This is a genomic window from Cupriavidus sp. GW821-FHT07C08, from assembly GCF_059419025.1.
Genome location: NZ_JBWKQZ010000008.1, coordinates 1 through 56,203, shown reverse-complemented (window position 1 = coordinate 56,203; position 56,203 = coordinate 1). Strand labels below are relative to the sequence as shown.

The 56,203-nt window shown below is 67.4% G+C and carries 51 protein-coding genes (1 of these 51 cut by a window edge); 24 read left to right on the top strand and 27 right to left on the bottom strand.

Features of this window, described 5'->3' with window-relative positions; all coding sequences use genetic code 11:
* From AC07UK_RS12615 to boxA, 4 genes are all read left to right on the top strand, one after another.
* Positions 1 to 865, top strand: the 3' portion of a protein-coding gene (locus AC07UK_RS12615; protein ID WP_436225042.1) for a helix-turn-helix transcriptional regulator. 98 nt of this gene lie to the left of the window's left edge; the window shows 865 of its 963 coding nt (coding positions 99-963); the start codon falls outside the window, past its left edge; the stop codon is at positions 863 to 865.
* 171 nt (positions 866 to 1,036) lie between these two features.
* Positions 1,037 to 2,695, top strand: coding sequence for a 2,3-epoxybenzoyl-CoA dihydrolase (gene boxC / locus AC07UK_RS12610; protein WP_436225043.1), 1,659 nt, complete (start codon positions 1,037 to 1,039; stop codon positions 2,693 to 2,695).
* A 45-nt stretch (positions 2,696 to 2,740) separates the two neighbouring features.
* Positions 2,741 to 4,168 (top strand): benzoyl-CoA 2,3-epoxidase subunit BoxB, encoded by a 1,428-nt coding sequence (boxB, locus tag AC07UK_RS12605; protein WP_114132953.1) that lies wholly within the window; start codon positions 2,741 to 2,743, stop codon positions 4,166 to 4,168.
* Positions 4,169 to 4,311: 143 nt separating this feature from the next.
* Positions 4,312 to 5,592: a benzoyl-CoA 2,3-epoxidase subunit BoxA gene (boxA, locus tag AC07UK_RS12600; protein ID WP_436225044.1), complete on the top strand. Its 1,281-nt coding sequence runs from the start codon at positions 4,312 to 4,314 to the stop codon at positions 5,590 to 5,592.
* Positions 5,593 to 5,615: 23 nt separating this feature from the next.
* Here boxA and fusA read toward each other — a convergent pair whose 3' ends face one another.
* Positions 5,616 to 7,670, bottom strand: coding sequence for an elongation factor G (gene fusA, locus AC07UK_RS12595; RefSeq protein ID WP_494686411.1), 2,055 nt, complete (start codon positions 7,668 to 7,670; stop codon positions 5,616 to 5,618).
* A gap of 208 nt (positions 7,671 to 7,878) precedes the next feature.
* Positions 7,879 to 8,757 (bottom strand): oxidoreductase, encoded by an 879-nt coding sequence (locus tag AC07UK_RS12590; RefSeq protein ID WP_436225046.1) that lies wholly within the window; start codon positions 8,755 to 8,757, stop codon positions 7,879 to 7,881.
* A 189-nt stretch (positions 8,758 to 8,946) separates the two neighbouring features.
* Here AC07UK_RS12590 and gcvA point away from each other — a divergent pair, with 189 nt between their 5' ends.
* Complete coding sequence (gene gcvA / locus AC07UK_RS12585; protein ID WP_436225047.1) at positions 8,947 to 9,843, top strand: transcriptional regulator GcvA; 897 nt, start codon at positions 8,947 to 8,949, stop codon at positions 9,841 to 9,843.
* A gap of 6 nt (positions 9,844 to 9,849) precedes the next feature.
* On the opposite strand, the gene AC07UK_RS12580 is transcribed toward gcvA, so the two are convergent.
* The 12 genes from AC07UK_RS12580 to AC07UK_RS12525 all read right to left on the bottom strand — a co-directional run bounded on the left by AC07UK_RS12580 (position 9,850) and on the right by AC07UK_RS12525 (position 20,937).
* A complete protein-coding gene (locus AC07UK_RS12580; RefSeq protein WP_436225048.1) occupies positions 9,850 to 11,085 on the bottom strand; it encodes a CaiB/BaiF CoA transferase family protein in 1,236 nt (411 codons plus the stop codon).
* A gap of 1 nt (position 11,086) precedes the next feature.
* Positions 11,087 to 11,512, bottom strand: coding sequence for a PaaI family thioesterase (locus AC07UK_RS12575; protein ID WP_436225049.1), 426 nt, complete (start codon positions 11,510 to 11,512; stop codon positions 11,087 to 11,089).
* Positions 11,509 to 12,492: a tripartite tricarboxylate transporter substrate binding protein gene (locus AC07UK_RS12570; RefSeq protein ID WP_436225050.1), complete on the bottom strand. Its 984-nt coding sequence runs from the start codon at positions 12,490 to 12,492 to the stop codon at positions 11,509 to 11,511. The genes AC07UK_RS12575 and AC07UK_RS12570 overlap by 4 nt, the downstream gene beginning before the upstream one ends.
* A 32-nt stretch (positions 12,493 to 12,524) precedes the next feature.
* A complete protein-coding gene (locus AC07UK_RS12565; RefSeq protein WP_436225051.1) occupies positions 12,525 to 13,328 on the bottom strand; it encodes an enoyl-CoA hydratase/isomerase family protein in 804 nt (267 codons plus the stop codon).
* Positions 13,329 to 13,338: 10 nt separating this feature from the next.
* Complete coding sequence (locus AC07UK_RS12560) at positions 13,339 to 14,103, bottom strand: SDR family oxidoreductase (RefSeq protein ID WP_436225052.1); 765 nt, start codon at positions 14,101 to 14,103, stop codon at positions 13,339 to 13,341.
* 1 nt (position 14,104) lies between these two features.
* Positions 14,105 to 15,250: a thiolase family protein gene (locus AC07UK_RS12555; protein ID WP_436225053.1), complete on the bottom strand. Its 1,146-nt coding sequence runs from the start codon at positions 15,248 to 15,250 to the stop codon at positions 14,105 to 14,107.
* 28 nt (positions 15,251 to 15,278) lie between these two features.
* Entirely contained in the window at positions 15,279 to 15,632 is a 354-nt protein-coding gene (locus AC07UK_RS12550; RefSeq protein WP_436225054.1) for a Zn-ribbon domain-containing OB-fold protein, read from the bottom strand.
* A gap of 201 nt (positions 15,633 to 15,833) precedes the next feature.
* Positions 15,834 to 16,181: a LysR family transcriptional regulator gene (locus tag AC07UK_RS12545; RefSeq protein ID WP_436225055.1), complete on the bottom strand. Its 348-nt coding sequence runs from the start codon at positions 16,179 to 16,181 to the stop codon at positions 15,834 to 15,836.
* A gap of 190 nt (positions 16,182 to 16,371) precedes the next feature.
* Positions 16,372 to 17,301 carry a LysR family transcriptional regulator gene (locus tag AC07UK_RS12540; protein WP_436225056.1) on the bottom strand — a complete coding sequence of 310 codons (930 nt, stop codon included), beginning with the start codon at positions 17,299 to 17,301 and terminating at the stop codon, positions 16,372 to 16,374.
* A gap of 83 nt (positions 17,302 to 17,384) precedes the next feature.
* Positions 17,385 to 19,499, bottom strand: coding sequence for a xanthine dehydrogenase family protein molybdopterin-binding subunit (locus AC07UK_RS12535; protein WP_436225057.1), 2,115 nt, complete (start codon positions 19,497 to 19,499; stop codon positions 17,385 to 17,387).
* Positions 19,499 to 20,473, bottom strand: a complete 975-nt coding sequence (locus AC07UK_RS12530) for an FAD binding domain-containing protein (protein ID WP_436225058.1) — start codon at positions 20,471 to 20,473, stop codon at positions 19,499 to 19,501. Before AC07UK_RS12530 ends, AC07UK_RS12535 begins: the two co-directional genes overlap by 1 nt.
* The gene (locus tag AC07UK_RS12525) at positions 20,470 to 20,937 is read right to left on the bottom strand and encodes a (2Fe-2S)-binding protein (RefSeq protein ID WP_436225059.1); all 468 of its coding nucleotides are present in this window, start codon (positions 20,935 to 20,937) and stop codon (positions 20,470 to 20,472) included. The genes AC07UK_RS12530 and AC07UK_RS12525 overlap by 4 nt, the downstream gene beginning before the upstream one ends.
* A gap of 536 nt (positions 20,938 to 21,473) precedes the next feature.
* On the opposite strand from AC07UK_RS12525, the gene AC07UK_RS12520 reads away from it, so the two are divergent.
* Both AC07UK_RS12520 and AC07UK_RS12515 read left to right on the top strand, forming a co-directional pair.
* A complete protein-coding gene (locus AC07UK_RS12520; protein WP_494686412.1) occupies positions 21,474 to 22,358 on the top strand; it encodes a helix-turn-helix transcriptional regulator in 885 nt (294 codons plus the stop codon).
* A gap of 131 nt (positions 22,359 to 22,489) precedes the next feature.
* The gene (locus AC07UK_RS12515) at positions 22,490 to 23,263 is read left to right on the top strand and encodes an SDR family NAD(P)-dependent oxidoreductase (RefSeq protein ID WP_494686413.1); all 774 of its coding nucleotides are present in this window, start codon (positions 22,490 to 22,492) and stop codon (positions 23,261 to 23,263) included.
* 46 nt (positions 23,264 to 23,309) lie between these two features.
* Here the strand turns inward: AC07UK_RS12515 and AC07UK_RS12510 are convergent, their stop codons facing one another.
* The 4 genes from AC07UK_RS12510 to AC07UK_RS12495 all read right to left on the bottom strand — a co-directional run bounded on the left by AC07UK_RS12510 (position 23,310) and on the right by AC07UK_RS12495 (position 28,392).
* Positions 23,310 to 24,755 (bottom strand): NAD(P)/FAD-dependent oxidoreductase, encoded by a 1,446-nt coding sequence (locus AC07UK_RS12510; protein ID WP_436225061.1) that lies wholly within the window; start codon positions 24,753 to 24,755, stop codon positions 23,310 to 23,312.
* 15 nt (positions 24,756 to 24,770) lie between these two features.
* On the bottom strand, positions 24,771 to 25,175 hold the full coding sequence (locus AC07UK_RS12505; RefSeq protein WP_436225062.1) for a nuclear transport factor 2 family protein: 405 nt from the start codon (positions 25,173 to 25,175) through the stop codon (positions 24,771 to 24,773).
* A gap of 140 nt (positions 25,176 to 25,315) precedes the next feature.
* Positions 25,316 to 26,878 (bottom strand): MocR-like pyridoxine biosynthesis transcription factor PdxR, encoded by a 1,563-nt coding sequence (gene pdxR, locus AC07UK_RS12500; RefSeq protein ID WP_436225063.1) that lies wholly within the window; start codon positions 26,876 to 26,878, stop codon positions 25,316 to 25,318.
* A gap of 77 nt (positions 26,879 to 26,955) precedes the next feature.
* Entirely contained in the window at positions 26,956 to 28,392 is a 1,437-nt protein-coding gene (locus tag AC07UK_RS12495) for an amino acid permease (RefSeq protein WP_436225064.1), read from the bottom strand.
* 334 nt (positions 28,393 to 28,726) lie between these two features.
* Here AC07UK_RS12495 and AC07UK_RS12490 point away from each other — a divergent pair, with 334 nt between their 5' ends.
* Genes AC07UK_RS12490 through AC07UK_RS12480 form a run of 3 tightly spaced genes read left to right on the top strand, consistent with a single transcriptional unit; the run spans position 28,727 to position 32,340 of the window.
* Positions 28,727 to 29,557: an IclR family transcriptional regulator gene (locus AC07UK_RS12490; RefSeq protein ID WP_011617529.1), complete on the top strand. Its 831-nt coding sequence runs from the start codon at positions 28,727 to 28,729 to the stop codon at positions 29,555 to 29,557.
* Between the two features lie 48 nt (positions 29,558 to 29,605).
* Complete coding sequence (locus tag AC07UK_RS12485; RefSeq protein WP_436225065.1) at positions 29,606 to 30,622, top strand: AAA family ATPase; 1,017 nt, start codon at positions 29,606 to 29,608, stop codon at positions 30,620 to 30,622.
* Positions 30,619 to 32,340, top strand: a complete 1,722-nt coding sequence (locus AC07UK_RS12480; protein WP_494686414.1) for a cobaltochelatase CobT-related protein — start codon at positions 30,619 to 30,621, stop codon at positions 32,338 to 32,340. The genes AC07UK_RS12485 and AC07UK_RS12480 overlap by 4 nt, the downstream gene beginning before the upstream one ends.
* A gap of 129 nt (positions 32,341 to 32,469) precedes the next feature.
* Here the strand turns inward: AC07UK_RS12480 and AC07UK_RS12475 are convergent, their stop codons facing one another.
* From AC07UK_RS12475 to AC07UK_RS12460, 4 genes are all read right to left on the bottom strand, one after another.
* Positions 32,470 to 32,772, bottom strand: a complete 303-nt coding sequence (locus AC07UK_RS12475; RefSeq protein ID WP_436225067.1) for a 2Fe-2S iron-sulfur cluster-binding protein — start codon at positions 32,770 to 32,772, stop codon at positions 32,470 to 32,472.
* A gap of 26 nt (positions 32,773 to 32,798) precedes the next feature.
* Entirely contained in the window at positions 32,799 to 33,122 is a 324-nt protein-coding gene (locus AC07UK_RS12470) for a ferredoxin (RefSeq protein ID WP_436225068.1), read from the bottom strand.
* A 1-nt stretch (position 33,123) separates the two neighbouring features.
* Positions 33,124 to 33,465, bottom strand: coding sequence for a 2Fe-2S iron-sulfur cluster-binding protein (locus AC07UK_RS12465; protein WP_494686415.1), 342 nt, complete (start codon positions 33,463 to 33,465; stop codon positions 33,124 to 33,126).
* An 82-nt stretch (positions 33,466 to 33,547) separates the two neighbouring features.
* Complete coding sequence (locus tag AC07UK_RS12460) at positions 33,548 to 35,086, bottom strand: hypothetical protein (RefSeq protein WP_436225070.1); 1,539 nt, start codon at positions 35,084 to 35,086, stop codon at positions 33,548 to 33,550.
* 427 nt (positions 35,087 to 35,513) lie between these two features.
* On the opposite strand from AC07UK_RS12460, the gene AC07UK_RS12455 reads away from it, so the two are divergent.
* From AC07UK_RS12455 to AC07UK_RS12410, 10 genes are all read left to right on the top strand, one after another.
* A complete protein-coding gene (locus tag AC07UK_RS12455) occupies positions 35,514 to 36,209 on the top strand; it encodes a sulfite exporter TauE/SafE family protein (protein WP_494686416.1) in 696 nt (231 codons plus the stop codon).
* Between the two features lie 67 nt (positions 36,210 to 36,276).
* Complete coding sequence (locus AC07UK_RS12450) at positions 36,277 to 37,209, top strand: ornithine cyclodeaminase family protein (RefSeq protein ID WP_494686417.1); 933 nt, start codon at positions 36,277 to 36,279, stop codon at positions 37,207 to 37,209.
* Between the two features lie 175 nt (positions 37,210 to 37,384).
* The gene (locus AC07UK_RS12445; RefSeq protein WP_010810360.1) at positions 37,385 to 38,116 is read left to right on the top strand and encodes an iron-containing redox enzyme family protein; all 732 of its coding nucleotides are present in this window, start codon (positions 37,385 to 37,387) and stop codon (positions 38,114 to 38,116) included.
* A 25-nt stretch (positions 38,117 to 38,141) separates the two neighbouring features.
* Positions 38,142 to 39,587: an aldehyde dehydrogenase family protein gene (locus tag AC07UK_RS12440; RefSeq protein ID WP_436225073.1), complete on the top strand. Its 1,446-nt coding sequence runs from the start codon at positions 38,142 to 38,144 to the stop codon at positions 39,585 to 39,587.
* A 29-nt stretch (positions 39,588 to 39,616) separates the two neighbouring features.
* On the top strand, positions 39,617 to 40,096 hold the full coding sequence (locus AC07UK_RS12435; protein WP_013953475.1) for a GlcG/HbpS family heme-binding protein: 480 nt from the start codon (positions 39,617 to 39,619) through the stop codon (positions 40,094 to 40,096).
* Between the two features lie 8 nt (positions 40,097 to 40,104).
* Positions 40,105 to 41,103: a 2Fe-2S iron-sulfur cluster-binding protein gene (locus AC07UK_RS12430; protein WP_494686418.1), complete on the top strand. Its 999-nt coding sequence runs from the start codon at positions 40,105 to 40,107 to the stop codon at positions 41,101 to 41,103.
* A gap of 71 nt (positions 41,104 to 41,174) precedes the next feature.
* Entirely contained in the window at positions 41,175 to 41,882 is a 708-nt protein-coding gene (locus AC07UK_RS12425) for a GntR family transcriptional regulator (RefSeq protein ID WP_436225075.1), read from the top strand.
* Positions 41,883 to 42,023: 141 nt separating this feature from the next.
* Complete coding sequence (locus AC07UK_RS12420; protein WP_436225076.1) at positions 42,024 to 42,200, top strand: hypothetical protein; 177 nt, start codon at positions 42,024 to 42,026, stop codon at positions 42,198 to 42,200.
* Positions 42,201 to 42,449: 249 nt separating this feature from the next.
* Positions 42,450 to 43,946, top strand: coding sequence for an amidase (locus tag AC07UK_RS12415; RefSeq protein ID WP_494686419.1), 1,497 nt, complete (start codon positions 42,450 to 42,452; stop codon positions 43,944 to 43,946).
* A 33-nt stretch (positions 43,947 to 43,979) separates the two neighbouring features.
* Positions 43,980 to 45,284 (top strand): MFS transporter, encoded by a 1,305-nt coding sequence (locus AC07UK_RS12410; protein ID WP_436225078.1) that lies wholly within the window; start codon positions 43,980 to 43,982, stop codon positions 45,282 to 45,284.
* Between the two features lie 32 nt (positions 45,285 to 45,316).
* Here the strand turns inward: AC07UK_RS12410 and AC07UK_RS12405 are convergent, their stop codons facing one another.
* From AC07UK_RS12405 to AC07UK_RS12390, 4 genes are all read right to left on the bottom strand, one after another.
* Positions 45,317 to 46,087 carry a sulfite exporter TauE/SafE family protein gene (locus tag AC07UK_RS12405; RefSeq protein WP_011617520.1) on the bottom strand — a complete coding sequence of 257 codons (771 nt, stop codon included), beginning with the start codon at positions 46,085 to 46,087 and terminating at the stop codon, positions 45,317 to 45,319.
* Positions 46,084 to 47,118, bottom strand: a complete 1,035-nt coding sequence (gene pta / locus AC07UK_RS12400; protein ID WP_494686420.1) for a phosphate acetyltransferase — start codon at positions 47,116 to 47,118, stop codon at positions 46,084 to 46,086. The genes AC07UK_RS12405 and pta overlap by 4 nt, the downstream gene beginning before the upstream one ends.
* A 221-nt stretch (positions 47,119 to 47,339) precedes the next feature.
* Positions 47,340 to 49,106: a sulfoacetaldehyde acetyltransferase gene (gene xsc / locus AC07UK_RS12395; RefSeq protein ID WP_436225369.1), complete on the bottom strand. Its 1,767-nt coding sequence runs from the start codon at positions 49,104 to 49,106 to the stop codon at positions 47,340 to 47,342.
* 479 nt (positions 49,107 to 49,585) lie between these two features.
* Positions 49,586 to 50,668, bottom strand: a complete 1,083-nt coding sequence (locus AC07UK_RS12390; RefSeq protein ID WP_494686421.1) for a 4-hydroxyphenylpyruvate dioxygenase family protein — start codon at positions 50,666 to 50,668, stop codon at positions 49,586 to 49,588.
* 264 nt (positions 50,669 to 50,932) lie between these two features.
* On the opposite strand from AC07UK_RS12390, the gene AC07UK_RS12385 reads away from it, so the two are divergent.
* The 3 genes from AC07UK_RS12385 (at position 50,933) to AC07UK_RS12375 (ending at position 54,326) form a co-directional block, all read left to right on the top strand.
* Positions 50,933 to 51,766 carry a shikimate dehydrogenase family protein gene (locus tag AC07UK_RS12385; RefSeq protein ID WP_479940036.1) on the top strand — a complete coding sequence of 278 codons (834 nt, stop codon included), beginning with the start codon at positions 50,933 to 50,935 and terminating at the stop codon, positions 51,764 to 51,766.
* 95 nt (positions 51,767 to 51,861) lie between these two features.
* Complete coding sequence (locus tag AC07UK_RS12380) at positions 51,862 to 53,190, top strand: MFS transporter (protein ID WP_436225082.1); 1,329 nt, start codon at positions 51,862 to 51,864, stop codon at positions 53,188 to 53,190.
* 71 nt (positions 53,191 to 53,261) lie between these two features.
* Positions 53,262 to 54,326: a porin gene (locus tag AC07UK_RS12375; RefSeq protein ID WP_436225083.1), complete on the top strand. Its 1,065-nt coding sequence runs from the start codon at positions 53,262 to 53,264 to the stop codon at positions 54,324 to 54,326.
* Between the two features lie 53 nt (positions 54,327 to 54,379).
* Here AC07UK_RS12375 and aroQ read toward each other — a convergent pair whose 3' ends face one another.
* A complete protein-coding gene (gene aroQ, locus AC07UK_RS12370) occupies positions 54,380 to 54,841 on the bottom strand; it encodes a type II 3-dehydroquinate dehydratase (RefSeq protein ID WP_013953462.1) in 462 nt (153 codons plus the stop codon).
* An 84-nt stretch (positions 54,842 to 54,925) separates the two neighbouring features.
* On the opposite strand from aroQ, the gene AC07UK_RS12365 reads away from it, so the two are divergent.
* Positions 54,926 to 55,873 (top strand): LysR family transcriptional regulator, encoded by a 948-nt coding sequence (locus AC07UK_RS12365; protein WP_436225084.1) that lies wholly within the window; start codon positions 54,926 to 54,928, stop codon positions 55,871 to 55,873.
* Positions 55,874 to 56,203: the final 330 nt, after the last annotated feature.

The window sequence follows — 56,203 nt, the reverse complement described above, 5'->3', positions numbered from 1 at the left end:
GTTCCTGGTTGCGCTGGGCGAGCGCGTGCGCGAGTTGCGCGCCTGCCGCGGCCTGACCCGAAAGGCCGCCGCGCAGGCCGCCGGCGTGTCGGAGCGGCACCTGGCCAACCTGGAATACGGCAGCGGCAACGCTTCCATCCTGGTGCTGCAACACATTGCCGATGCGCTGCAGTGCTCGCTGGCCGGGCTGCTGGGCGACGTCACCACGTCGTCGCCTGAATGGATCCTGTTGCGCGAGCTGCTGGAGCACCGTGACGAAGCCACGCTGCGGCGCGTGCGCATTGCCGTGGGCGAGATGCTCGGCACGGGTGGCGAGAATGCCGGCCAGGCCGCGCGCAGCCCGCGCGTGGCGCTGATCGGGCTGCGCGGCGCCGGCAAGACCACGCTTGGCGGGATGCTGGCCGAAGACCTGGACTTCCCCTTTGTCGAGCTGAGCCGCGAGATCGAGAAGTTTGCCGGCTGCAGCATTGCCGAGATCCAGGGCCTCTACGGCATGAACGCTTACCGCCGCTACGAACGCCGCGCAGTGGAAGAGGCCATTCAGATCTATCCCGAAGCCGTGATCGCCACGCCGGGCGGACTGGTGTCAGACCCGGCCACCTTCAATTTGCTGCTCGCCCATTGCACCACGGTCTGGCTGCAGGCCGACCCGGAAGACCATATGGAGCGCGTGCGCGCGCAGGGCGACTTCCGGCCGATGGCGGCCAGCAAGGAGGCGATGGAAGACCTGCGCCATATCCTGGCAGGCCGCGCGGCCTTCTATTCCAAGGCGGAGTTCTCGCTGGACACCAGTGCGCAGCCGCTGGAGCCGACCTTTGCCGCGCTGCGCGAACTTGTGCGCAAGGCGTTGCGCATGCCGGGCTGATGCAGAAGCATCACTAACTGGCTTCGTATCGAACGCTTAGGAGCATTTCACGGCGCTTCTCTAAAAATCTGCACAATAGTGCTTGCAGAAAATCTGATTGATGAACTATAGTTCGTATCACCAGATTCCTGTTAATGCACGATAGTGCAGTTCCGCAGAGGAGACAACGCCGTGACCATCGCCCCCCGCGTCGACTACCAGACCGACCCTTCCCAATACAAGCACCTGAAGCTGAAGTTCGAGGGCCCTGTCGCCACGCTCGCGGTGGACATCGACGAGAACGCCGGCCTGCGACCTGGCTACAAGCTCAAGCTCAACAGCTACGACCTTGGCGTCGACATCGAACTGAACGACGCGCTCAACCGCGTCCGCTTCGAGCATCCGGAAGTGCGCACGGTGGTCGTCACCAGCGGCAAGGACAAGGTGTTCTGCTCCGGCGCCAATATCTTCATGCTCGGCGTCAGCAGCCATGCGTGGAAGGTCAACTTCTGCAAGTTCACCAACGAGACCCGCAATGGCATCGAGGACTCCTCGGCGCACAGCGGCCTGAAGTTCCTGGCCGCGGTCAACGGCGCCTGCGCCGGCGGCGGCTATGAACTGGCGCTGGCCTGCGACGAGATCCTGCTGGTGGACGACCGCTCGTCTGCCGTCAGCCTGCCGGAAGTGCCGCTGCTGGGCGTGCTGCCCGGCACCGGCGGCCTGACCCGCGTGACCGACAAGCGCCATGTGCGCCATGACCTGGCCGATATCTTCTGCACGACCACCGAAGGCGTGCGCGGCCAGCGTGCCAAGGACTGGCGCCTGGTCGACGACATCGCCAAGCCCGCCGTGTTCGCGCAGAAAGTGCAGGAGCGCGCGCTGGCGCTGGCCGGGCAGAGCGACCGCCCGGCCGACGGCAAGGGCGTGGCGCTGGCCCCGATCGAGCGCACCATCGAAGCCGATGCGCTGCGCTACACGCATGTGACGATCGAGATCGACCGCGCCGGCCGCACCGCCACCTTTACCGTCAAGGCGCCGACGGGCACGCAGCCGCAGAACATCGATGAGATCGTTGAGGCCGGCGCCGCCTGGTACCCGCTGCAACTGGCGCGCGAACTGGAAGACGCGATCCTGTCGATGCGCACCAATGAACTGGACATCGGCACCTGGCTGATCAAGACCAGCGGCGACGCCGCCGCGGTGCTGGCCACTGACGCCACGCTGCTGGCGCACAAGGACCACTGGCTGGTGCGCGAGACCATCGGCCTGCTGCGCCGCACGCTGAGCCGCCTTGATGTGTCGTCGCGCAGCCTGTTCGCGCTGATCGAGCCGCAATCGTGCTTTGCCGGCACCTTCCTGGAACTGGCGCTGGCCTGCGATCGCAGCTACCACCTGGCACTGCCGGACGACGAGGACCGCGCACCGAAGATCACGGTGGCGGAAGTCAACTTCGGCCTGTACCCGATGGCAACCGGCCAGAGCCGCCTGGGCCGCCGCTTCTACGACGAGCAGCCCGCGCTGGATGCCGTGCGCGCCAGGGCCGGCCAGCCGCTCGATGCCGATGCCGCCTATGCGCTCGGCCTGGTCACCGCCAACCCCGACGACATCGACTGGACCGATGAAGTGCGCATCGCGCTGGAAGAACGCGTCGCGATGTCGCCCGATGCGCTGACCGGCATGGAAGCCAATCTGCGCTTCAACGGCCAGGAGAACATGTTCACCCGCATCTTTGGCCGCCTGACCGCGTGGCAGAACTGGATCTTCCAGCGCCCCAACGCAGTGGGCGAAAAGGGTGCGCTCAAGGTCTACGGCAAGGGCGACAAGGCCGCCTTCGACTGGAACCGCGTCTGATCCAGCCTTACACGACAACCGAATCGTTCTCTGAAGGAGACCTCCATGTCCGGCATCAACTACAGCGACAAGATCCCCAACAACGTCAACCTGAGCGAAGACCGCACCCTGCAGCGCGCGCTCGAGCAATGGCAGCCCAACTACCTGAGCTGGTGGAACGACATGGGCCCGGAAGGCTCGCACCAGCATGACATCTACCTGCGCACCGCGATCAGCGTCGATCCGCAGGGCTGGGCCCACTTCGGCCACGTCAAGATGCCGGACTACCGCTGGGGCATCTTCCTGAACCCGGCCGAGGCCAACCGCAAGATCCATTTCGGCGACCACAAGGGCGAAGACGCCTGGCAGGACGTGCCCGGCGAATACCGTGCCAACCTGCGCCGCATCATCGTGACGCAGGGCGATACCGAGCCGGCGTCGGTCGAGCAGCAGCGCCACCTGGGCCTGACCGCGCCCAGCATGTACGACCTGCGCAACCTGTTCCAGGTGAACGTGGAAGAGGGCCGCCACCTGTGGGCCATGGTCTACCTGCTGCACAAGTACTTCGGCCGCGACGGCCGCGAGGAAGGTGAAGCGCTGCTGGAACGCCGCAGCGGCCAGCAGGACAACCCCCGCATCCTGCAGGCGTTCAATGAGCAGACCCCGGACTGGTTGTCGTTCTTCATGTTCACCTACTTCACCGACCGCGACGGCAAGTTCCAGCTGTGCGCGCTCGCCGAAAGCGCCTTCGATCCGCTGGCACGCACGACCAAGTTCATGCTGACCGAGGAAGCGCACCACATGTTCGTGGGCGAATCGGGCGTGTCGCGTGTCATCCAGCGCACCTGCCAGGTGATGAACGAACTCAAGACCGACGATCCCGCGAAGCTCCGCGCAGCCGGCGTGATCGACCTGCCGACGCTGCAGCGCTACCTGAACTTCCACTACAGCGTCACCATCGACCTGTTCGGCGCCGATGAGTCCAGCAACGCCGCCACCTTCTACAGCACCGGCCTCAAGGGCCGCTACGAAGAAGGCAAGCGTATGGACGACCACGTGCTCAAGGGCCAGACCTACCGCATCCTGCAGGCGCAGAACGGCCAGCTGACCGAGAAGGAAGTGCCGATGCTCAACGCGCTCAATGAAGTGCTGCGCGATGACTACATCAAGGACAGCATGGGCGGCGTGGAGCGCTGGAACAAGGTGATCGAGAAGGCCGGCATCCCGTTCCGCCTGAAGGTCCCGCACAAGGCCTTCCACCGCAATATCGGCGCGCTCGCAGGCGTCAAGGTTTCGCCGGACGGCCGTGTGATCTCCGATGCCGAATGGCGCGACTTCCGCGACCAGTGGCTGCCCAGCGAAGGCGACCGCGCCTTCGTCGCCAGCCTGATGGGCCGCGTGGTAGAGCCGGGCAAATTCGCCAACTGGATCGCGCCGCCGGTGATGGGCATCAACCGCCAGCCGGTGGACTTCGAGTACGTGCGCTTCAACTGAGCCACGGCCTTACCCATTGCTCCCTGTTTGCTCCCCTCTCCCGCTTGCGGGAGAGGGGCCGGGGGAGAGGGCTGGCGCGTCTATGAACCGCCGCTGCAACAACGACCCTCACCCCGAACGCCCCTGATCCTGTGGAGACCGCCATGGACATGGCAGAAATTCAAGTCATCAAGCAGCACCTGATCGATCCCGAGATCTGCATCCGCTGCAACACCTGCGAAGCGACCTGCCCGGTGGGGGCGATCACGCACGACTCGCGCAACTACGTGGTCGATGCCGACAAGTGCAACCTGTGCATGGCCTGCATTTCCCCGTGCCCGACGGGCTCGATCGACAACTGGCGCGCCATGCCGAAGCTGCGCGCCTACAGCATCGAAGAGCAACTCACCTGGGACACGCTGCCGGAAGAACTGACGCCCGAGCAGCTGGCCGACCTGGCACCCGGCGCCGAGATGCAGACCGCCGCGCCGGAGATTCCCGTCGCGTCGCCGCTGGCCGGCACCGGCGAAGACGCCGTCAACAGCGCCCGCTACGGCGCCACCGTGCCGCCGTGGTCCGCTGCGCATGCCTACACCAACCTGTACGGCGCCAAGTCCGCCAACAAGACCATCACCGCTACCGTGACCGGCAATGTGCGCGTGACCGAAGTCGGCCGCGAATACGACACGCACCACATCGTGCTGGACTTTGGCGCGACCCCATTCCCGGTGCTGGAAGGCCAGTCCATCGGCATCGTGCCGCCGGGCACCGACGCCAGCGGCCGCCCGCACCATGCGCGCCAGTATTCAATTGCCAGCCCGCGCAACGGCGAGCGCCCCGGCTACAACAACCTGTCGCTGACGATCAAGCGCGTGCTGCAGGACCACGACGGCAATTCGGTGCGCGGCGTGGCCTCCAACTACATGTGCGACCTGAAGGTCGGCGACAAGGTGGAAGTGATCGGACCGTTCGGCGCCAGCTTCCTGATGCCCAACCACCCGCGCTCCAACATCGTGATGATCTGCACGGGCACCGGCAGCGCGCCGATGCGCGCCATGACTGAATGGCGCCGGCGCCTGCGCAAGGCCGGCAAGTTCGACGGCGGCAAGCTGATGCTGTTCTTCGGCGCGCGCACGCAGGAGGAGCTGCCTTATTTCGGCCCGCTGCAGAACCTGCCCAAGGATTTCATCGACATCAACCTGGCGTTCTCGCGCACGCCGGGGCAGCCCAAGCGCTATGTGCAGGACCTGATGCGCGAGCGCGCGGCGGACCTGGCGGCACTGCTGGCCAGCCCTGACACGTACTTCTATGTGTGCGGGCTCAAGAGCATGGAAGAAGGCGTGGTGCTGGCGCTGCGGGACGTATCGCAGCAGGCGGGGCTGCAGTGGGAGGCGCTGGCTGAAGGGTTGAAGCGGGAAGGGCGGCTGCATCTGGAAACGTACTAGATGCAGCCGCGGGCGCGAACCCCTCAATCCGTATCCTGCTGCGCCTTGTGCTTCGATGCCATCTTGTCCTGCTGCCCCGGCGGCACGTTGTCGTAGTGGCTGAACTGGATGGTATAGCTGCCGTGGCCGCCGGTGATGCTGTTCAGCCGTGACTGGTAGTCGTTGAGCTCGGACAGCGGTACCTGGCCGGCCACGACCACGGCGTTGCCGGCCGCGGTGCGCGTGCCATGGACCTGGCCGCGCTTGGTGGAAAGGTCGCCGATGATGTCGCCCATGGCGGTGCCCGGCGCCGTCACCTCGATGTCGACGATCGGCTCCAGCACGCTGGGCCTGGCCTTGAGCACCGCGTCGATAAACGCCTTGCGTCCGGCGGTCGCGAACGCGACTTCCTTGGAATCGACCGGATGGCTCTTGCCGTCGAACACGGTCACGCGCACGTCCTGCATCGGGAAGCCCGCGAGCGGGCCGCTGTCCAGCACCTGGCGGATGCCTTTTTCCACGGCGGGGATGAACTGGCCGGGAATCGCGCCACCCTTGACCGCATCGACGAAGTCGAAGCCTTCGCCGCGCGACAGCGGCTCCACGCGCAGCATCACTTCGCCGAACTGCCCGGCGCCGCCGGTCTGCTTCTTGTGCCGGTGATGGCCCTCGGCCTTGCCGCCGATGGTCTCGCGGTAGGCGATCTTGGGCGGGCGCGTCACCACCTCCACCTTGTACTGCTCGGTCAGCCGTTCCAGCGCGCAGCGCAGGTGGAACTCACCCAGGCCGAACACCACGGTCTCGTTGGTGCCAGCCGGATGTTCCACGCGCAGGCACGGGTCTTCCGCGCTCAGCTTGTGCAGTACCTCCGCCAGCCGCTGCTCGTTGCCGCGGCGCGCCGGCTCGATCGCCAGCCCGTAGATCGGCGTGGGGAATTCCAGCGGCGTCAGGTGGATATCGCCGTCGTCGGTGGCATCGTGCAGCACGGCATCGAAGCCGAGCTCATCGATCTTGGCCACCGCACAGATATCGCCCGGCCCGGCGCGCGGCACTTCCTGTGTCTCCTTGCCTCGCAGCCGCAGCAGGTGCGCCACCTTGAACGGCTGGCGTCCTTCGCCGATATAGAGCTGGCTGTCGCGCGTGATCGTGCCCTGGTGGATGCGAAACACCGCCAGCTTGCCGACATAGGGATCGATGACCATCTTGAAGACGTGCGCCAGCACATGCTTGTCCGGCACGGGCTCCGCACGCACGGCCTTGCGGTGTTCGCTGCCTTCACCCGTATCGCGATAGAACAGCGGCGGATTGCCCTCGGTGGGATTGGGCAGCAGTCGCACGAACACATCCAGCAGCTCGGTGATGCCGGCGCCCGTCGCCGCCGAGGTAAAGCAGATTGGCACCAGGTGGCCTTCGCGCAGCGCGCGCTCGAACGGCGCGTGCAACTGCTCCGGCGTGATCGCCTCGCCTTGTTCCAGGTACAGCTCCATCAACTCGGGATCGATCTCGATGACCTGGTCGATCAGCGCATCGTGCGCGGAAGGCACAGATAAAAAATCCGACTCGCCGGCCGGATTGAAGAAGCAGTCAACCACCTTGCTGCCGTTGTCGGCCGGCAGGTTGATCGGCAGGCATTCCTTGCCGAAGGCCTCCTGGATCTCCGTCAGCAGCGCGGGCAGGGCGACCTTGTCGCCGTCGATGCCGTTGATGATGATCATCCGGCACAGCTGGCGCGCCTGCGCCCAGGCCATGGCCCGGCGCGTGGTCATCTCGATGCCGGTCTGCGCATTGATGACGATGGCAGCGGTTTCCACCGCCGCCAGTGCGCTGATCGCCAGCCCGGAGAAGTCCGGGTAGCCGGGGGTATCGACCAGGTAGATGCGGGTGTCGCGGTAGTGCAGGTGGGCGACCGCGGACGTCAGCGAGCGTTTGTACTTGCGCTCCAGCGGATCGCTATCGCACACCGTGGAACCGCGTTCGATGCTGCCGGGCGTGTGCACGGCACCGCCCTTGTACAACAGTGCCTCGGCCAGCGAGGTCTTGCCGCACCCCGCGTGCCCGAGCAGGGCGACGGTGCGGATGGCATCGGGACTATCGTGCATGTTGGCTCTCGGTTCGTCCGGCAATGACTCTCAGGGCATTATTGGCGAAATTCGCCGGAAGCGACATACGCGGATGCCCGACACCGTGCAATGGCGGACGCAAGATGGACCGCAAGTGGCGAGGCCGGCGCTCGGCCGGCCTTGTTTCGCGGCTCGCACGGCTTGCCTGCGCTGCAGCAAACCGTGCGCTGGTGCGCCGCAGCAAAGATCAGTGGCGCACGTCGTCGTGGTCGGTCGACACCGCCAGCGCCTGCCACGCGGCCAGTTCGCTTTCTACCTGGCGGTTCTTCTCGGTGATGCGGTAGACCGTGTCCGAGCCCAGCGGCAGGCGCACCGGCGGGGTTTCGCTGTCGGCCAGGGTCAGCAGGGCTGCCGCCAGCTTGGCAGGGTCGCCGGGCTGCTGGTGATTCGCCGAAGTCATGTGCTCGCGCATTGCGCCGACCGTATCGGCGTACGCAGCGATCTCGGTGCGGACGCGCACCAGCGAGCTGGCATCGAGGAAGTCGGTGCGGAAGAAGCCCGGCTCGACCACGGTGGCGCGGATGCCCAGCGGCGACAGTTCCGCATCGAGCGCTTCGGTCAGACCCTCCACCGCGAACTTGGTGGCGCCATAGACACCCCAGCCGGGATACGCGGCGTAGCCACCGATCGACGAGATGTTGAGGATGCGGCCGCTGCGCTGCCGGCGCATCTGAGGCAGCACGGCACGCGTCACGGTGAGCACGCCGAACACGTTGGTGGCGAACTGCTGCTCGACTTCCTGCGCGGAGGCCTCTTCGACCGCGCCCAGCAGGCCGTAGCCGGCGTTGTTGACCAGCACGTCGATGCGCCCGAAGCGGGCGACGGCGGCCTCTGCGGCGGCGATCGCCTGGGCTTCGCTGGTGACGTCCAGCGCCACGCCCAGCAGGTTGGCGTGTTCGCCCAGTGCGGCGGTGATCGTTTCCGGGCGGCGCGCGGTGGCGACGACCCGGTCGCCACGTGCCAGCGCGGCACGGGTCAGTTCCAGGCCGAAGCCGCGCGAAGCGCCGGTAATGAACCAGACCTTGCTGGTGGCATTGACAGTGGTGTTGGTGGTGTTGGCGGACATGGTGAATCTCCTTTCAGGGTGCTCGGTTTGACTGCGATGTCTGATGGCGGGGGCCACGGAGGCAAATTTAGGCTGGCGACGCCCGCAACACTAGGCGGTGCAATCGCGTTTCAATGACAACTACGAGTTGTGAATGAAAAGCCAGCGCGTCGATTGAGCAAACCTCAACCGTATGGCAGACTCGCCGGCATGGACAAACTGCCCCCACTGAACGCCTTGCGCGCCTTCGAGGCGGCCGCGCGGCACCTCAGCATCACCACGGCTGCCGAGGAGCTGCACGTCACGCCCGGCGCCGTCAGCCGCCAGATCCGCGCGCTGGAGGAGGGGTTGGGCGTGCAGCTGCTGCATCGCGGCCACCGGCAGATCTCGCTCACGCGCACCGGCGAGGACTACTACCGTGCCGTGACCAAGGCGATGGACGACCTGCGCGAGGCCACACGGCGATTGAGCAAGCGCGCCAAGCGCAAGCAGCTGAAGGTGCGCGCGTACACCACCTTTGCCATGCGCTGGCTGATCCCGCGGCTGTCGAGCTTCCATGCGGCCAATCCCGGCATCGAGGTGCTGCTGACGGCGTCGCTCGATCCGGTCGACTTCCGCAAGGAAGACATCGACGGCGCGATCCGGCTGGGTGACGGCAAGTGGAGCGGCGTGAATACTTACCGGCTGGTGTCGAACATCCTGGTGCCGGTATGCAGCCCGGGGCTGATGGACGGCGGGCCGAAGGTGAAGAAGCCCGCTGACCTCCAGCACCAGACCCTGCTGCACTCGATCGCACGGCCTGACGACTGGGCCCACTGGCTCAAGGCCGCGCGCGCGGACAAAGAGGTCGATGCGCACAGCGGCATGACCTACCAGAGCTCGGCCATGGCCTATGCGGCCGCGGTCGAAGGGCAGGGCTTTGCCATCGCGCAGCGCTTCCTGGTGGCGGCGGATCTCGACGCCGGCCGGCTGGTGGCGCCGTTCCGCCAGACCGTGGACATGGGCGACTTCACCTACTACCTGCTGACGCCGGCAGACCGCAAGGAAAGCGCGAGCATGGCGGTGTTCCGGCAGTGGCTGCTGGCGCAGTTTGACGCTCAGGGTTGAGAGCGCTCACGATGCCGCCGCGACCACGTGTCGCTTCTCCTCGATATCGCCGCAGTGGATAGCGCCCCGTGACGACAGCGCGGCGATTTCGTCGCGGCTGTAGCCAAGCTCGCCCAGCACCGCCTGCGTATGCTGCCCGCAAGCCGGTGCTGGCCGCGCTGGTAACGCGTTCTCCTGAGCGCTGTTGATCGGGAAACCCGGCACGCGGATCTCGCCCAAAGTGTCGTGCCGGACGCGTTGCACCATGCGGTTGGCAGCCACCTGCGGATGCGCCATGACATCCTCGTAGGTCGCGACGGGCGCGCACAGGATGTCGGCGTCCTGGAACAACGCCAGCCATGTGCTGGTCGTGCGGGTGACGAAGACACTGGTCAGCGCCTCGACCATTGCCGCGTGATTGGCCACGCGCAGCGGCGAGGTGGCAAAGCGCGGGTCGTCGGCCAGTTCGGGCCGGCCCAGCACATCGCACAACCGGCGCCAGCGCTCGGGCATGTAGGCGGCTACCATGACCCAGCCGTCGGCGGTGCGGAAGGCCTGGTTCGGCGCGGAGTAGGGCGCCGCGCTGCCCACGCGTTCCGGCAGTTGCCCGTCCGCGCAATAGCTGGTGATGGACGACTGCTGCAGCGCCAGCGCCGCATTGAGCAGGTTGACGTCGAGATGGCCGCCCAGGCCGTCGCGTGCCCGCTGCGCGAGCTTTGCCAGCACGCCCACGCAGGCCACGTAGCCGGTCGTCACGTCGACCACCGGCGCCTGCACCTTGCACGGCTCGGCGTCGGGCAGGCCGATCAGGCTCATCAGGCCGGAATCCGCCTGCATGATGCCGTCGACGCCGGCGCGGCCCGCGTACGGTCCCTCTTGCCCGTAGGCGGAAATCGAGCAGTAGATCAGCGCCGGGTGGGCTTCGGCCAGTTGCGCATGGCCGAGGCCTAGGCGCTCCATAACCCCCGGGCGCATGCTTTCCACCACGATGTCGGCATCCGCGATCAGGCGACGTGCCACGGCCACGCCGTCGGCGGACTTGAGGTCGAGCGCCACGCCCAGCTTGTTGCGGTTGAAGCCGTGGAACAGCGCGCTGTCGTCGCCGAGCCAGCCGGGTCCCAGCCCGCGGCCCAGCTCGCCGCCGGGCGGCTCCACCTTGATGACCCTGGCGCCCATGTCGGCCAGCAGCATGGTGCAGGTCGGCCCGGCGCCGATCTGCGTGAAGTCGATGACGGTCAGGCCGTCCAGTGCGTCGCGCAACATGTCATGCCTCCGGAAGGGTACGGGATCGTTTGAACGTGCCTTGTGCGGTCGCCACCAGCACGCCGGCATCGGTGGCCAGCTCCGCCGAGGCGAAGTACAGGCTCTTGCCGGCACGGGTGACCTGCGCCGTGGCGCGCAACCGGCCCGTGCTGGCCTTGCTGAGATAGCTGATCGTCAGCATCACCGTGACGGCGTGGCCGAGCGCGCCGTCAGGGCCGGCAGGCAACCCGGCGTAGCCGCAGGCGGCGTCGAGCAGGGTGGCGGTGACGCCGCCCTGCACGCTGCCCTGCCGGTTCAGGTGGCGCGGCTCGAGGTCGAGCTCGAAGGTGCAGCGGCCGTCGCCGACGCTGGCCAGGCGGATGCCGAGGTAGTCCAGCAACGGGTTGTCCGTCGGCGGCAGTGCGGCGGGATAGATAGGCGTGTTCATAGCGCCACCTTGATGCCGTTGTCCTGGATCAGGCGCTGCCAGCGCGCCATCTCCTTGCCGATATAGGCCTTCAGCTCGGCCGGCGACGAAGCCTGCGGCTCGAAGCCCTGCTTGCCCATCTGCTCCGCCACGTCAGGCGATTTCAGCGCGGCTACCAGCGCGGCGTTGATCTTGTCGACCACCGGCTTGGGCGTCCGCGCTGGCGCCAGCAGGCTGTACCACAGCTCGGCGTCATAGCCGACCACGCCGGCTTCCGCAAAAGTCGGCAGGTCCGGCATCAGCGCGGTGCGCTTCTTGCCGGCGATGCCGAGCGCGCGCAGCTTGCCGGCGCGCACGTACTGGATCGCCGAGGCAAAAGTGGCGAAGGAGATCTGCACCTGGCCGCCCATCAGGTCGGTGATCGACGGCCCGGTGCCGCGATAGGGCACGTGCAGCAGTTCGGTCTTGTTGAGCTTGGCAAAGACCTCACCGGCGAGGTGCTGCGGCGTGCCGTTGCCCGGGCTGCTGTAGCTCAGCTTGCCCGGATTGGTGCGGGTGTACTGGATAAAGTCCTGCAGCGTGCGGAACGGCTGGTTGGGGTTGGCGACCAGCATGATCGGCACCGACGCGATCCGTCCCACGGGCTCAAAGTCGCGTTCGATGTTGAACGGAATCTTGGTGCCGAGGAACGGGTTCATCGTCACCTGGCTCGACGCGATCACCAGCGTATAGCCGTCCGGCGCCGCATGGGCGACGTAGTCGGCGCCTAGGTTGCCGCCCGCGCCGGGCTTGTTCTCGATGACGATGGTCTGGCCCAGCAGCTGGCCCATCTTGGGCGCGATCAGCCGCGCCAGGATGTCGTTGCCGCCGCCGGGGGCGAACGGCACCACCAGGGTAATCGGCTTCTGCGTGGGGAAGGGCGCCTGCGCCGCCGCGCCCAGTGCCGTGGCTGCCAGCATGCCGGCCAGCGCCGCGCGTGCGAATCGGGTAATACGAGTCATGCTTTGTCTCCTGTGTGTCTGTTTTCAAACGCTCAGCGGCCCGTGTAGCGGGGCTGGCGCTTCTCCGCAAATGCCTGCCGGCCTTCGGTCCGGTCGGCGGTATCGCGCAGCACGCCCCAGTAGAGTTCAGTCAGCTGCTGCGCATCGGCTTCGCTGAGGTGGCTGGTCTGGCGCGACAGCTTCTTCACCGCCTGAACCGCCAGCGGTGCATTGGCCGCGATGCGCTTAGCGATCGCCAGCGCACGGTCAAGCAGCGCAGCCGGCGCCACCGTTTCGGTGACCAGCCCGATGCGCGCGGCCTGCGCCGCGTCAATCCGCTCGCCGGTCAGCACCATCTGCATCGCATGCGCCGCCGGCACGGCCTTGAGCAGGCGATGCAGACCCGAGACGGCGGGGATCGACCCGACCGCGGCTTCGGGCAGGCCGAAGCTCGCCTGCTCCGACGCAATCCGCACATCGCATTGCAACGCGATCTCCAGCCCCGCCCCGAGGCAATGCCCGTTGACCGCCGCGATCAGCGGCTTGCACAGGCCCAGGTCGCTCAGGTCCATCAGCCGGATATAGAGGCCGAGGTCGGCCGCCTGCTCCGGCGCGCGGAACAGCGCTTCCGGGTAGGTGGCGGGCGAGCTGCGCGTGCCTTTCAGGTCGGCGCCCGCGCAGAAGGCGCGCGTGCCGGCGCCGGTCAGGACGGCCACGCGCAGGTCGTCGCGGTCGCGCACTTCGGTGAGGTGCGCACGCAGTTCGCGCAGCGCGGTCACGTCCAGCGCATTGAGTGCCTCGGGCCGGTCGATCGTCAGCACAGCGACCGCGCCTTCGGTGTGGAGTCGTACGGTCATGGGGGCCTCCTTACACGCTCGGCGACGACAGGCTGCGCCCGCCACAGACATAGAGCGTCTGCCCGGTCACATACGACGACTGCGGGTCAAGGAAGAAGCTGACCGCGTTGGCGATATCGTCGGCGGTGCCGATGCGCTGCACCGGAACCGACTTCTGCAGCCGCGCCTGCACCTCGGGCGTAAAGCCGCGGAACAGCGGGGTATCGACGATGCCCGGCGCCACCGCATTGACGGTGATGCCCTTGCTCGCAAACTCGATCGCCAGCGAGCGCGTCAGGCTGACCACGCCGCCCTTGGCGGCAGAGTAGTTGGCCTGCCCGAAGCCGCCCAGCCAGGCCCGCGACGAGATATTGACCACGCGCCCGTAGCCGCGCTCGACCATTCCCGGCAGCGCCGCGCGGCAGCACAGGAACTGCGAGCGCAGGTTGGTATCGATGACCAGGTCCCAGTCCTCGTCGGTCATCTTCAGGAAACGCATGTCGCGCACCGCGCCGGCGTTGTTGACCAGGTAGTCGACGCGGCCAGTCCGCGCCTCCACTTGCGCGAAGGCGTCGTTGACCGCTGCCGAGTCGGTCAGGTCGACGCTGGCGCCAATGGCGTTGAAGCCTTCGGCAACCAGCGCGCTGACGGCGGTATCAAGCGCGGCGGCGTCGCGGTCGAGCAGGGCCACGGCCAGCCCCTGGCGCGCCAGTTGCGTGGCGATTCCCAGGCCGATGCCGCGCGCGGCGCCGGTGACCACGGCCACATGGGAAGGATCGAAGCGTTGCGTGCCCATCTCAGACTCCCAGCAAGTGGACGGAAGAAGCGGCGTGGTCCACGCCCGCGATGCCGCCGCCGGTGCATTGCGTCAGGCCGATGCGCGCATCCGCCACCTGGCGGTCGCCGGCGCGGGCTTGCAGCTGCCACAGGATCTCGACCATCTGCGCCACGCCGGTAGCGCCCAGCGGATGGCCCTTTGCCAGCAGGCCGCCGCTCGGGTTGACCGGCACGCGCCCGCCCAGGCGCGTCGCGCCGGACTTGAGCAGCGGCACGGCATCGCCACGCGGCGCCAGGCCGAGGGCTTCGTAGTAGAGCAGTTCGGCGATGGTGAAGGCGTCGTGCAGCTCGACCACGTCGACGTCCTGCGGGCCGAGCCCGGCCTGTTCATAGGCCTGGCGCGCGGCGCGCGCGGTGATCTCGGCATCGAGAATGTCGTCGTCGGCCTCCTCACGCATGCCTGACACCACCACCGAGGACAGCACTTTCACCGGCCGCGCCTGTGCCGGCCGGCGCGTGCTCAGCACCACCGCCGCCGCGCCATCGACCTGCGACGGGCAGCACTGCAGCAGCGTCAGCGGGTCGGCGATCATGCGCGAGGCCAGCACTTCCTCGACCGTGGTGGTCTTGCGCTGCTGGGCATACGGGTTCAGCGAGCCGTGGTAGCGGTTCTTCACGGCCACTTCGGCGAGGTCAGACGGATTGGCGTCACGCTCGTGCAGGAAACGCGTGCCGCGCATCGCATATACCGCGGGCAATACCATGCCCGACTTCGCATAGAGCTCGGTCTTGTGGTCATTGCGCTGCAGCGGGATGGTGCCGCCGCCGAGCGCGGTCAGCTGCTCGATGCCGAAGACCAGCACCGTGTCGTATTGCCCGGCCAGCAGCGCGTGCCGTGCCAGGTGCACGCCGGTGGCGCCGCTGGCGCAGGCGTTCTCGACGTTGTAGACCGGGATGCCCTTGAGCCCCAGGTCGCGCACGATCAGCTGGCCGAGGATCATGCCGCCCAGCACGTTGGCGCAGTAGACCGCCTGGATGCGGCCGGCCGGCACGTCGGCATCGGCCAGCGCCTTGAGGATCGCCTGTTGCGCCAGTTCCGGCGCCAGCACGCCGGGGTGGCGGCCGAACGGCGTCATCGCGCCGCCGTGGATGTAGATGTCTTGCATCTTGCTTACCTTTCCTTCTCTCGATCGTTCAGGCCGTGACGGCCTCGAAGACATAGCCCAGCTCGGGGTCATGCCGCTGCGCGTAGCGCTCGCCGATGACCGGACGCGCCGTGCCCAGCAGGCGCCCGAAGATGCGCACCGGGCCGACGAAATCGACATAGCCCAGCGCATACGGTGGCTGCCCGCTCTTGGGCGCGGGATGGATCACGGTGAAGCTGTAGAGCACGCCCGTGCCGGTGATGGCGACGGTTTCGTGGCCGTCCGCCAGCGGCGAGTCGGCGGGCAGCGCCGGGAAGATCCACTCGCCGGTGGCGCGATCACGCGAGGCGAGCAGGTGGGGGACGGGTTCCTCGCTCCAGAGCGGGTAGGGCTGGTCTGACATGGCTGTCTCCTGTTGGTTGGCCTTGGCGTAATAGTTGTCGTCGGCGGCGTGCGCGACAAACGATATTTCCGGCGTTTTCGGTTGAGAAAAAGTCAAGCGAAGTGCCGGAATGAGGCGTCTGGAAAGGCGCTTTGTCTGGGGGACCGGAGCCAGCCGTTCAGGTCTTGCGCTGCCGCGTTGCCTCGACTTCGGACCGGGCGATCATACCCACGCCGATGCGCCATTCAACGCCGTGCCGCGCGGGCGCGGATCGCCTTCGACTGCACGGGCACCATCGGTGTACGGATCGAACTTTCGCCCCGGCGTGGCCGAGGCCCCGCTGCGGTCGAGGCCGGCAACGAGCGCGGCGGCGCCACGGTCATGCGCGCCTTCGGAGAAGGTGTCGAAACGACCCTGCCGCTGGCCGTCGGTGAACACGTCATGCGTGCGCGCTGCCACGCTGGCGGGCGCGCTGTTGGCGGCTGGCGCGGCATTGGCGTTCTGGAGGGAGACGGCGACCGCCAGCGAGATGGCGGCGGGAACAAGGGTGCGTGCGAGTTGGGCAATCATGATGTCGCTCCTGGATACTGGTCATCGAAGAAAGAGGCGGACGGTGGCTGCTGCGCGTTTCCCGATGTGGTTCCGGGGATCGCGCCGTGCAGCCGCCGTTGAGACCAATCTAGGCGTGGAGCGGACGTCGCACTAGGGAGTGGAATGGCGTTTCAATAGCAACTTGTGGTTGCCAGTGCGGGTAGCAGGCTCAGGCCACGATCCCGACCAGCCGCGACAGCGACTGCTCCGCGCCCCGGCCCGCCTCCACCACGAAGTCGATGAAGCGCCGGACCCGTACCGGCATCTGGCTGCGATGCGGGTAGTACATGTACATGCCGACATTGCTGCTGCTGTACCCCGGCAGGATCGCCTTCAGCCGCCCGCTCACGAGGTCGGCGTGGATCATGTAGGCGGGCAGCTGGCCGATGCCCATGCCGGCGCGCACCGCTTCGACCTCGGTTTCCACGTCATTGAAGCTCGCCACGGCAGGCACCTCCTGGTAGATCAGGTCGCCGTCCACCTGCAGCTCCCACGGCACCATGCGCCCGGTCGCGGGGCGGCGGAAGCCCGTGCACTGGTGCTGCAGCAGGTCGTCGAGGGTGGCTGGCTCGCCGTGTCGCGCCAGGTAATCCGTCGCCGCGCAGATGACCAGCGGCAGGTCGCACAGCCGTCGCGCCACCAGGTTCTGGCCGGGGCTGGTGCCGACGCGGAAGCCGACGTCGATCTTGGCTTCGACCAGGTCGGTGAAGAGGTCGCTCAGCACCACATCGAAGGTGATGCCGGGATATTGTTCGCGAAAGCCGCGCACCAGCGGGACCAGCACGCGGCTGCCGAGCGACGGCGGAGCGGTCAGGCGGATCAGGCCGTCGTCGTCGCTCTTGCTGCTGCGGACTTGCTCAAGCGCTTCGTCGAGCTGGCGCATGCCCGGCGCGGCCAGCTCGAACAGGCGTGCGCCTTCTTCCGTCAGGCTGAGCTTGCGGGTGGTCCGGTGCAGCAGTCGCACGCCGAGATGGTCCTCCAGCGTGCGCACGGCCTTGCTGGCGGCCTGCGGGGTGACGCCAGCTTCCACCGCGGCGCGATGGAAGCTGCCGGCGCGCACCACGCCGAGGAAGAGGGTGAGGACACGGGCCTTGTCCATGACTGGCAACCAGAGGTTGGGAATGCGGCCATCATAACGCCAGTCGGTATCACGAAAACAGCAAGGGCAGGCCCGTGCGCGGACTATTGCTCGACCAGGTGCTCGATGCGGATCGGCAGCTCCCGCACGCGCTTTCCGGTTGCGTGGAACACAGCGTTGGTCACGGCCGGGGCCACGCCCACCAGCGCGATTTCACCTAATCCCTTGACGCCTAGCTCGTTTACATGGGGATCGACCTCGTCGACAAAATGCGCCTCCAGCCCCTGGATATCCAGGTTGACGGGCACGAGGTAATCCGCCATATGCGCATTCACCGGCCGGCCGTCCCGCGGATCCAGCGCGGTTCGCTCCATCAGCGCCATGCCGATGCCGCCGACCATCCCGCCCGTGCATTGGCTGGCTGCGAGCCGCGGATTCACGATACGACCCGCGCCATAAGCGCCGACCACGCGCCGGACACGGATCGTGCCGACATCGGGATCGATGGCGACTTCCACGAACACCGCACCGAAGGCATGCATGGAAAACCGGCTGCGCACCTCGGCATCCGGGCCTGCCGTGGCGCTCGCTTCGATGGCGCCGTCCGAGCGGCCTGCGCGCGCCTGGCGCTGGTCCAGCGCGGCAATGCAGGCCGCGCGCACGGCCGAGCCGACGGACGCGAGGGTCATCGAGCCACCGTGTGGCGGGGTAGGCGGGAAATCCGAACGGCCAAGGCTGAAGCGCACGCTGTCCATCGGCAGGCCCAGCGTCTCGGCGGCAATCTGCGTGATCGAGGTGTAGGTGCCGGGCCCCATGTCGCTGGCAGCGGCCTCCACTTCGGCCGTTCCGTCGGCAAGCAGGCGCACGCGGGCGCTGGCTTGTCCATGGAAGACAGGGTAGCTGGCGCAGGCCATCCCCCACCCGATGCGCAGTCGGCCATCGCGCATCGAGCCGGGCGCGAGCGTGCGGCGGGCCCAGCCGAACGCGTCGGCGCCGCGTTCGTAGCAGGCAAGCATGGAGCGGCTGGAGAAGGGTAGCTGCATCCCCTCATCGAGCCGGGGTTCATTGCGCCGGCGCAGTTCCAGCGGGTCCATCTCGAGAGCATGGGCCAGTTCGTCCATCGCGCATTCCAGCGCAAAGACGCCGGTGGCCTCGCCCGGACCCCGCATATAGGTCGGCGTGCCGATGTCCAGCGGCACCAGCCGGTAGCGAGTGCGCACATTGGGACAGCTATAGAGGAACGGTGTCACCGAAGTGAGTGCCTCGGCGAATTGCTCATACCGGCTGGTTTCACCGGTGCCTTCGTGCACGATGCCGGTCAGCCTGCCGTCGGGCGTCGCCGACAGTGCCATGCGCTGCACCGTCCGCGGCCGGTGCCCCGTCAGATGGAACATCTGTCGCCGCGACAGCACCAGCTTGACGGGCCTGCCCACTTCGCGCGCGGCGACCGCCGCCAGCGTGACGTGAGGCCAGGTGCGCAGACTGGTGCCGAAGGCGCCGCCGATAAACGGGCAGATGACTTGGACGTTCTCAGCCGGGATGCCGAGGATCGCCGCGATCTCGGCCTGCTCGTTGATCACGAACTGGCTCTTGCTCCAGAGCGTCAGCTGGTCGCCTTGCCAGGCTGCAACGGTGGCGTTCGGCTCGATCGGGAAGTGATTTTCGCGCGCGGCATCGTAGGTGGCGTCGATGCTGACGGCTGCCGCCGCCAGCGCGGCCTCGGGGTCGCCGCGGACCCGGTCCGCCGAATGAGGACCTGGCTCACGTCCTGCCTCCGGCACCACGGCTTCGGCGCGCTTGTCGAGCGGGTCGGAGACCGGTGATTCCTCGGCATAGCGAATCTGCAGCAGGCAGGCCGCGTGCTCGGCCTGGTCCAGGGTCTGCGCCACGACCACGGCAACTGGCTGGCCGTAGAAGCGGACGCGATCGTCCTGCAGGACATGGAGGCGTTCGCCGTGTTGCGGATCGATAAAACCCTTGTGCGCGGCGTACGCCAGTTTCGGCGCGTTTTCATGGGTCAGTACCGCCAGTACCCCTGCAAGGCGACGCGCGGCTTCGGTGTCGAGTCCGAGCACACGTCCCAGTCCGATCGAAGCACCCACGATCACGGCGTAGGCCTGTCCTGGCTGGTTGAAGTCGGCGGCATACTGCGCGCTGCCGGTCACCTTGGCGCGCCCGTCGACGCGGGCATGCGGCTGGCCGATATGGTTTGCGTTCATCAGACTTCTCCTGCGAGTTCGAGGGCCCGTACCACGGTTCGTTGCAGCAGCGCCACCTTGTAGCGGTTGCCTGGCAGCGGGGACGCGCCTGCAATCGTGGCAAGCGCCGCCGCCTCGAAGCTCGCGCGCGTCGGCGGCCTGCCTTGCAGCGCGAGTTCGGCCGCGCGCATGCGCCACGGGCGGGTGCCCACGCCACCGCACGCGAGGCGAACGGCCTGGATCGCGCCATCCCTGACCTCGAATGCCGCCGCGGCCGATACCAGTGCAAATTCATACGAGGCCCGGTCCCGCACCTTCAGGTAACGCGCTGTCCGTGCATAAGCAAGCGGTGGTACCCGGACCTCGACGATCAGTTCACCGGCCAGCAAGGTGTGCTCGAGATGCGGCGTGGTCCCGGGCAGGCGGTAAAGGTCTTCCACGGGGAAGTGGCGCGCGCCATGCGGACCCCGTACATGGACCACCGCGTCCAGCGCGACCAGCGCAACCGCAAGGTCGGACGGGTGCGTTGCGGAGCAATGATCGCTGGCGCCCAGGATGGCATTGCCTGCGTGCAGGCCGCCAATGGCCGCGCAGCCGCTGCCCGGCGCGCGCTTGTTGCAGGCGGCATCGAGCATGCGGAAGTAAGGACAGCGCACGCGCTGGAGAAGATTGCCGCCGATGCTGGCCATGTTGCGCAACTGGGGAGAGGCGCCCTCGATCAGCGACTCGGCGATCAGCGGGTGGAGCCGGCAAACGTCTGGATGCGCGGCGACATCGGACATGCGGGCCAGCGCACCGATGACCAGTTCGGCGCCTTCCACCCGGATATGGTTCAGCGGCAGCGCGTTGATGTCCACCAGTCGCGTGGGCTGTTCCACGTGCTCGCGCATCAGGTCCACCAGTGTGGTGCCGCCGGCGATGAAGCGGGCCCCGGCCGCGGCCGCCGCCAGCGCTTCAGCTTCCGAGCCGGCTTTCTGCAGTGTGAAGGGGATCATGGCAGCTTCCTCCCGCCGACCTCGGCGATCGCGGCGACGACCCCCGGGTAAGCCCCGCAACGGCAGATGTTGCCGCTCATCCAGAAGCGCACGTCGTCGGCAGAGGTGGCATGACCCTCATTGATGCAGGCGACGCCGGACATGATCTGGCCTGCAGTGCAGAATCCGCATTGGAAGCCATCGTGCGCGATCAACGCGGCCTGTAGCGGATGCAGCTCGCCGTCGGCCGACGACAGGCCTTCGATCGTGCTCACGTGGGCGTCGTTGTACATGGCGGCCAAGGCGAGACAGCTGTTGATCCGGCGCCCGTCCACCAGCACCGTGCAGGCCCCGCACGCGCCCTGGTTGCATCCCTTCTTCGTGCCCGTGAGGTCCAGGCGCTCGCGCAGTACGTCAAGCAGGGATTCACGCGGATCGATCTCGAGGCGATGCAGCGTGCCGTTGACCGTCAGGCACAGCGGCATGCGGGTTGAGCCGTAGCTATCGCCAGGCTGTGGCTGGCTACCGTCGGAACGAACAGAACTGGACATAGTCGACATTCCTCTTTGCATAGCCCAGATGAATCGGGCGGTTGGGGGCAGGGGCTTCGCTCGGGCCTGCACCAGCTTCGGGAGCGAACTGCCGGAATGACCAGGGGGCGCATTCTGCAAGTCTCTGCAGGTTCGGCCTGGCCCTGGCCCGCATCGGGACCGAAAGCTGTGCGGCTGCCTCGGACTGGTGGGACAGTCGTTGAAACGCTACAGGCACCGGCGGTCATCGCAATAGAACGTTGTTGCGCTGCAGTGGACGATTCTTGCGCTGACTCGTTGGATGATAGGTTTGAAGAAGGGGGCCGGCCGGCATGGCTCGCGTCAGGTCCTGCGGATTGTGCGGGCTGGTTTACTTCAACCGGATAAATACATATGCTTCCATGCGCGGCGGGGACCTGGCCCTTTCCCCGACGCTACCGCCGTGGGCCCTTGCGGGGTATGTGCCTATGCGATCGCCGACGAGACATGGCGTGATCGATGCGGAGCTGCCGGTTCGTCCCGATGTCAGCAGCAGCGGGCGCCCGTGGGCTGGCATCACCGTACAGATCCATCACTGGCGCTCGGCCGGATCGGTGTCCTCTCCGGAGCTGGACCACGACATGCTTGCGATGCGACTCGCAGGACACGCCAGGCTTGAGCAGCGGCGATTAGGCCAGGTACACCGCGGCATCGTCTTCCCTGGCAATATCAGCCTGCACCCGCGGCTGGTCGAATCCAGCTGGAGTTGGGACAGGCCCGGTTCCATCGTCATTGCGAGGATTCCGCAAAGCCTGCTGGTCGAAGCCGCTGATGCCACGATCCGCCAGCCACGCGCCGCGCACAGGCTTCGCAATTGCTTCGGGCAGCGCGACGGCTTTGCGGAGACCATTACCTTCACGCTCGCGCGAGAGATCCAGGCGGTCGCGCATCCGGCGCAAATGCTGATCGCCGAGTCGCTTTCCTGTGCGCTGTCGGCGCATCTCGTGCATCGCTTCAATGTCGGTGACCCGGGCGCCTCGTCACTGCCCGGCGGACTCCATCCGCAGGCCCTCAGCAGGGTCCTGGACTATATCCACGGGACACCGGAGGTGGTGACGCTGCAGGCGTTGGCGGATATGGCCAAGGTCAGCCGCTTTCATTTTGCGCGCATGTTCAAGCGCAGCATCGGCGAAACGCCGATGGCGTATGTCGAGCGCGTTCGCTTGTTGCGCGCGCGCGAGATGATCCGTTCGGGAGGCTATCCGTTGGCGTTGGTTGCCACGCTTGTCGGTTTCGCCGACCAGTCTCACTTCGGACGGCGGTTCAAGCGGCATTTCGGATGTACGCCGGGAGAATTTGCCGGGCATAACGGTGCCAGTCAGGGAGCCGCTCTTTAGTCTGTCATGGGGCGGCGGTGGCCATGGCCTGTCCGGCGCCCGTCACCTGCCTCGGCGATTTCATCCATTCCGACGACGCCTTGAACCCTTTGCCATGTGAACAATGTCCCACCACCCAAGGAGACAAACACATGACAAAGCACCCATTCGACCTGAGCGGCAAAGTGGCACTGGTGACCGGCGGCAACGGCGGCATCGGCCTGGGCATTGCCGAAGGGCTGGCCGCGGCCGGCGCCGACATCGCGATCTGGGGCACGAATGCCGCCAAGAACGCTGCCGCCGCCGACCGCCTGGCCCAGCATGGGCGCAAGGTGCATACCGAGCTTTGCGACGTCGGCGACGAGCAGGCGGTCGATGCTGCAATGCAGCGCACGGTGGCGGCGCTGGGGCGCATTGACGGCTGCTTTGCCAATGCCGGTGTGGGCAGCGGCAACAAGGGGCCGTTCGACCAGATGGCCACCGAGGCCTGGCGCAGGACCATGCGCGTCAACCTGGACGGTGCCTTCTTCACGCTGCGCGCCGCGGTGCGGCAGATGCTGGTGCAGGGCGAGGGTGGCGTGCTGTGCAGCACGGCCTCGGTCGCGGCGATTGAAGGCGCGCCGCGCTCCGAGCACTATGCCGCCACCAAGGGCGGCGTGATCTCGATGATGCGGGGGCTGGCGGTGGAGTACGCGCGCAAGGGCATCCGCGCGCACTCGATCCTGCCGGGCTGGATCAAGACCGAGATGACCAGCGTGGCCCAGGGCAACGACGCCTTCCAGGAAATGGTGCACAAGCGCGTGCCGATGCGCCGCTGGGGCGAGGGCAGCGACTTCGCCGGGGTTGCGGTGTACCTGATGAGTCCGGCGTCGGCCTACCACACGGGCGATACCTTTGTGATCGACGGGGGCTACACGCTGTTCTGAGCGAGGCCTGAAGCGTGGGCGCGCCAGGGGCACGCCCACGCGCCAGTTACAGCACGTCGTCCTTCAGGTGATACCAGTGGTACAGCACCCGCTGCCCCATCCTTCGGAACGGCGCAAACATCTGCGATTCCACCATCTCGCGCACGTTCGGGAACGGCAGCGGCGAGCGGAAGATCGGCAGTTCCGGCAGCGCGGCGGCCTTGCCGGCGATCAGCGCCGCCAGGCGCTTGCCGGCCTGCGCGGAGTACATCACGCCGTTGCCGCCGTAGCCCATGGCGTAGTAGATCGACTGGGCCGGATCCGGCTGGGTGATGCGCGGCATCATGTCGTGGCTGACATCGACCCAGCCCCACCACGAGTAATCGACCTGGATCCCCTGCAGCGCGGGGAACTTGCGGTGCATGTCGCCGATCAGCTTCTGCTTGTACTGCTCCTGCGGCGCGTCGTTGCCGGTGATGGCGCTGCGGCTGCCGATCTGCAGGCGGCCGTCTGGCATCAGGCGGTAGTAGTGGCGCAGGATGCGGGTGTCGGTGATGACCTGCGTGGTGCGGAAGTTGCACGCGGCCAGTTCGCTGGCCGTGAGCGGGCGCGTGACGATGGAGTTCGACAGGATCGGGAACAGCCGGTTCTTCAGCTCGCGGTGCAGCGTCTGCGAGGTATAGCCGCCGGTGGCCACGCCCACGGCGCGGGCGCGCACGATGCCGCCGGGGGTGCGCAGGTAGTGCACGCCGTTGCGCGTTTCCCAGCCGGTCACCGGGCTGGACGGATGCACCTTGGCGCCCAGCTCGCGCGCGCGGCGCAGGTAGCCGAAGGCGAGCTTGCCGGCGTGGATGCCGATGCCTTCGGGCTCATGCATGGCGCCCGCGGCTTCCTTGTCGTCGACATAGTCGCGCCGCACGGTGTCGGCGTCCATGATCCGTGCGTCGTACTTGAAGACTTCGCGCAGGAGCTTGGCTTCCTTCTCCAGCGCCGGCATCACCTTGGCGCGGTGCGCGATATACAGGTGGCCGCCAGGCTGCGGGTCGCAGTTGATGTCCTGGATCAGGCCCTTGAAGGTCTCCATGCCGTCGCAGATTTCTTCATGCAGGCGCAGCGCGGTATCCAGGCCGTAGCGCTGGATCCACTGCGAGCGCTTGAGCCGCCCGGACGCGCATTGCGCCTGGCCGCCGTTGCGCGTGCTGCAACCCCAGCTGACGCGGTTGGCTTCGAGCACGGTGGCCTTGATGCCGTATTCCTGTGCCAGGAAGATGGCGCAGGTCAGGCCGGTGAAGCCCGAGCCGATGATGGCCACATCCACGTCGATGTCATGCGTGATCGGGCCGTCGTCGGCAGGCGGTTCGCCCGCGGTGCCGATCCAGTAGGTGGGCGCGTATTCGCGGCCGTGACCGGGGGTGGGTGTGTGCAGGGGATCGTAGGCGGGGTCGTACGGCCGGGTGGGCGCGGTGGACTGCTCGCCGGCAAGGAGGCTGCTGCGGGGGGCTACGGCTTGCATGGCGCGTCTCCTCGGTCAGGCTGCGGGCGCTACGACGGGCGGGCGATCCTTGCGGTACGCGTTCTTGACCGCGATCTTGCCGTCGCGGAAGGTGAAGACGTCCACCATGCGCGCCTCGATCCGGGCGCCGTCGGCACGGGTGCCGCGGAAGGTGGATTCGCTCACGCCGCGGTCGCCCACGACAAAGTGGTCGCCATCGACCCACTGCGCGTCGGGGAAAGTCTGCCAGGCCAGCTGGAAGCCTTCGCGCACTGCCTCGCGGCCGATAAAGCTGCGGCCCAGCAGCTCGGGCCCGGCCACGCCGTGGAAGGCGCAGTCATCGGCCATGAAGCCCATCAGGGCCTCGATGTCGTGGCGGTTCCAGGCGTCGTTGAAGGCCTGCAGCAGTTCGATGCCGGCGGCGGTGTTGTCCTTGGACATGGGTTGGTCTCCTGAGTGTTGTCTGCCGGTCCGTTGGGAACCGGCCATGACTCGAGGATAGGGAAGCCGTGCGCGGCGCTGTAGCGCCAGTTCGGGACAATCGCTTGGGCCAGCGGCGGCAGACACCGCCGCGGGCCGGTTCAGGCCGCGGGACGGACCCGGGAAGTGACGGCGGCGGTGGCCGTGGTGCAGCTGGCGGTGGCTTGCAGCTCACGCGCCACGCCCGCCAGCACGCGGATGCCGGGCTCGATGCGGTCCAGCGAGATCGACGAGTAGCCCAGCCGGAAGCCGTTGCGCGGCGCGGGCTCGGCCATGAAGAAGACGCTGCCGGGCTCGATCAGCACACCCTGCAGCTCGGCCAGCCGCGCCAGCGCATCGGCATCGAGCCATGGTGGCCCCTCGATCCAGCATGAGGCGCCGCCGGCGATCGGCACCGCGCGGAAGTCAGGCATATGCGTGGCCAGCGCCGCCAGCACCGCTTCGGCGCGCTCGCGGTGCGCGGCCGCCAGCCGGCGCAGGTGCGCGTCATAGTGGCCCAGCGACAGGAACAGCGAGAACGCGCGCTGGATATAGGCCGACGGGTGCCGCAGCATCAGCCGCCGCGCGCCGCGCAGCTCGGCGATCAGTGCCGCCGGCCCGACGATATAGCCGATGCGCAGCCCCGGCGCCAGGCTCTTGGACAGGCTGCCGACATAGATCACGCGGTTGCTGCGGTCCAGGCTCTTGAGCGTGGGGGTGGGGTCGCCTTCGAAGCGGCTTTCGCTTTCGTAGTCGTCCTCGATCAGCACGAAGTCGGCTTCCTCGGCCTGGCGCAGCAGGGCCTGGCGGCGCGCCAGCGGCATGGTGACGGTGGTGGGGCACTGGTGGCCCGGGGTCACGTAGACGTAGTCGCAGGCGCGTTGCGCGTCAGACAGGGTCAGGCCGTCGCCGTCGACCGGCAGCGGCACCAGGTGGGAGGTGTGCGAGCCAAAGATATTGCGTGCGTCCGGATAGCCTGGGTCCTCGATGCCCACCGGCGTGTCAGGGCTGACCAGCAGGTCGGCCAGCAGGTACAGCGCCTGCTGCGCGCCCACGGTCACCACGATCTCGTCGGCGCCGGCCCACACGCCGCGGCGCGGCAGCACGCGGGTGCGGATCTGCTGCACCAGGGATTCGTCGTCGCGCAGGATCATGTCCTGGGCCCAGTCGTGGATGTCGAGCACGCTGAGCGCCTTCAGGCAGCATTCGCGCCAGTCCGCGGTGGGGAACAGCACCGGGTCGTACTGGCCGTAGATGAACGGGTAGGGGTAGTCGCGCCAGTTGGCGCGCTTGACGATATTGCGCTGCTGCGTGGGGCGGAACACAAAGCGCCGCTCCCAGTCGGGCTCGCCCGAGCGGGCGGGCACCGCCTCGCCGCGCAGCGAGGCCACGCCGCTCACGCGCGTGCCCAGGATCTCCGGGTTGACGAAGTAGCCGCTGCGCTCGCGCGCCACCAGGTAGCCTTCATCGACCAGCTGCTGGTAGGCCAGCACCACCGTGTTGCGCGCCACCCGCAGCTGCGCCGACAGCTCGCGGCTGCTGGGCAGCGGCTCGCCCTGCGGCAGCTGCTCGTCAAGGATGGCCGAGACCAGCATCTGGCGGATCTTGCCCTGCAGGCTCAGGCCCGAGTGGGCATGCTGCTGGAACAGCTGGGACCAGAGGGTGGTGGGAGACTTCAGGCTCATGGGGCAGGGGGCGTTGCCTTGACGGCGAAGCGCGCCAGCATACTGCACCGGCGCGCCACGTCAGTCATGGTCAGTCATCAATACTCGTGCAGGTCCGGGCGCGGCATCTCCGCCAGCGGCACTACCGGATCCGCGCTACCCCGAAACAGTTGCCGCGCGGTGTAGGCCACCAGCAGGATGCCCAGGCTCACCACACCCAGCGCAAGCGGCGTGCGCTGGTCGGGGATGAAGGCCATCGCCACCACGATGCCGATCATGCCGACGATCGCCAGATAGGTGAGGTACGGGTAGCACCACATGCGCACGCGCAGCTGGCCGGGGGCTTCGCGCTCCAGGCGGGAACGCAGGCGCAGCTGCGAGATCGCGATCAGGATGTAGACGAAGATCGCCACCGTGCCGTACGAGTTCACCAGGAAGGCAAAGACCGTATCCGGCGAGACATAGGACATCACCACCGCACCGTAGCCGAACAGGGTCGCCACCAGGATGGCGCGCACCGGCACGCCGTTGCGGCTCACGCGGGCCAGCGACTTGGGGGCGTCGCCACGGCGGGTCAGCGCGAACAGCATGCGCGACGAGGCATACAGGCCCGAGTTGAGCGCAGACAGCACCGCGGTCAGCACGATCGCGTTCATGATCTGCGCGGCCGCCGGCACGCCCATCACGTTCAGCGCGCTGACGTACGGCGTGGCGATGCTGGTGGAGTTCCACGGCACCAGGCAGACTACCAGCAGGATCGAGCCCACATAGAACACCAGCACGCGCGTGATCACCGAGCTGGTGGCCTTGGCCACGGCCTTCTGCGGCTCGGCGGTCTCGGCAGCGGCGATGGTGACGATCTCGGCGCCGAAGTAGAAGCCGGTGGCGGCTACCGCGCCGGTCAGCACCGGGACAATGCCGTGCGGCATGAAGCCGCCGTTGGCGGTCAGGTTGGCCACCTCCATGCCATGGGACCCGGGGGCCAGGCCCAGCACATAGACGCCGGCGATGAACAGGAACACTATGATCGCGGCCACCTTGATCGATGCGAACCAGAACTCGAACTCGCCGAAGGACTTGACCGACACCAGGTTGGTCAGCGTCAGCATCACCAGCAGCACCAGGCTGATGATCCAGTTGGGCACGTCGGGCAGCCAGTAGCGCACCAGGTCGGCACCGGCCACGGCTTCCAGCGCCACCACGATGACCCAGAAATACCAGTACATCCAGCCGGTCAGGAAGCCGGCCAGGTTGCCCACTGCCGGTCGGTCGCGCCAGGCTTCGCGTGCATACTCATAGAAACCGCCGCTGCCGGGCATGGCGCAGGCCATCTCGCCCAGCATGCGCATCACCAGCACCACCAGGAGCCCGGTGATCAGGAAGGAAAGGACCGCGGCCGGGCCGGCGGACTTGATGACGACGCCGCTGCCGACAAAGAGGCCTGCGCCGATCACGCCACCGAGCGCGATCATGGTCATGTGGCGTTGCTTCAGGCCGTGGGATAGCCCGTTGCCGGACTCTGGTTGTTGGATCATGTTGTGTCTCCTGTGCTGCGCTAGCTGTCGGTACTGCGTTGCAGCCAGTACAGCGTTTAAGGCAGGCGCCACGGCTTCTCTTGGTATAGGTGGCAGGGCAGTAATTGCCAGCCTGGGGCCGTGGTCGGTCAGTATTTGCAATCCCGGGCAGGGATGGCCTATCCGTACATGTCGACTTGTCTCCGGTGATCGCTTAAAAAACTGGAACTAGAAGTTCCGAAAAATTGTTCTTTCACTGGAATGTAGGCCGTTCGCCGGGGAAGGTCAACCAGAAGTTTCGATAATTGATATGATTTGACTCTGAAAATGAAACTTACCTATGATGGAGCCAGGCATGAACGATATGCGCCTCGCCAAAAGTGACGCCAAGCCGGATGGAGACACGCCGGCACTGCGTTTGTTCGGCCTGCTCGAAGTCATCGCGGAGAAGGACCAGTCCTTCAACCTGCAGGCGCTGGTGGAAGAAACCGGCCTGCCCAAGCCCACGCTGCATCGCATGCTGCAGCAGCTCGAGGCCGCGGGCCTGATCCAGCGCAACGGCGACGGGCGGCAATACGGCACCGGCCTGCGGCTGCGCCGGCTGGCGGAGAACCTGTTGCTCAACAGCACCTCGCACGGTGCGCGCCACATGGTGCTGCGCCGGCTGGTGGAAGAGGTGGGCGAGAGCTGCAACCTGACTGCGTTCTCCGGCGGCGAGGTGCTGTACCTGGATCGCGTGGAAACGGCGGCGCCGCTGCGTTTCTACCTGCATCCGGGCTCGCGCGTGCCGGCGCACTGCTCGGCCACGGGCAAGCTGTTCCTGGCGCAGCTGGCGCCGGCGCAGCGCCAGCGGCTGCTGGCCAACGTGGAGCTGGAACGCTACACGCAGAACACGCTGACCGACCACGCGCAGCTGGAAGCCGAACTGGAGCGCGTGAAGCGCGACGGCTACGCGATGGACGATGAAGAGTTCCTGCCGGGGCTGGTCTGCATCGGCGTGCTGGTGCCGGCGGTGGACGGCGGCAAGTCCAACCTGGGGCTGGCGCTGCAGGCTCCCGTGATGCGCGTGACGCGCGACAAGGTGCTGCAATTGCTGCCCGCGCTGCAGCGTGCGGCGGGCGCGCTGGCGGCAATCGAGGCCGACAGCGCCGGCAGCTGGCAGGGCGGCGCGGAAGAGGACGAATAGCGCGCACGGCGTCACGCGGATTGCTCCGCTTGCCGCAGTGCCGATGGCATGGCAGCAAGCAACAAGGAGCATGAGGTGACGCAAGACCAGTTTGGCAAGCCCGATCGGATGATTCCGGTGCGCAGCACGTTCGGCATCGATTCCGGCCTGATGGTGCCGGCCTTCAGCCAGCGCGACGACCACGTGCCGGAGATCGATCCGGCCTACCGCTTCCAGCCCGAGGTGACGCTGGCAATCCTGTCCGGCTTCATGCGCGACCGGCGCGTGATGGTGCAGGGGCTGCATGGCAGCGGCAAGTCGACCCATATCGAGCAAGTCGCCGCGCGGCTGAACTGGCCCTGCGTGCGCGTCAACCTGGACGGACATATCAGCCGGCTGGACCTGGTCGGCAAGGACGCCATCGTTATCCGCGACGGGCGCCAGGTCACCGAATTCCAGGAAGGCATCGTGCCGTGGGCGCTGCAGCGCCCGGTGGCGCTGATCTTCGACGAATACGACGCAGGCCGGCCCGATGTGATGTTCGTGATCCAGCGCATCCTGGAGCGCGACGGCAAGTTCACGCTGCTGGACCAGAACCGCGTGATCCGCCCGCATCCGTCTTTCCGGTTGTTCGCGACATCCAATACCGTGGGCCTGGGCAACGTCAACGGCCTCTACCACGGCACCCAGCTGCTCAACCACGCGCAGATCGACCGCTGGAACGTGGTGGCCACGCTGGACTACCTGCCGCATGAAGAGGAGGCCGGCATCGTGCTGGCGCGCGTGCCGGAGCTGGACCACGATGCCGGGCGCGCGCTGGTCGATGCGATGGTGGCGCTGGCCGGCCTCACGCGCCGCGGGTTTGCCGCCGGCGATGTGTCGGCGCTGATGTCGCCGCGCACGGTGATCAGCTGGGCCGAGAACTGCCAGATCTTCCGCGACCCCGCGCTCGCCTTCCGCCTGACCTTCCTGAACAAGTGCGACGAAGCCGAGCGGCCGGTGGTGGCCGAGTATTACCAGCGTTGCTTCGGCCACCTGCCGGGTGAAGCCGCCGGCGTCAGCGCCGAGTCGGAGCCCGCGCGATGAGCGCGGCCACGGTCGCGCAGCAGTTGCGCCGGCGCCAGCGGCAGGATGAGCTGTCCGGCGCCACGGTGCGCGCGATCACCGGCGATGCCGCGCTGCATTTCCGCGACGGCCAGCTCTGGCGCGCGATGCGCCCGGTGCCGCAGCATGCGCCGCACTTGCGCACGGACCTGGAAACCGGCACGGCCACCTGCCTGCGCGGCGCGGCCGATGGTGCCGCCCTGCGCCAGGCGCATTCCGACGCCGCGCTGCATCGGCAGCTATGCCCGGCCGATCCGGTCGAGCGCCTGGTCTTCGAACTGCTGGAGCAGCTGCGTTGCGAGACCCGCCTGCCGCGCGGCATGGCCGGCGTGGCGGCCAACCTGCGCCACCGCTTCATGGCGTGGTCGCGGGCCTTTCATCGTTCCGGGCTGACCGAGGGGCACCTCGGCATCCTTCTCTATACCGTGGCGCAGGTGTCGTGGTCGCGCCTGACGGGGGAGCCGGTGCTGGAGGAGACCGAAGACCTGATCGAAGCCACGCGCGCCGCCATCGTGCCGGTGCTGGGCACCGCGCTGGCCGGCCTGCGCGCGCAACGCCACGACCAGGCCGCCTACGCCGCGCACGCACTGGCGCTGGCGCGCGCGGTGGCGCAGATGATCCGTGCGGAAGCCCCGCTTGCCGGCGAAGACGACGACAACTCAGCCTCGGCCGCGCGCGCCGGGTTTGCGCTGTGGCTGGATTTCGACGAACCGCCTGCGGAAGACTTTGCGCTGGCCGACAGCGGCCACAGCCGCGTGCTGGCCGACGCCACTGACGGCTACCGCGTCTTCACCACCCGCTACGACCGCGAAGTGTGCGCTGCCACGCTGGTGCGCCGCGCCTTGCTGGACGAGTACCGCACGCGGCTCGACGCACGCATCGCGCGTGCGGGCGTGAACGTTGCCCGGCTGGCGCGCCGGCTGCGCGCCGCGCTGTCGCAGCCGCGCGTGGACGGCTGGTCCTTCGGCGAGGAAAGCGGCCGTATCGACGGCCGCCGCCTGGCGCAGCTGGTCTGCTCTCCCTCCGAGCGCCGGCTCTTCCGCCTGGAAGCGCACAAGGCCCATGCCGACTGCGTGGTCGGCTTCCTGATCGACTGCTCCGGCTCGATGAAGGCGCAGGCCGAGCCGCTCACGCTGCTGATCGACATGCTCACCCGCGCGCTCGACCAGGCCGGCGTTGCTACCGAGGTGCTCGGCTTCACCACCAACGCCTGGAACGGCGGCCGCGCCCGCGCCGACTGGCTCGCGCGCGGCCGCCCGCAACACCCCGGCCGGCTCAACGAGACCTGCCATATGGTGTTCAAGGACGCGCAACGCAGCTGGCGGCGCGCGCGCACCGACATCGCCGCCCTGCTCAAGGCCGACCTGTTCCGCGAAGGCGTGGACGGCGAGGCGGTGGAGTGGGCCTGCGCGCGCCTGCACGCCAGCGGCAAGGCCCGCCGCATCCTGGTGGTGGTGTCCGACGGCAGTCCCATGGATACCGCGACCGGGCAGGCCAATGACGCCTGCTACCTCGACAACCACCTGAAGGCCGTTGTGGCCCGGCACGAGGCGCTGCGGGATGTGGAAGTGCTGGGGCTGGGGGTAGGGCTGGACCTGAGCCCCTACTACCGGCACACGCTGCCGCTGGACCTGTCGCAGCCGGTGGATATGGCGATGCTGGATGAGGTGGCGGGGCTGGTGGGGGTGAGGCGGCGGTAGCGGCAAGACTGGCGTTCGGAAACGCTGGCGGCGTTCGCGTGACGCGTATACGGCCAGGAAATCGTACAGGCGAGAAGGCGCACCCGCCTGCCTGGCGCGGTATTCTTTCATCCGCTCCTCAGCGCCCGCTCACCCGCGCACCGTCTCCCTGGGCTGCCATGACACCGCGATATCCCCATCGATAAAAGTCTGGCAGGCCAGCCGGAATCCCGTCGCCAGCTCCTCCTCGGTCAGCAGTTTCTTTTCCTTCGGCTTGACCGCGTCCGTATGCTCGTGGCCCTTTTCGATGCGGCATTTGCAGGTGCCGCACAGGCCGCCGCCGCACTTGAAAGGGATGCCGCCCTGCTCGCGCAGCGACACGCGCAGCAGATTGCTGTTGACGGGCGCGCTGACCGTCTTGCCGTGGTTGGTGAGGAAGGTGATCTGGATCATGGCGAAGATTGACTGAAGGTCAGGCGTTAGTAGTCAGGAGCGCCTGCCATGGCGACCGGGGCGGGCACCAGGGCGATGTCCATGCTGCCGAAGCTGGCCAGGTCGCGCAGCGCGACGCGGGCGGCCTCCAGCGTGGCGTACTTGTCGAGGAACTTGGTCGACACCAGGTTGACGATGCCGGGCGGCGTTTCTTCCATCACCCGCACCTTGGTGTCGGCGGCCAGTTCCGCGATGACAAAGCGCGCGGTGCGCTTGCCATAGAAGACGTAGTCGTATGCCTCGACCGCGGTCATGCCCGCGGTGGGCTCGGTGCGGAACTGGCCGGGGCGGCTGGTGAGAAGGACGAACATGTCAGGCATCCGCGCCGGCCGTGGCCACGATGGCAGGTGCCTGGGCGGGCAGGTCGTCCTGGGCCAGTTCGATGTCATGCTCGATCCAGAGCTGGCAGGCCAGCCGGTAGCCCCGTTCGAGCCGCTCGCCGAGTTGCTTCTTCTCTTTCCAGTTGGGCGGCGGCAGGTGTTCGGCGCCGGTGATCACGCGGCAGGCGCATTTGGAGCACTTGCCCATGCCGCACTCGTAGCGCAGGTTGGGGTAGGGGAACTGGCGGATCCCGGCGCGGACGACCAGGTTGGTCTGGGGTTTGACCTCGTCGACGAAGGTCTGGCCCTGCTTGTGGAAAGTGACTGTCGGCATGGCGCGGTTCCTGCCGGGCTGGCCGCCCGGCCTCATGAATAGTCGAAAAAATCGGTGGGACCTGGCTGTCGCTTGCGGCCGCCTACGACCACAACACCATCGCGGCCACGGTGGAGCAGGCCAGCCCGATCAGCACTGGGATCAGCAGCGCGCGCACCGCGTCCAGCACCGGCACGCGGGCAAAGCCGGCCACCGCGATCAGCGACGACCACGCCACCAGCGTGCCGCCGCCGGTCCAGACCGCGCCCATCTGGCCCACCGCGGCCAGTGTGGCGGGGTCGAAGCCGACCACCGGGCCGAGCGCGCCGGCCAGCGTGCCGGTCAGCGGCAGGCCTGCGAAACCGGAGCCGTCGATGCCGGTGATCATGCCGACCAGCAGCACCCCGAAGGCGACCAGCACGTGGTTGTCCGGGATCATGTGCTGGTAGGCCTGGATCAGTTCGAACAGCAGGCTCGGCGCCTTGCCCGGCGGCAGGCCCAGGATCTGCGCGGCGGTTTCGCCGGCGCCGACGAAGAAAAAGCCCGCGATCGGCAGTACCGAGCCCATCGCCTTGAAGGCGAAGACAAAGCCGTCGGTGATGTGCTCCGGGCAGACGTCGAGCATGCGGCGCGGGCCTTCCGCGGCCAGCGTCGCCAGCATCATCAGCACCGCAGCGACGCCGCCGACCAGCGCGGCCGCATCGCCGCCCTTGAGGTCCTGCACGCCGGTACCCAGCTTGGGCAGCACCATGACGGCGACCACTGCGAGGAAAGCAATCGGCGTCACGATCGCGAAGCATTTCGACCACTTCACCCTGCGCCGGGCCACCATCGCCAGGCTTGCCTCGATATTGCTGTCGCTGGCCAGCGGCTCGGCGTGGGCGGTGCCCCTGGCAATCTCGGCCTTGTCGAAGGTGCCGGCGCCTTCCAGCGCCTCGGCGCTGCCGCCGGCGCGCGCCTGCCAGCGGTCGAGCAGGGTGCCGCAGGCGGGGACGATATGCTTGCGCATCGACAGATAGGCCAGGCACAGCGCAATCGTGCCGGTGATGATCGACAGCGCCAGCGCGCGATCGGCCACCACCGCGGCGCTCACCGCCGCGCCGGCCGCCTTGGCGCTGATGCCGGGCGCGACGCCGATCACGTAGTCCGATGACAGCGCCATGCCCTGGCCGGCGATGGCGATGGCCATCGCGCCTGCCAGCGGCGGCAGCCCCGCAGCGATGGCGGCCGGCAGCAGGATTGCCGAGACCAGCGGCACCGCGGGCGTGGGCCAGAAGAACAGCGAGATGACGTAAGTGATGCCCGCCAGGATAAAGAACGCCGAATGCCCGTTCTTCATCACTACGCGGAAGGGCTCAACCATGCGGATGTCAGAGCGCAGCGTCTTGAGCGCATTGAGCAGCGCCGTCATGAACGCGATCACAAGGAAGATATTGAACAGCTCCTTGGCGGCAACCAGGCTCGCGGAAAACACCCCGCCCAGCGCCGAAACCGGGCTGCCGGTAAGCGCGAACACGACCAGGGCGGTGCCGACGATCGACGGCACGACAACATTGGCGCGCAGGATCATCGTCAGCACGATGACTGCTACCCCTGACAGATAGATCCAGTGCGCGGCACCGATCACGACTTGTTGTGACATGAAGACTCCCTTGGGGCGGAGGGGTTGTGGGGGCCCGGATTCCCTGTCAGCTTCGGAATCCGGTGTCGGTATACTATATTCCGATGCAATCTCGCGACAACAGGTTTTTCATCCGGACTTACGCCTATACCAGGGTGGTGCAAGTTGCCCGAACGCCGCACATTTATTGGGCTTGCGGTGGTGCGAAGCGTCCTTTAAGTGGTGCAAAGGCGGATCGGCAGGTTTGCCCCACTGCGCTGTGACATGTAGACTGTATACCGTTGTGCGGGCGACTTGCAGGAGGCGTGCCCCCAAGAGGACGTCCGTCCGACGCGCTTGCTTCGCGCCTTCCAAGCCGCTTTTACGACCTGCCGCCATGACCTCTGCCTTGCCCGTCACCTTGCTTTCCCTGCTTCCAGCCGGACTCTCCATCCCCACATATCTATGGATGGGAGCACTAATCCTCGTGGGCGCCTGCCTGCAAGGCGTGGGCGGGATCGGCTTCGCGATGCTGTCGGCGCCGCTGGGCGCAATCTTCTTCCCCGACCTCGTGCCGGGACCGTTGCTGGCGATGGGCTGCTGTCTCTCTTTAATGGGCGCGCTGCGTGAGCGGGAGGCGATCGCGTGGCGCATCGCCGGCTTCGCCCTGATCGGGCGTGCGCTGGGCGGCGCGGCGGCGGTGCTGACGATGGCGTGGCTCGCGCCGGGCCCGCTGGGGGTGCTGTTCTCGGTGTCGATACTCGCCGCCGTGGCGCTGAGCCTGCTGGGCTGGCGCCTGCTGCCGACTTCGCGCAACGTGGCCATTGCCGGCACCCTGTCGGGCTTCATGGGCACGATCACCTCGGCCGGCGCGCCGCCGTTCGCGCTGGTCATGCAGCACATGGCGCCGGCGCCGATGCGCGCGACCATGGGCACCATCCTGTCCGGCGGCGCAGTGCTGTCGCTGGCCATGCTCACGCTGGCGGGGCGCTTCGGCCTGCCGCAACTGGTGCTTGCGGCGGCGCTTGCGCCGTTCCTGCTGGCCGGCTTCGCGCTCTCGAACCGCCTGCGTGGGCACGTCTCGCCCGGCGTCGTGCGCCGCCTGTTGTTGGGACTGTGCGCAGCCGGGGCGCTTGGCGTGCTCGGACGCACGGCGTTTGCCTGACGGTTCCTGCGCCCGGTGCCCGCGCCTCTTCCTGTCTTTCCCTGCCAATCCAATCAGCGGAATTCCCATGCAGCACATCACAGATGAGATGGTCGATGCCCACGTCAGCCCGGAGGATGCCCGGCAAATCATGGAAGCAGCGTTTTCCAGCTTCGGGCGCGGCGACGCCGCGATGCAGGAGCGCATCCGCACCGAGGCGGGCGGCGTCAAGCTGTCCACGCTGGGTGCGGTGATCCCGCAGCAGGGTGTGGCGGGCGCCAAGGTCTACACCACCATCAATGGCCAGTTCTCCTTTGTCATCCTGATCTTCTCGACTGACGACGGCCGGCCGCTCGCGTCGTTCGACGCCGGCGCCATCACGCGCCTGCGCACGGCCGCCTGTACCACGCTGGCGGCGCAGCGGCTGGCCCGGCCCGGCGCGCGCACGCTGGCGCTGTTCGGCACCGGCACGCAGGGTGTGCAGCACGCGCGCCAGCTCAGCGAGACGCTCGGGCTGGCGCGCATCCTGGTGTCCGATCCGCACGCCGATGCCGGCATGCCGGCGCGGCTGTCGGCGCTGTGCGGCATCCCGGTCACGCTGGCGGAGCCCGATGCTGCCGTGGCCGAGGCCGATATCGTCGTCACGGCGTCGCGCGCGACCACGCCGCTGTTCGCGGGCGCGTCGCTCCGGCCTGGCGCTTTCGTCGCCGCCATCGGCTCCAGCCTGCCGCATACGCGTGAGCTGGACGACACCGCGCTGCGCCGCGCCGCCGCCGTGGTGGTCGAGTGGCGCCCGCAGTCCGTGCGCGAGGCGGGCGACATCGTGCTGGCCGATCCGCAGGCCCTTCCGCGCGAGAAGATCGTCGAACTGGGCGACGTGGTCCTGGGCAAGGTGTCGCCGCGCCGGCGGGACGACGACATCGTGATCTACAAGTCAGTCGGCGTGGGACTGGAGGACGTGGCGCTGGCGGGCTTCGCCTGGTCCCGCATCGCTGGCGTGGCGGAGCGTCGCGCCGCCTGATCCACATCGCCCGCCGACTGCCGGGTAAACACTTACGTGATTAGTCAACAGAGCCCTTGTCGTCGCTGACTGACTGTATATAGTATACAACCATGCAGGGCTGATCGATTTACGAAGCGACCCCGGCATCCAACCCACTCAATCGCCCCACATCGCCAACCAGGAGCCTCCCGCCATGGCCGAACTGATGAACCGCGAAGCATTCCGTGCCGCCCTCGAAGAAGCCATCAAAGGCAAGAGCGCCAACAAGGCGCCGTTCAGCGTGGCCTGGGCCAGCGGCAAGCTGACCCGCGCCCATCTCGCACGCTGGGCCGAGAACCACTATCACTACGTCGGCCCGTTCGCGGATTACCTGGGCTACATCTACGCCCGCACCCCGGACCGCTATACCGAAGCCAAGGATTTCCTGCTCGCCAATATGTATGAGGAAGAGATCGGCGGCGACCGCCATACCGACCTGCTGATCCGCTTCGCCGAAGCCTGCGGCACCACCCGCGAGCGCGTGATCGACCCGGACAATATGTCGCCCACCACCCGTGGCCTGCAGAGCTGGTGCTATGCCGTGGCCATGCGTGAAGACCCCATCGTCGCGGTGGCCGGGCTGGTGGTCGGGCTGGAGTCGCAGGTGCCGTCGATCTACCGCAAGCAGACCCCGACGCTGCGCGACAAGTACCAGTTCACCGACGAGGAAGTCGAATTCTTCGACCTGCATATCGTCTCCGACGAGATCCACGGCGAGCGCGGCTACCAGATCGTGCTGGAGCACGCCAACACCCCGGAGCTGCAGCAGCGCTGCCTGAAGATCTGCGAGATCGGCGCGCAGATGCGGCTGCTGTACACGACAGCGCTCTATCACGACTACGTCGAGAAAGAGCTGCCGCTGCCCGAACTCGACATGGCCGCCTGAGCGCCGCAGCGCAACCGGATCGACGATGACTGTATTCCTCAACCATATCGACGGCGAATGGACGGCCTGCCAGTCGGGCCGCACCTTCGACAACGTCAACCCGGCCGACACCGCCGATATCGTGGGCCGCTTCCAGGCGTCTGCCGCGGTAGACGCGCAGGCGGCCGTCGCCGCGGCGGCGGCAGCGTTCGCCAGCTGGAAAAAGACCCCGGTCGGCAAGCGCGCCGCCATCCTCAACCGTGCCGCAGACCATCTCGAGGCCAACGCCGACAGCATTGCCGCCGAACTGACCCGCGAGGAAGGCAAGGCGCTGGCGCTGGCCCGCGATGAAGTTCTGCGCTCGGCCCAGACGCTGCGTTTCTACGCGGTGGAAGGGCAGACCTTCACCGGCGAGGTGTACCCGAACGACGACCCCGACCAGCTCGTCTATAGCCAGCGCGAGCCGCTGGGCGTCGTGACGGTGATCGCGCCGTGGAATTTCCCGGTATCGATCCCGGCCCGCAAGATCGCCCCCGCGCTGGTGACCGGCAACACGGTGGTGTTCAAGCCGTCGTCCGAGGCACCGCTGTCGGGCTATCGGCTGGCCGAGGCGCTGGTCAAGGCCGGCCTGCCCAAGGGCGTGCTGAATTTCATCACCGGCAGCGCCGCGGAAATCGGCGCGGCCATCACCGAGGCGCCGGCCGTGCGGGCGATCTCGTTCACCGGCTCGTCGCGCGCCGGCGAGCAGATCCACCGCGCCGTGCCGCTGACCACGCGCACGCAGATGGAGCTGGGCGGCAAGAACCCGCTGATCGTGATGGAAGACGCCGACCTCGATCGCGCCGTCGACCTGACCATCAAGGGCGGCTTCTCGCTGTCGGGCCAGGCGTGCACCGGGACCAGCCGCGTGCTGGTGGCTGAGTCGGTCAAGGCAGCGTACACCGAACGCCTGCTGGCAAAGGTCGCCACGCTCAAGGTCGGCAGCGGCATGACCGCCGGCATGGACCTGGGGCCGCTGGCGTCGCACAAGCAACTGGAAACGGTGCTGCGCTATATCGATATCGGCAAGTCCGAGGCGACGCTGCTGTGTGGCGGCGCGCGCCTTGCCGGCGGCGACTTCGACAAGGGCTACTACGTGGCGCCGACGGTGTTCACCGACGTGACGCAGCAGATGCGGATCGCGCGCGAGGAGATCTTCGGCCCGGTGATCGCCATCCTGGGCTTCACCGACTACGCCGACGCCATCGCCAAGGCGAACGACACCGAATACGGTCTGGCGGCGGCCATCGTCACCAGCAACCCGCGCTACATCCACCACTTCGCCGCGGACATCGAGGCGGGCACGGTCAAGGTCAACCGCACCACCACCGGCAACCTGGTTAACGCGCCATTCGGCGGCGTGAAGCGCTCGAGCACCTCGACCTTCCGAGAGTCGGGCCGCACCGGGCTGGAGTTCTATACGCAGGTCAAGACGGTCTACCGCGGCGCTTGAGCCCGGACCATGCAAGGAGTCACAGAGACATGAAAAAAGCCATCAAGCTGGAACTGCGCGAAGCGCGCCATATGGTTGCCGCCGCGATCCGGCGCTCGGAGGAAATCGGCGTGCTGGAATCGATCTGCGTGGTCGACGAGGGCGGTTATCCGCTCGCGCTCGAGCGCATGGACGGCGCCCGCATCACCGGGCCGCAGATCGCATGGAACAAGGCCTTCACGGCCGCGGGCCACAAGCGCTCCACGCACCTGTTCACCACGCCGCCCAACGGGCCGGCACTGCCGGGCAACGAGGCGTTCGGCATCCAGTGGAGCTTCGAGGGCAAGTTCGCCGCGTTCGTGGGCGGCTTCCCGATCGTGGTCAACGATGAGGTGATCGGCGGCATCGGCCTGTCGGGCGGCAACGGCGAGCAGGACACGCAGGCCGGGCTGGCCGCGCTGCAGGCGCTGGCCGAGCTGCTGGCGCCGCAGGACCTCAAGGTGCTGGTGCAGGCCGATATCAAGAAGTAGGGGGCGCCATGTCGTACCGCATCCAGATCGCCGAAACGCAGCAGGTCTTTTTTGTCGAACGCGGTGAGACCCTGCTGCAGGCTGCCGGGCGCGCCAGCATCGCCTTGCCCCACGACTGCCAGCTGGGTGGCTGCGGCACCTGCCGCATCCGGCTGCTTGACGGGCAGGTGCGGTATGACGAGGAACCGTTCGGCCTCGCACCGGACGAGGCCGCCGCCGGCTTTGCGCTGGCCTGCCAGGCGCAGCCGCTGGGCGACCTGGTCATCAGCACCGCGCGCGAAGACGAGGCGTGCGCCGAGCCGGCGCGTTATCGGGCGCTAGTGCAGGCGGTGCGGCCGTTGTCGGCTGACGTATTGCATATCGAACTGGAGGTGCCGGACACGGGCGCGCTCGACTACCGCCCAGGCCAGTACCTGAAACTGCTGAGCGAGGACGGGCGCGCGCGCAGCTTCTCGATGGCCTCGGTGCCGCGCGACGGACGCGTCGACCTGCATGTGCGGCGCATCCCGGGCGGCGCCTTCAGCGACGGCATCCTGCCGCAAATGAAAGCGGGCGACGCCGTTGACGTTGAACTGCCGCTCGGCAGCTTCTTCTACCGCGCCAGGGATTACCGGCCACTGCTGATGGTGGCCACCGGCACCGGGCTGGCGCCGATCAAGGCCATCCTCGAATCGCTGATGGACGATCCCGACTGCCCGCCGGTGTCGCTCTACTGGGGCATGCGGAAGCCGGAAGACCTGTACCTGCACACCGATATCCCCGCCTGGGGCGAACGGCTGTATGACTTCCAGTACGTACCGGTACTGTCCCGTGCCGGCGCAGGATGGCAAGGCCGGCGCGGTTACGTGCACGATGCGGCGCTGACTGACCTGGGTGACCTGAGCGAGCACGCCATCTATTTGTGCGGTTCTCCCAATATGATCCGAGACGCGCGCGCCGCTTTCCTGGCGAGCGGTGCCAGTACGGATCACATTTATGCGGACAGCTTCACCTTCCAGCATTGTTAAGACATGGCGGTATACAGGGAACGGCTGGTATACAATGACGCCAGCCTTTCCGCTTACGCCTTTGCCGACCCATGTCTCTCACTCCATCTCCTGCCGCGCCCACCGAGCCGCTGAGCCTCGGTGCCAGCCACTCGCCGCTGTTCGCCCTTGTCACCGACAAGCTGCGTGAAGGCATCCTGAACGGGAAGTACGCGCCAGGCGAACGGCTGGTGGAAAACAAGCTGTCGGCCGAACTGGGCGTGTCGCGCATCCCGGTGCGCGAGGCACTGCGCGCGCTGGCCAGCGAAGGCCTGGTGGTGATCGAGCCGCGCCGCGGCGCAACCGTGGCCAGCCTGTCGCCAGTGATCGCGCGCGAGATGGTGGAGGTGCGCGCGACGCTGGAAGGGCTCAACGCCAAGCTCGCCGCGCAGCGCCGCGACCCGGCGCTGGTTGCTGAGCTGGAGACCGTGCTGGGCCAGGGCATGGATGCCGCCGCGCAGGGCCGCGCGGATGAGCTGCTCGCCCTCAATACCCGCTTCCATGAGGTGCTCGGCACCATAGCCGCCAACAGCGTGCTGCAGGAAATGATGCGTTCGCTGCGCGAGCGCACCGCGGTGCTGTTCGGCCCGGCCAACGTGGTTCGCGCCCGCCAGAACTGGGATGAACACGCCCAGATCCTGCAGGCAGTCATCGCCGGGGATGCCGACCTTGCCGCCTTGCTGGCCGCGCGCCATGTCTACAGTGCCGCCAAGGCGGCAGACTTGCCGGTGGACGGGCAGGGCAGGGCAGAGGCGGCCTGAGGGCGTCGGGCCCCGGCTTTTTTCCTCTCCCGTTTCCAGCGTTTCGTTGCATGCCCGGCAACTGGGCATTGCATGCGCCGCCATGGCGCATTGCACCAATTTAGGTATACTGTAGGCATTCCAGATCAATAGGGATTTACCATGCAGTCGCCTGAGCAACGCTATCTCTCGCAATCCGTCGGCCAGCAACTGTTGCACCACTTTGCCGCGCGCAATGCCGTCCGCCATGCCACGCCGCTGCTGCCGCTGCGCCTGCGCGATATCGGCCGCTTCTTCCTGGCGCTGGGCGGCCGCGCCCCACGCCGTGGCCATTGCTGATCCAGCCTGACTGACCCGGCGGCGTCAGCACGCCGCCGCTGCCTCCTGGCAGGCGTTCTGCCTGCCGATCCTTCCCCTTCCCACCCTTTTCACCGCTGGCGTGCTTCAGCGCGCTCGCGTGTGACACTTTCGCTTGCGCTCCGTTCAATACGGAATATAGTATACCAACGCATTCGCAGTACTTCCCGAAGCCTGTCCTATACGCCCCCACCGCGCCGCTGCCGGCTCGGATTATGACAAGGAGTCGATGTGAACCTGTCCGACCGGGCTCCCGGCCGTTTTCCGCCGTTGTGGGAGGTGGCACAGCGGCTCGCCGCCGGCGAAGTCTCCGCGGTAGAACTGGTGGATGGCTGCGAAGCCGCGTGGCACGACTGGCACGGCATCATCAATGCGCTGGTGCTGTCAGATTTCGATGCCGCCCGCTCCGCGGCGCTGGAAAGCGACCGGCGGCGCCGGGCCGGGCAAGCGCGCGGCGTGCTCGATGGCGTGCCGTTCTCGGTCAAGGAATCGTTCGACGTCGCCGGCTGGCCGACCACTTGCGGCAATCCGGCCATGCAGGGCCATGCGGCCAAGCGCGACGCCGTAGTAGTGCAGCGCCTGCGCGATGCCGGCGCCGTCCTGCTCGGCAAGACCAACATCCCGCTCGGCCTGCGTGACTGGCAAAGCTACAACGCCATCTACGGCACCACCCGCAATCCGCACGATCCGTCGCGCACGCCGGGCGGCTCGTCCGGCGGCAGCGCGGCGGCGGTGTGCGCCGGCCTGTCGTATTTCGATGTGGGCTCCGATATCGGCTCCTCGCTGCGCAATCCGGCCCACTACTGCGGCATCTTCTCGCTCAAGCCCAGCCATGGCCTGGTGCCGCTGGCAGGACACGGGGTGGGTCCGGCGCGCTTCGGCGAACAGGACATCAATGTCGCCGGCCCCTTGGCCCGCAGCGCGCGCGACCTGGAGCCGGTGTTGCGCGCCATCGCCGGCCCGCACGGCGACGAGGCGCTGTCCTATCGCCTTGATTTGCCAGAGTGTCCGCACCGAAGTCTGGCCGACTTCCGCGTCGCGGTGTTGCCCACCCATGCGCAGGCTGAAGCCGACGGCGAGGTCGCCGCGCAGATCGAAAAACTGGGCGACTGGCTGGCCGGGCAGGGCGCGCGCGTGGACTGGCATGTGCGGCCGGATTTCGATGCGGCCGAACTGTGGCACGTCTACGTGACGCTGCTGCGCGCGACCACCGCGGTGCACATGGACGATGCGGCCTATGCCGATGCGTTGAACCGCACCGCCACAGCCGCCGCGGACGACCATGCCTACGCCACCCTCCAGTACACCGGCGCGACCCTGAGCCATCGCGACTGGCTGCGGCTGCAGGTGGTCCGCGAACGCTTTGCCACCGCGTGGCGGCGCTTCTTCTCCACCTATGACGTGCTGCTGTGCCCGGCCGCAGCCACCACGGCCTTCGCGCTGGACGAGGCCGGCGAGCCCTGGCAGCGCAGCCTCACCGTCAACGGCCGCGCGCAGCCGATGACCACGCAATTGTTCTGGGCCGGCCATTCCGGGCTGTGCGGGCTGCCTTCGGCGGTCGCGCCAATCGGGCCGGGCACCAGTGGCCTGCCGGTCGGCGTGCAGATCGTCGCCGGCCGCTACCGGGATCTCACCGCGCTGCGCTTTGCCAGCCTGCTGGAAGACGCGGGCCACGCTTTCCGGCCGCCGCCGCGGCCGTCTGTTTTGCCGGCGGATCACAACAACTAAGCCACCAAACTACACACACCACAGGGAGGGATCATGTTCGACTGGTTCCGTGATTTGTCGCGCATGGAGCGCAAGGGCTTCTATGGCGCGTTCCTTGGGCATGCGGTCGATGTCTTCGACTTCATGATCTATTCGTTCCTTATCTCCACGCTGCTCGGGCAATGGGGCATGAGCAAGTCGACAGCGGGCGCCATCGTCACCTGGACGCTGGTGTCGTCGCTGGTTGGTGCGATCGGGGCCGGCATCCTGGCCGACCGCTACGGGCGCGTGCGGGTGCTGCGCTGGACCATCGTGGTGTTCGCGGGGGCCTGCTTCCTGTGCGGGCTGGCGCAGTCGCCGGAGCAGCTGATGCTGTTCCGCATGATCCAGGGCCTGGGGTTTGGCGGAGAGTCGTCGCTGTGCATGGTGCTGGTGACGGAGATGATCCGCAATCCGGCCCATCGCGGCAAATACTCGGGCTTTACCGCCAGCAGCTATTCCTTCGGCTGGGGCGCGGCCGCCATCGTGTACGCGATCACCTTCAGCGTGCTGCCGGCGGAGACGGCGTGGCGGGTCTGCTTCTTCCTCGGCATCCTGCCGGCGCTGGTGGTGGTGTACCTGCGCCGCAACCTGGAAGAGCCGGAAATCTTCCTGAAGAGCCGGGCCGCCGGCCGGCAGGGGACGGCGCTGGCAGGCCTGGGCCGGCTGTTCCGTGGGCCGCTGCTGTCCAAGACCTTGCTGTGCAGCCTGCTCTCCGGCGGGATGCTGGGCGCGTACTACGCCATCGCCACGTGGTTGCCGACCTTCCTCAAGACCGAGCGCGGCCTGTCGGTGTTCGGCACCAGCTCCTACCTGGCGGTCACCATCATCGGCTCACTGATCGGCTACGTGGCGGGCGCCTACGCCACCGACCGCTGGGGCCGGCGGCTGACCTACATCGCCTTCGCGGTCGGGGCGTTCGTGGCCGCGCTGGTCTATATGGTGATCCCGGTGTCGAATACGTCGATGCTGTTCCTTGGCTTCCCGCTCGGCATCCTGATGCAGGGCGTGTTCGCGGGAATCGGCGCGACCATCTCGGAGTCTTATCCCAACGATATCCGGGCAACGGGGTATGGCGTTTCGTATAACGCCGGCCGGGTCATCGGCTCGCTGTTCCCACTCTCGGTAGGGTGGCTGAGTACGGGGCACACCTCGCTGCCGAGCGCGATCGCCATCGTGGCGGGAGTCGGCTACGCGATGGTAGTGGTCGCCGCGGTGCTGCTGCCCGAGACTACCGGCATGGACCTGGGGCAGGCGGGCGGCGGCGGGGAGAAGGAAGAGACCGCGCCGCTGGCGCAGCCCGCAGGCTCAATCGCCTGAGGCCGGTCCCGGCTCTAAGGGCGCGCGCGCCCTTAGAGCACCCACGCCGAAATCGCCGGCAGCATCAGGCTGGCCCCGATCCCGATCAACACCCCGAACGCCACCCTGCGCGTCGTGGCCGGCGAGAACGGCGGCGGAAAGCGCCGGCCCAGCAGCGTGGCGATCACCACCACCGGCACGGCGATGGCGGCCTGCACGCACACGGCGGCATCGAGCTGCCCCTGCCAGGCCGAGAACAGCGTGCGCACGGTGGAGGTCACGGTAAAGACCAGGATCAGCGCGCAACGGATTTCTACCGGCTTCATTGGCTGCCGGTAGAACTGGAAAATCAGCGGCGGGCCGGAGACGCCGAACATGCCGCTCAGCAGTCCGCCGAAAACACCGCTGACAAAGAAGGTGCCGTCGCCGGAGCGTTGCGCCAGCGGCGCGGGCTTGAGCGCGGCGCTGAGGCCGCCATACAGGATCACGGCGCCCAGCAGCAGCTGCAGCAGGGTGGCTGCGCTGGAACTCAGGTACTCCAGCACCAGCACGCCGACCACTACCGACGGCAGGATGCCGATGGCCGCCGCGGCGACGGCGCGCCAGTCGATATGCTGCAGCTTGCCTGGCAGGGCGCAGGCGCTGTTGGCCAGCGTGACCAGGCTCACCACCGCGGCCACGGTGGCCACGGGTGCCAGCCCCAGCCCGCTGGTGACGCCCATCACGATCATGCCAAGGCCAAAGCCGGTCACCGTCTGGAAATAGGTGCCGGCGCCGAGCAGGGCCTGCAGGCCCAGCAGCGGCAACAACAGTTCTGCCTTCATGCCGCCGCCTGCTCGCCCTTGCCGGCCTGTTCCGCGGTGGCTTGCGCCTGGACCGCGGTGACGGCGATGACATGGAACACATCGTCGGCGCTGCAGCCGCGCGAGAGGTCGTTGGCCGGCTTGTTCAGCCCCTGCAGCATCGGCCCGATGGCCTTGGCGCCACCGACGCGCTCGGCCAGCTTGTAGCCGATATTGCCGGCCTCCAGGCTGGGGAACACCAGCACGTTGGCGTGGCCGTTCACCTGCGAATGCGCGACCTTGCGCGCGGCGATCTCGGCGACGATGGCGGCATCGAGCTGCACGTCGCCATCGATGGCCAGGCCCGGGCGTTGCGCGCGCACGCGCTCGGTGGCGGACACCACCTTGTCCACCGCCGCATGGCTGGCGCTGCCGCTGGTCGAGAACGACAGCATGGCCACGCGTGGCTCTTCCATCAGCAACGTGCGTGCGCTGTCGGCCGCGGCCATGGCGATATCGGCAAGCGCATCGGCATCCGGATCCACCACCAGCCCGCAGTCGGAGAAGATCAGCCCGCCCTTGAGCGTGTGGAAAGGCTCGCACAGCATCATCAGGAAGAAGCTCGACACCAGCCGGAAGCCGGGTGCCAGCCCGACCAGCTGGATCGCGTTGCGCACCACGTCGGCGGTGGTATGGTCGGCGCCCGCCACCGAGCCGTCGGCGTGGCCGAGGCGCACCATCAGGTTTGCGAAGCACAGCGGATCGAGTACGGCGCGCTTGGCTTCATCGAGCGTCATGCCCTTCTTCTGGCGCAGCGCAAAGAGTTGCTGCGCGAACGACGGCGCGAGCGCCGAGGTCGATGGATCGACCAGCGTCATGCCGTCCAGCCCGATACCGTGGATGGCCGCGGCGGCGTTGATCTGGCGCGTGTTGCCGACCAGCACGATGCGCGCGACGCCTTCCTGCGTGGCGCGCTGCGCGGCCTGCAGGATGCGCGGGTCTTCCGCCTCGCACAGCACGATGCGGCGGGGCGCGGCGCGGGCGCGGTCGATGATGCGGAGGATGGCTTTCATGGTTGGATGGCTTCAGAAACGGAAAAAAGGGCCGGAGCCCTTGTCATGCTTGCGGTGTGCTCCCCTCTCCCGCGTGCGGGAGAGGGGCAGGGGGTGAGGGCAGGCGGTGGCATGCCACCAGGCGGAACTTCGTGGAGATCCCCGCCCTCACCCCAACCCTCTCCCGCAAGCGGGAGAGGGAGCAAACCGATCGCAAGCGGGGCGCCTGTACAGGCTCAGACTCAGACGTAGTCCTTGTACTTGTCTAGGTAACGCACCGGCTTGGCCAGCGCATCGCGGCGGAACGGGTCGCCCAGCTCACGCGTGCACATGATCTCGATGATCGTGGTCTTGCCATGATTCATCTGCAGGTCGATGGCGCGCTTGAGTGCCGGGCCCACGTCTTCCAGCCGATCCACCACGATGCCTTCGGCACCCATCGCCTTGGCGATGTCGGCAAAGCTCTGGTTGTCCAGCTCGCCCGCCACAAAGCGGCGGTTGTAGAAGTCCACCTGGTTCTTCTTCTCCGCGCCCCACTGGCGGTTGTGGAACACCACCGCGGTCACCGGGATGTTGTGGCGCACGCAGGTCATGGTTTCCATCAGGCTCATGCCCCAGGCGCCGTCACCGGCGTACGACACGGCCGGGCGGTGCGGTGCCGCCACCTTGGCGCCGATGATGGTCGGGAAGGCGTAGCCGCAGTTGCCCCAGCTCATCGCCGCGAAGAAGCTGCGCGGCTTCTCGAAGCGCAGGTAGCTGTTGGCCACCGAGTTGATGTTGCCGATGTCGGTGGACACCATCACGTCTTCCGGCATGGCCTTTTCCAGCTCGCGCAGGACCTGGCGCGGATGCAGGTACTGGCCGCCGGTGGGCGTGCGCTCCTGCTTCTGCTCTTCGATCATGTCCAGGCTGTACGGGTCGCGCTCGTGGGTCCAGTCGTCCAGCTCCTTCTCCCACGCGGCTTTCTCGCTGGCGATATCGGTGGCGCGGGCGTCGCGGGTGGCGTCGCAGGCCAGCGTGCGGCCGGCCAGGCGCTGGCTCAGCGCGACCGCGGCGGCCTTGGCGTCGCCGCAGATGCCCACCGAGATCTTCTTCACCAGGCCCAGCATCTTGTGGTCGGCGTCGATCTGGATGATCTTGGCGTTCTTGGGCCAGTAGTCCATGCCGTGCTGCGGCAGCGTGCCGAACGGTCCCAGGCGCGAGCCCAGCGCGATCACCACGTCGGCGCGCGAGATCAGCTTCATCGCCGCCTTCGAGCCCTGGTAGCCCAGCGGGCCGCACCACAGCGGATGGCTGGCGGGGAACGAGTCATTGTGCAGGTAGCTGTTGACCACCGGCGCGCCCAGGCGCTCGGCCAGGGCCTTGCACTCTTCGATCGCATCGGCCATCACCACGCCGCCGCCCGAGATGATCACCGGGAACCTGGCGTTGGCCAGCAACTCGGCCGCTTCGTTCAGGCTCTGCTCGCCGCCGGGGCCGCGGTCGAGGCGGCGCGGCTGCGGGATCTCGACGTTGACCTTGCCGTAGAAGTGGTCACGCGGGATGTTCAGCTGGGTCGGGCCCATTTCCGCGGTGGCGCGGTCGAAGCAGCGGGCGGTGAACTCGGCCATGCGCGCCGGGTTGGTGACATGGCCCTGGTACTTGGTGAACTCCTGGAACATCGGCAACTGGTTGGCTTCCTGGAAGCCGCCCAGGCCGATGCCCATGGTGCCGGCCTCGGGCGTGACGATCACCACCGGGCTGTGGGCCCAGTAGGCAGCGGCGATCGAGGTCACGCAGTTGGAGATGCCGGGGCCGTTCTGGCCGATCACCACGCCGTGGCGGCCCGACACGCGGGCGTAGCCGTCGGCCATGTGGCCGGCGCCTTGTTCGTGCACCACCGGGATCAGGCGGATGCCCGCCGGCGCGAAGATGTCCATCGCATCCATGAAGGCCGAGCCCATGATGCCGAACATGTCGGTCACGCCATTGGCGGCCAGCGTTTCAACGAAGGCTTCCGACGGGGTCATGGTCTGCGGGCCGGCCGGGACCTGGCTCTCCTTCGCGGCGGCCGAGCCACCGGAAACGGCGGGATTCGAGGTGGTATCGAGGTCGCGCATGGCGTTGTCTCCTGATGAGGGTCTTATAAAGTGGAACAAGACGTTCCGGAAAATTGCTTGTTGGGGGAAATGTAGGCGGAAGACTCCGATTGGTCAATAGGAAGTTTTGATTTATGGAATGAAACGAATGAAAAAATGAGACAAAAATCCGATTGAGGTGTCGTAGGCGCCATTTATAGGACGTTGATACGCGCTGCGAGGAGGGGGAAATCGGGATGCGCCCGGGGCGGGCAGGCAAGCAGGTCGCCGGTGAGAGAGATCACCGGCGCTGGCGAATATGAGGGGAAGTGTGAAGAGCCCGCCGCCTCAGGGGGCGGCGAGGAAGTGCGAGCTGGTGCGCTCAGCAGGGAGCGGTTTGACTGGGCTGCATGCTGGTAAAGGGGGCCGTGTCAGCGCACCGACAGCGCTTCCAGCACTGGCAGGTTGCCTTCGCCGAAGCCCTGATGCCCGTCGCGCTGGACGATCTCGAAAAAGAACTCGCCCGCCTCGCGCCTCACGAACGCCTGCAGGAAGCGCTCCTGCGTGCGATCGGCACGGATGGCGCCGTCGGCCAGGATGCCGTAGCGCTGCAGGGCGGCCAGGTCCAGGCCATGGCCGGGCAGGCGCGTGTCGACGGAATCGTAGTAGGCCGCCGGCGGCTGCACAAACTGCACGCCGTTGCCCTCCAGCGCAGCAGTGCTGGCGAGTATGTCGGCGCTGGCCAGCGCAATATGCTGGATGCCCTCGCCGTGCTGGTCCGACAGGTAGTGGCGCATCTGGTCATGGCGCGTCGTTCCCTTCTCGTACAGCGGAATGCGAATGCGCCCGCGCGGCGACACCAGCGCGTGCGCCCCGCTGGCTGGCTGGAGCTCGCGGAAGCCCAGCACCTTGCGGTAGAAGTCCAGCCATTCCTCGAGATGGCCTTGCTCCACGGCCTGGGTCAGGTGGTCGACGCGCAGCAGCCCCGCGTCCGGCGCATTGTCGGGCTGCGGCAACGGGCGAAAATCGACGTCGTAGATCGAGATATCGCCCACGTCGCCTGGCCGGCCTTCCTTGCCGCGCCAGCGGTCGATGAAGTAGAGGATCGACTGGCCGATGCCCTGGATGGCGGGGATATTGAGCTCCATCGGCCCCACGGTGCCGCCCTCGAAGGGCCATGCGCCAGCTTCCAGCGCGCGGGCAAAGGCGGCCGCGGCATCGTTCACGCGGATGCCGATGGCGCAGATCGACAGGCCGTACTCGCTGGCATAGCGCGTCGCGAACGAATCCGGCTCGGCATCGACGATGAAATTCATCTCGCCCTGCCGGTACAGCTTCACGGCCTTGTGGCGGTGACGGGCGATGGCGGCGAAGCCGAACCGTTCAAGGGTGCGACCCAGCGCGGCCGGGTCGGGCGAGGCAAATTCGATGAACTCGTAGCCCTGGATCCCGAGCGGGTTGTCCCACGTCTGGAAATCGTCGGCGCGCGGGGAAGAGACGTCTGCGGCGCTCATTGTCGTTGCTCCTGTTGGGTGGCGATGGGGGGCGGTGCCGGGCCATTGCGGCGACGATCGGATCATAGCAACGCGCCCCCGCCGGGCCGCGTTTGGACGGCGCGTCGCAGCACCTCGTAGAAACCCGAACTGCGCGCCTTGATCGCGCATACACGTTCACTGATCGCGCAATATGGCGTAAAGGGCGCTTGGCTGGCGGGCGGCAGGCCACTAATCTCCGGTCATCGAAACGCACCCGGGCCGGCCGCCAGGCTCACCAACACCATGATCAACGGCAAGACCACACTTATCCCGCACCTTGGCTATCCCACGGAGTCGTTCAAGGCGCCGATGATCTACAACCCCTGGTTCGCGCAGCAGGGCATCGACGCGGTGGTGGTGCCGATGGGCGTCAAGCCCGACGACTATGCCGAAGTGTTCCGCTCCCTGTTCCGGCTGACCAATATCCGCGGCGCGCTCGTGACCATGCCGCACAAGGTCGCCACGCTGGAACTGGTGGACGAGCTCACGCCGGCCGCCCGCATCGCCGGTGCGTGCAACGCCGTGCTGCGGCGCGACGACGGCACGCTGGTCGGCGACCAGTTCGATGGCGCCGGCTTTGTGCGCGGCATCGTGCGCAAGGGCTGCCGGCCGGAAGGCGCGCGCGCCATCGTCTCCGGCAGCGGCGGCGTGGGCAGCGCGATCGCCGCCTCGCTGGCGCAAGCCGGCGTGGCGGAACTGGCGCTGTTCGATGCCCGCGAAGGCGCCGCGCGTGCGCTGGCCCGCCGCCTGGCCGAGCATTACCCGGCGTTGCGCGTGAGCACCGGATCGGACGATCCGCAAGGCTTCGACGTGGTGGTCAACGCGACCCCGCTCGGCATGCACGCAGGCGACCCGCTGCCGTTCGACGTCGCGCGCATCGCCCCCGGCGCGATGGTCGGCGAGGTGGTGATGAAGCACGAATACACCCCCTTCCTTGAAGCCGCACTGGCCCGCGGCTGCAAGGTCCAGGTGGGCACCGACATGCTGTTCGAGATGATTCCGGCCTACCTGGAGTTCTTTGGTTACGGCACGGCCACACCTGAAGCGCTGCGCGCGGTTGCGCAGATCCGGTATTGAGGGCAGGGCGCGTGCCCTGGCCGACAGCCGAGCGGATGCCATCCCATAAAGGCACGCCGGCAAGCATTTCCAATCTAACGGTGGAGACAGACAAGATGACCACGACTCACAAGGAGCTGCCGGCTGCTGCGGCACCCGGCAACTCGCTCGGCGACAAGATCCGCGCCGCCTTTGCCTTCGGCAAGGTGCGCTGGGGCATGCTGGCGCTGGTGTTCTTTGCAACCACGCTGAACTACATCGACCGCGCTGCCCTTGGCGTGCTGCAGCCGGTGCTGGCCAAGGCCATGTCCTGGACCGCGCAAGACTACGCCAATATCAACTTCTGGTTCCAGGTGGGCTACGCCATCGGCTTTGCGCTGCAGGGGCGGTTCATCGACATGGTCGGTGTCAAGCGCGCGTTTGCGCTGGCGGTGCTGTTGTGGAGCATCGCGTGTGGTGCCCATGCCTTTGCGGCGTCCGCGGTCGGCTTCATGATCTGCCGCTTCTTCCTTGGCTTGTCGGAGGCGGCCAACTATCCCGCCTGCGTCAAGACCACGCGCATCTGGTTTCCGGCGAGCGAGCGCGCCATCGCCACCGGCATCTTCAATGCCGGCACCAATGTCGGCGCCATGCTTACGCCGATCATGCTGCCGCTGATCCTGCAGGCCTGGGGCTGGCAGGCCGCCTTTATTGCCATCGCCTCGCTGGGTGCGATCTGGCTGGCGTTCTGGTATGCCCGCTACCACAACCCGGAACAGCACCCGACCGTCAGCGCCACCGAACTGGCCCACATCACGCAAGACGTCGAACCGCCTCCGCACCGCATCCGCTATTCGCAAATCCTGCGCATGCGCGGCACCTGGGCCTTTGCCCTGGCCTACGCCATCACCGCGCCGGTGTTCTGGTTCTACCTGTACTGGCTGCCGCCGTTCCTGAACCAGCAGTACCAGCTCGGCATCAGCGTCACGCAGATGGGCCTGCCGCTGATTGTGATCTACCTCGCGGCCGATGTGGGCAGCGTGGGCGGCGGTGCGCTGTCGTCGTGGCTGATCAGCCGCGGCATGCCGGCGGTGCGTGCGCGCCTGCTGTCGATGCTGATCTTCGCTGCATGCATCACCTCGGTGGTGATGGCCGCCGGCGCCAGCAGCCTGTGGATGGCCGTGGCCGCGATCTCGGTCGCGATCGGTGCGCACCAGGCGTGGACGGCGAACATCTGGAGCATGGTGATGGACTACACGCCCAAGCATGTGGTCAGCTCGGTGTTCGGCTTCGGCGGGATGATTGGCGCCATCGGCGGCATGTTCATGACGCAGCTGGTCGGCTACGTACTGACATCGACGCACAACAACTATGCGGTGCTGTTCACGATGATCCCCTGCGCCTACTTCATCGCGCTTACCTGGCTGTTCTTCCTCGCCCCGCGCAAGGTGCCGGAAGTCGCCTGACGCCTTTCGACGTTGCCTGACCCGGCGGGGCGTTCGCCCCGCCGCCAATAAAACACAGAGACAAAGCTCCAATGCAAAAACGAATGATTGCGCTGCTCGCGCTGGGCGCGGGCAGTCTGCCAGCGCTCGCCCAGACTTCCGGTGGCGTCACGCTCTACGGGCTGCTGGATACGACTATCCGCTACAGCACCCATGAAGACGCGGCCGGCCACGGCCGCACGCAGATGACCGATGGCGTGCTCACCGGCAGCCGCTGGGGCCTGCGCGGCACCGAGGATATCGGCGGCGGCAACAAGGCCTGGTTCATTTTGGAGTCGGGCTTCGCGCCCGACACCGGCACCAGCCAGCAGGGCGGGCGGCTGTTCGGGCGCACCGCGGTGATCGGGCTTGACGGCGGCTACGGCAAGCTGGCGCTCGGCCGGCAGTACACGCTGGCCCATGAGGTGCTCTCCTCCTACGAGGCCATGGCCTTCGCCAACAACTCCATCGTCGGGTATCAGGGCGGCAACTACACCGGGCTGCGCTACGACAACACCGTCAAGTACATCAAAAGCTTCAACGGCCTGCAGGTGGCAGCGGCCTACACCTTCGGCGAGGTGCCGGGCAGCATCAAGAGCGGCTCGGCTGCGGCCGGGTCGCTGGTCTACAGCTCAGGGCCGCTGGAGATCGGCGCGGTCTACCAGCAGACGCAGAACGTGACCTCGGCCTTCTTTGGCGCGGTGCCGGCGGCGCTGGCCAGCAAGCAGACGGTGTGGGGTCTGGGCGGTACGTGGAAGGCGGCGCGGGCGCAGTATTACCTCGGCTACACCAATAACCGGCTCGATGTGGCCGACTATCGCAACAATGTTGGGTATGTCGGGACGCGGTTCAATATCACCGACGCGCTCGCGTTCATCGGCACGCTGCAGTACGACTGGCTGCGCCATGCTGGGCAGGGGGGCAAGCGGCTGACCACGGCGGGCATGCTGGACTACAACTTCAGCAAGCGAACCGATGTGTATGTGGAGGTCGACTACACCCACCTGCAGGGGCAGTGGATTGCGTTGAACAGTTCGCCGACGTTTGCTAACAGTGGGAATACTTATGGCAATGCGTCGCGCATCGGGGTGATGGCGGGGGTGCGGCACAAGTTCTGATGGGGAATGCCGCCGCGCAACGCCCAATGCGCGGTGGCATCCGCTTCATCCGTTTATTCAGCCGCGGCCGCTGTCACCAGCACCAGCGCCTCAACCGCCAACGCATATCCCTTCACCCCCAGCCCCGCCATCACCGCCCGCGCCACCGGCGAGATCCATGAGTGATGCCGGAACGCCTCGCGCGCGTGCACGTTAGAGATGTGGTACTCGATCAGCGGCACCGCCGCGCCCTTGATCGCATCATGCAGCGCAATCGACGTATGCGTCAGCGCCCCCGCATTCAGCACCACGCCGACCATTTCCCCTTGCGCGCACAGCCGCCCGGCTTCATGGATCCAGTCGATCAGCTGGCCTTCATGGTTGGTCTGCCGGCATTGCGCTTCCAGCCCCAGCCGCTGCGCGGCTTCCTGGCAGATGCGCTCCACATCCGCCAGCGTTTCGCTGCCATAGACTGCCGGCTCGCGGGTGCCGAGCAGGTTGAGGTTGGGCCCGTTGAGCACCAGTACTGTCTTCATCATGTCTCCTTGAATCGGCCGCGGCGCTGGCGCGGCCATCGCCGATAGCCTATCGTTAGTCCCTTCATCCCATCATCGACCGCCATGGAAACTCAGAATGCGCTGACGGCGAACAATGACCCGTTCCTGCGGGACCTGCGGCTGTTCTGCACGGTGGCGCGGCGCGCCAGCTTTATCGCCGCCGCCAACGAGACCGGCATTTCGCCGGCCCACGTCAGCAAGCGCATCGCCATGCTCGAAGCCATGCTGGGCGCGAAGCTGTTCCACCGCACCACGCGCCGCGTCAGCGTGACCGCCGAGGGCGAGAGCGCCTTTGCGTGGGCACAGAAGATCCTGGAAGACGTCGACGGCATGCTGGAAGCCGTGGGTGCCACCGGGGGCGAGCCACGCGGGCTGCTGCGCATCGCCACCAGCGTGCGGCTCGGGCGCAGGCATGTGGCACCGGTGCTGTCGCGGCTGCGGCAGCAGCATCCGGGGCTGGAGGTCTGGCTGGAGCTGCTCGACCGGCGCGTCGACCTGATCGGCGAAAGCTTCGACCTCGACATCCGCGTGGGCGAGGTCGAGGAGCCGCACCTGATCGCCAGCAAGATCGCCAGCGGCAGCCGCGTGCTGTGCGCCGCGCCCGCCTACCTCGCGCGGCGCGGCATGCCGGAGCACCCGGGCGAGCTGCCCCGGCACGACTGCCTGCTGCTGCGCGAACGCGACCAGGCCTTTGGCGTATGGCGGCTGCAAGGGCCTGACGGCTGGGAGACCGTGAAAGTGACCGGGCCGATGGCATCGAACCACAGCGACGTGACCCACCAGTGGGCACTGGAAGGTTTCGGCATCATCATGGCTTCGGTCTGGGACGTGGCCGCCAGGGTGCGCGCCGGCGAACTGGTGCGCGTGCTGCCGGACTGGCAGCAGCCGGCCGATATCTGGGCCGTGACCAGCGCACGGGCGTCGGCCTCGGCGCGGATGCGCGTGTGCCTTGAGTTCCTTAAGGTGCAGTTGTCGCAGGGACCGCAGGCGCTGGCGACGACGCTGGACTAAGAACCCGTTTCAGCATGAAAAAGGGGACGCGTTCAAGCCAGGCGCGGCGCAGGCTAGGCGCGGGCCGCCGGCCTTGGTCATTCCAAGGTCAAGGCCCGCAACGACGCATGCGCCGCGCCTGGCTTGAACCCGAAGGGAAGGCTGCTGCCGGGCCGCATGGCGTTGTTGCGGCCTCCTTGCGTGGAATGACCACGCGGCGTCGGCCACGCCTAGCCCTGCGGCCCGGCAGCAGCCTTCGCGCCCCTTTTGCATGCTGAAACGGGTTCTTCTATGGGGGCGAGGTTGTCAAGCCCCTTCAGTATTGGATTTCAGTCGCAGGCATATCTGCGC

Excerpts from the sequence above, each read along its gene's own strand:
- AC07UK_RS12560 (WP_436225052.1), bottom strand. The coding sequence starts at position 14,103 with ATGGGCACGCAACGCTTCGATCCTTCCCATGTGGCCGTGGTCACCGGC.
- AC07UK_RS12555 (WP_436225053.1), bottom strand. The coding sequence starts at position 15,250 with ATGCAAGACATCTACATCCACGGCGGCGCGATGACGCCGTTCGGCCGC.
- AC07UK_RS12515 (WP_494686413.1), top strand. The coding sequence starts at position 22,490 with ATGACAAAGCACCCATTCGACCTGAGCGGCAAAGTGGCACTGGTGACC.
- AC07UK_RS12575 (WP_436225049.1), bottom strand. The coding sequence starts at position 11,512 with ATGAACACGCCTATCTATCCCGCCGCACTGCCGCCGACGGACAACCCG.
- AC07UK_RS12565 (WP_436225051.1), bottom strand. The coding sequence starts at position 13,328 with ATGACCGTACGACTCCACACCGAAGGCGCGGTCGCTGTGCTGACGATC.
- AC07UK_RS12580 (WP_436225048.1), bottom strand. The coding sequence starts at position 11,085 with ATGTTGCGCGACGCACTGGACGGCCTGACCGTCATCGACTTCACGCAG.
- boxA (WP_436225044.1), top strand. The coding sequence starts at position 4,312 with ATGGACATGGCAGAAATTCAAGTCATCAAGCAGCACCTGATCGATCCC.
- AC07UK_RS12445 (WP_010810360.1), top strand. The coding sequence starts at position 37,385 with ATGGCCGAACTGATGAACCGCGAAGCATTCCGTGCCGCCCTCGAAGAA.
- AC07UK_RS12380 (WP_436225082.1), top strand. The coding sequence starts at position 51,862 with ATGACCACGACTCACAAGGAGCTGCCGGCTGCTGCGGCACCCGGCAAC.
- AC07UK_RS12550 (WP_436225054.1), bottom strand. The coding sequence starts at position 15,632 with ATGTCAGACCAGCCCTACCCGCTCTGGAGCGAGGAACCCGTCCCCCAC.
- AC07UK_RS12475 (WP_436225067.1), bottom strand. The coding sequence starts at position 32,772 with ATGATCCAGATCACCTTCCTCACCAACCACGGCAAGACGGTCAGCGCG.
- AC07UK_RS12535 (WP_436225057.1), bottom strand. The coding sequence starts at position 19,499 with ATGAACGCAAACCATATCGGCCAGCCGCATGCCCGCGTCGACGGGCGC.
- AC07UK_RS12390 (WP_494686421.1), bottom strand. The coding sequence starts at position 50,668 with ATGAGCGCCGCAGACGTCTCTTCCCCGCGCGCCGACGATTTCCAGACG.
- AC07UK_RS12385 (WP_479940036.1), top strand. The coding sequence starts at position 50,933 with ATGATCAACGGCAAGACCACACTTATCCCGCACCTTGGCTATCCCACG.
- AC07UK_RS12430 (WP_494686418.1), top strand. The coding sequence starts at position 40,105 with ATGTCGTACCGCATCCAGATCGCCGAAACGCAGCAGGTCTTTTTTGTC.
- AC07UK_RS12450 (WP_494686417.1), top strand. The coding sequence starts at position 36,277 with ATGCAGCACATCACAGATGAGATGGTCGATGCCCACGTCAGCCCGGAG.
- pdxR (WP_436225063.1), bottom strand. The coding sequence starts at position 26,878 with ATGAGCCTGAAGTCTCCCACCACCCTCTGGTCCCAGCTGTTCCAGCAG.
- AC07UK_RS12530 (WP_436225058.1), bottom strand. The coding sequence starts at position 20,473 with ATGATCCCCTTCACACTGCAGAAAGCCGGCTCGGAAGCTGAAGCGCTG.
- AC07UK_RS12510 (WP_436225061.1), bottom strand. The coding sequence starts at position 24,755 with ATGCAAGCCGTAGCCCCCCGCAGCAGCCTCCTTGCCGGCGAGCAGTCC.
- AC07UK_RS12435 (WP_013953475.1), top strand. The coding sequence starts at position 39,617 with ATGAAAAAAGCCATCAAGCTGGAACTGCGCGAAGCGCGCCATATGGTT.
- AC07UK_RS12545 (WP_436225055.1), bottom strand. The coding sequence starts at position 16,181 with ATGATTGCCCAACTCGCACGCACCCTTGTTCCCGCCGCCATCTCGCTG.
- AC07UK_RS12460 (WP_436225070.1), bottom strand. The coding sequence starts at position 35,086 with ATGTCACAACAAGTCGTGATCGGTGCCGCGCACTGGATCTATCTGTCA.
- AC07UK_RS12425 (WP_436225075.1), top strand. The coding sequence starts at position 41,175 with ATGTCTCTCACTCCATCTCCTGCCGCGCCCACCGAGCCGCTGAGCCTC.
- AC07UK_RS12440 (WP_436225073.1), top strand. The coding sequence starts at position 38,142 with ATGACTGTATTCCTCAACCATATCGACGGCGAATGGACGGCCTGCCAG.
- AC07UK_RS12365 (WP_436225084.1), top strand. The coding sequence starts at position 54,926 with ATGGAAACTCAGAATGCGCTGACGGCGAACAATGACCCGTTCCTGCGG.
- AC07UK_RS12490 (WP_011617529.1), top strand. The coding sequence starts at position 28,727 with ATGAACGATATGCGCCTCGCCAAAAGTGACGCCAAGCCGGATGGAGAC.
- AC07UK_RS12375 (WP_436225083.1), top strand. The coding sequence starts at position 53,262 with ATGCAAAAACGAATGATTGCGCTGCTCGCGCTGGGCGCGGGCAGTCTG.
- fusA (WP_494686411.1), bottom strand. The coding sequence starts at position 7,670 with ATGCACGATAGTCCCGATGCCATCCGCACCGTCGCCCTGCTCGGGCAC.
- AC07UK_RS12470 (WP_436225068.1), bottom strand. The coding sequence starts at position 33,122 with ATGTTCGTCCTTCTCACCAGCCGCCCCGGCCAGTTCCGCACCGAGCCC.
- AC07UK_RS12480 (WP_494686414.1), top strand. The coding sequence starts at position 30,619 with ATGAGCGCGGCCACGGTCGCGCAGCAGTTGCGCCGGCGCCAGCGGCAG.
- AC07UK_RS12540 (WP_436225056.1), bottom strand. The coding sequence starts at position 17,301 with ATGGACAAGGCCCGTGTCCTCACCCTCTTCCTCGGCGTGGTGCGCGCC.
- AC07UK_RS12420 (WP_436225076.1), top strand. The coding sequence starts at position 42,024 with ATGCAGTCGCCTGAGCAACGCTATCTCTCGCAATCCGTCGGCCAGCAA.
- AC07UK_RS12410 (WP_436225078.1), top strand. The coding sequence starts at position 43,980 with ATGTTCGACTGGTTCCGTGATTTGTCGCGCATGGAGCGCAAGGGCTTC.
- AC07UK_RS12570 (WP_436225050.1), bottom strand. The coding sequence starts at position 12,492 with ATGACTCGTATTACCCGATTCGCACGCGCGGCGCTGGCCGGCATGCTG.
- boxB (WP_114132953.1), top strand. The coding sequence starts at position 2,741 with ATGTCCGGCATCAACTACAGCGACAAGATCCCCAACAACGTCAACCTG.
- AC07UK_RS12590 (WP_436225046.1), bottom strand. The coding sequence starts at position 8,757 with ATGTCCGCCAACACCACCAACACCACTGTCAATGCCACCAGCAAGGTC.
- AC07UK_RS12505 (WP_436225062.1), bottom strand. The coding sequence starts at position 25,175 with ATGTCCAAGGACAACACCGCCGCCGGCATCGAACTGCTGCAGGCCTTC.
- pta (WP_494686420.1), bottom strand. The coding sequence starts at position 47,118 with ATGAAAGCCATCCTCCGCATCATCGACCGCGCCCGCGCCGCGCCCCGC.
- AC07UK_RS12495 (WP_436225064.1), bottom strand. The coding sequence starts at position 28,392 with ATGATCCAACAACCAGAGTCCGGCAACGGGCTATCCCACGGCCTGAAG.
- AC07UK_RS12405 (WP_011617520.1), bottom strand. The coding sequence starts at position 46,087 with ATGAAGGCAGAACTGTTGTTGCCGCTGCTGGGCCTGCAGGCCCTGCTC.
- AC07UK_RS12465 (WP_494686415.1), bottom strand. The coding sequence starts at position 33,465 with ATGCCGACAGTCACTTTCCACAAGCAGGGCCAGACCTTCGTCGACGAG.
- AC07UK_RS12485 (WP_436225065.1), top strand. The coding sequence starts at position 29,606 with ATGGCAGCAAGCAACAAGGAGCATGAGGTGACGCAAGACCAGTTTGGC.
- aroQ (WP_013953462.1), bottom strand. The coding sequence starts at position 54,841 with ATGAAGACAGTACTGGTGCTCAACGGGCCCAACCTCAACCTGCTCGGC.
- AC07UK_RS12525 (WP_436225059.1), bottom strand. The coding sequence starts at position 20,937 with ATGCCGCTGTGCCTGACGGTCAACGGCACGCTGCATCGCCTCGAGATC.
- xsc (WP_436225369.1), bottom strand. The coding sequence starts at position 49,106 with ATGACCCCGTCGGAAGCCTTCGTTGAAACGCTGGCCGCCAATGGCGTG.
- AC07UK_RS12455 (WP_494686416.1), top strand. The coding sequence starts at position 35,514 with ATGGGAGCACTAATCCTCGTGGGCGCCTGCCTGCAAGGCGTGGGCGGG.
- gcvA (WP_436225047.1), top strand. The coding sequence starts at position 8,947 with ATGGACAAACTGCCCCCACTGAACGCCTTGCGCGCCTTCGAGGCGGCC.